The sequence below is a fragment of the Denitrobacterium detoxificans genome (assembly GCF_015062615.1).
In the GTDB taxonomy this organism is placed as follows: Bacteria; Actinomycetota; Coriobacteriia; order Coriobacteriales; family Eggerthellaceae; genus Denitrobacterium; species Denitrobacterium detoxificans_A.
On the sequence record NZ_SUUH01000007.1, the window covers coordinates 57,672 to 115,342 of the forward strand.

Here is a 57,671-nt window from a genome sequence, read left to right on the forward strand (position 1 = left end):
GGCGCTCCGCGTGTTGGAGGTCCGTAGGCGGCTGCTTCCTCAAAGCGCTGGGCGCTTCCCGTTTATTCATAATGAAAGGATAGACAAAAATGATTTCCGAATTTCCCCTGTTCGTCTATACGGTTCTAGCTGGCATTGCGGCCGGTGGCTACGTAACCAGGGCAATGGTACCGCTCAAGGCGGAGCGTAAGGCGCCGTGGGCGTTTGCCCTTGCGTGCTTGATCATGCTCGCGATTGGCGGGGTGGCGCTTCTTTGCCATCTTGGTCAGCCGCTTCGTGTGCTATACGCCTTCAGTAACCCGACTGCCGGCATTGCTCAGGAAGGCGTCACGACTGTGCTTTTTGGCGTTGCCGTGCTTGGTGACATGATTTTCTGCATCACCAAGAAGGAATCCCCGCGCTGGCTCATCGTCGTGGCGGCTGCGTTTGGTGTTGCTCTGACGATTGCGATGGGTTTGGCATACACCGCGTTTCTGGGTACGCCTGCTTGGGCAAATCCCGCCACCGTTCCGTTTTTCGTCGTGCCCGACCTTGCCATGGGTGTTGGCTTCTACCTGATGTTCAATAATGAAGCCCTTTCCAGCAAGCTTATTTCCTCCTACGGTATTGTCATGCAGATTCTCTCCGCTGTCTGCGTGGCTGCGGTTGGTGCCCACTTTGCGGGGCTGGGTTTGAACGTGGTGCCGTTTGTGGTCGGCATCGTATGTCTTGTCTGTGCTTGCGCTTTGACCGTCGTTGCTCGTAAGGGCGAAAAACCTTGGGCTGCCTCGGCCATTTGCGCGCTCGCGATAATCGGAGTCGCGATTGCCCGCTATTCCTTTTATACGGCGAGCATCGTGTAGCGTTGCCTTGCCGTCCGCCTGGGTGCGGCGGATTGCATATACGAAAAGGGCTCTGGTCTTATGGTGACCAGAGCCCTTTGCTTGCTCGATATGCGTTCCGTGGCCTAGTGGCCTTCGCCCGCCATCATGGAGACGGCATGGGGCAGGGCGGCTTTGATGCCCGCCCAGTTTTCGCGGGCTGCCTTTTCGCTGCCCGGAAGGTTCACGACTAGGTGGCGTCCGCGCTGCATGCACACGGCGCGCGAGAGCATGGCGTGCGGCGTGATGGCAACGCTGTAGGCGCGCATGGCCTCCACGATGCCGGGAACGTAGCGGTCGCATACGTCGGCCGTTGCCTCGGGCGTTACGTCGCGTAGCGAAAGGCCGCTGCCGCCGCAGGTGAGGACGATGTCGGCATCGAGTTCGTCGGTGGCGTTCACGATGGCCTGGCCAATCTTCTGGCGGTCGTCGGGAACGATGACGCGGCTTGCCACGTGCCAACCTTCGGCAAGGACGAGCTCGATGAGCGCCTTGCCCGCCGTGTCCTGATCGATCGTGCGGGTATCGGAGCACGTCACGATGGCTACGCGCGGAATGTGCTTGTGCGGCGCCTTTCCATGCGCGGCGTCGTGCTCGTGGGCCGCCTTGGCTGCGGCTTGCGGGTCGAACTGCTCTGCGTTCGTCATTACAGCACCAACTCCTCGGGGATGTCCAAAAGCAGGCATTCTACCAGGTCGCCTGCGTGCTTGCTTTCCAGGCCTTCGGGCATGATGGCCATGCAGTTGCTTCGCTGAATGGGCCCGAACAGTCCGCTGCTCTGGTTCTTTGCGGGCGTTACCACGTAGTCGTCGCCTTCGCGCACGATGGTGGAGCGCGTGTAGATGCGACGCGGGTCCTTCTTCTTCATGTCGCGGGAAAGGCGCGCCATGACCTTGGTGTGCTCGAAGTGCGTGTAGCCCTGCATCTTGCGCAGGGCGGGGCGGATGAGCACGTGGAAGCCAATGTAGGCGGCTGCGGGGTTGCCTGGCAGGCCGAATACTGGCACGCCGTCTACCAGGCCAAACGTCTGGGCTTTGCCGGGGCGCATGTTTACGGTGGTCATGCGCAGGTCGCCGAGTGTATCCACGACGGGCTTGATGAAGTCGTAGTCGCCGTTGGCGGCGCCGCCCGTGGTAATCACGAAATCGCAGGTCTTCACTGCTTCCTGCACGGCCTTTGCAAGCGCCTCGTAGGTGTCTTCCACGATGGGGAGCACCTGGGGGATGCCGCCGGCCTGCTGCACGCAGGCGGCCATGGCGTAGCTGTTCGAGTTGCGAATCTTGCCGGGCGTGGGCACTTCGCTGGGTGGTACGAGCTCGCTGCCCGTTGCGATGATGGCAACGCGGGGGCGACGGTACGTGGCCACTTCCATGGCGCCGCAGCTTGCCAGGAAGCCAATGCCCGCGGCGCTGATGACTTCGCCCACCTGCACGACCGTTTCGCCTGCCTTGGCCTCTTCGCCCGCTTCGCGAATGTTGTTGCGTGGCTTGGTGGGGGCAGTAAACGAAACGACGCTGCCCGTCTTGCCGTCGCCTTCCACGATGCCGACGATTTCGTACTTCACGACGGCATCGGCGCTTTCGGGCAGGGGCGCGCCCGTCATGATGCGGATGCACTCGCCTGCGCCGATGGTGCCCTCGAATACGCTGCCCGCGCCCTCTTCGGCGATGACGCGCAGCGTGACGGGGTTTTCTTCCGTGGCACCTTCGAGCTCTGCCGCATGCAGGGCGTAGCCGTCCATGGCGGAATGGGCGAAGGGCGAGATGTCGATGTCGCTCGTTACGGGCTCGGCCGCAACGCGACCGACTGCGTCGAGCAGGGGAACGCGCTCGACGTCGAGCGCATGTACGCCCGCAAGCACCAGTTCGCGAGCCTCTTCGGGGGAAATCATTTCAGGCATGGCAATCCTTTCGCGTGAATGCGCCTGTGGTTGATTGTGTGGGGTGATTTACCAGGAAAGCAGCTCGTAGCCGTCTTCGGTGACGACGATCTGCACCTCCCACTGGGCGGAGTCGCTGCCATCGGCGGTGCGTACCGTCCAGCCATTCGGGTCGGTCATGTCGATGGCCGCGCCGCCCATGTTCACCATGGGCTCGATGGTGAAGCACATGCCCGGCACCAGGATGGGGCCCGTGCCCGCTTCGGCCACGAAGCTCACGAACGGATCCTCGTGGAATTCCAGGCCAATGCCGTGTCCGCCGAATTCGGCCACGACCGAGTAGCCGGCTTCCGTGGCCACCTTGTTTACGGCAGCGCTTACGTCGCCCAGGTGACCCCAGGGTTTCACGGCGGCAAGGCCCGCTTCCACCGAGGCCTTCGTGACTTCCACCAGGCGCTTGCGCTCGGGGCTTACCTCGCCAATGCAGAACATGCGCGACGAATCGCTGAAGTAGCCGTTGCGGATGGTGGACATGTCCACGTTTACGATGTCGCCTTCCTGCAGTACGTCGTCTTCCGAGGGAATGCCATGGCAGACCACGCTGTTGATGGAGGTGCAGACGCTCTTCGGGAAGCCTTCGTAGTCCAGGTCGGCGGGGATGGCATCGTGTTCGATGCAGTAGTCGTAGACCCACTTGTCGATTTCGGCGGTGGTGACGCCGGGGCCGATGTGCTCGGCCACGTAGTCGAGCGAGCCCACGTTGACCTCGGCCGAGTACTTGATGCCCTCGATTTCCTCGGGCGTCTTCAGCAGGCTGCGGTAGAGCATTTCGTTGCCCTGGTCGTAGAGTTCCTGCATGCGCTCGTCGTTGCGCAGGTGGCACTTCTTGTATTTCTTTCCGCTACCGCACCAGCATTCGTCGTTGCGGTTCGGGGAGATGAGTCCGTCGAACATGGGATTCCTTTCGTTGGCGACAGGTGCCGCTCCTTTGTATCCGTGCAATCATAATCCAAATACGGGAATAATGCTCGCGTTTGACGGAGTGCGGTAACTCACGTGTTGCTCACGTGTGGGCGCGGCTTGTCGCACGCGTCGAGCGCTATACTGAAACCTCCATATGAAAGAAAGGCATGTTGTGGCGCACGAAGAACCGTTGAATGGATTTACCGGCTTCAACCGGAAGAAGAGCAGCTTCCAGTATTCTCGTTCGGCCGAAGCGAGCAGTCCCCATGGGGAAGTGCCCTTCGATTTGGAGAAACTCGACGAAATGCCCTCGTCCGACCGTCGTTGGGCGTGGGTCGAGATCGACCTTTCCGCCATTCGCAATAATGTGCTCGAGGCGAAGCGTCGTCTGCGCCCGGGCTGCCGCCTTATGGCGGTCGTGAAGGCCGACGCCTACGGCCATGGTGCCGTGCGCGTGGCGCGTACCGCGCTGAACAGCGGTGCCGACGAACTGGCGGTGGCCACCGTCGACGAAGGCGTCGAACTGCGCAAGGCGGGCATCCATGCGCCCATCCTGGTGCTGGCCGAGCCTCCCGCTTCTTCCATCCCGCTGCTGCTGGGCTATCACATCATGCCGGCGGTCTACACGCCGGAATTCGCCCTGGCGTATGCCGAAATGGCCGACGCGCATGGCATGAAGGCCCCATTCCACCTGGCCGTGAATACGGGCATGAACCGCATTGGCGTGCGTGCCGAGGAGATCATCGAATTCGAGCGCACGGTGAGCTTCCATCGCGCGTTGGAGCAGGTGGGCACGTTTACCCATTTCGCCACGGCAGACATGCCGGAAAACATCGACTTCACCATTCAGGTGCATCGCTTCACCGAGGCCATCGACGCGCTGCGCGTTGCGGGCATCGACCCCGGCACCGTGCACGCGGCCAATTCCGCCGCACTGTTGCGCTATCCCCAAACGCATTTCGACATGGCACGTCTGGGCATTTCCCTGTATGGCTTCCATCCGTGCAACGAAACGCGTGGTACGGTGAACCTGAAGCCCGCCATGAGCGTGTACGCGCGCATTACCGAATGCAAGCAGGTGCCCATGAGCGAGGGCGTGAGCTACGGCCTGAATTACCGCAGTACCGGCAGCGTGAAGATCTGCACGCTGCCCATTGGCTATGCCGACGGCCTGAACCGCGCGCTTTCCAGCCGCGTGAACTTCATCCTCGACGGCACCTACGTGCCGCAGGTGGGCAACATCTGCATGGACCAGTGCATGTTCGAGGTGGACATGCGCACGTACGGCACGCGTCGCCGTCTCGATCCGCAAATTGGCGACGTGGTCACCGTCGTGGGTCAGCAGGGCGATGCCGTTACCACCATCACCGAGATGGCGTATACCCTGCATACCATCGAGCACGAGCTTGCCATCGCGTTCAGCCATAGGCTGCCGCGCGTGTACGTGTAGGTTGCGGCAATGAGCTCTTCCGCACGTCACGAGGGCATTTCGCTCGAGGAAATTCGCACTCAGGTGCAGGCTTGCCACGCTTGCCCCTTGGCCGACGGCCGCACGAACGTGGTCTTCGGCGATGGCGACCCGCATGCGCGCGTCCTCATCATCGGCGAGGCTCCGGGCAAGAACGAAGATGCCCAGGGAGTTCCTTTCGTGGGCGCCGCCGGCAAGTCGCTTTCCAAGCTGCTGGCCATCGCAGGCCTTACGCGCGAAGAGGTGTTCATTGCGAACGTGCTGAAGTGCCGTCCTCCGGGAAACCGGAACCCGCGCGCCGAGGAAATCGAGCAGTGCACGCCGTTTTTGCGTGACCAAACGCGTGCCATCGACCCGGAATACATCGTTACGCTGGGGAACTTCGCAACGAAGTACATCTTGAAGACCCAGGTGGGCATTACGCAGCTGCATGGCCAGCTTCAGCAGATTGGCAGGTTCAAGGTGTTCCCCATCTATCACCCCGCTGCCGCCATCTACGACAGGAAGAAGCAGGCTGCGCTCGAAGAGGATTTCGCCACGCTGGGCGAACTGTTGAAGAACTAGCCTTCTCGGCTACGAATACGGATTGGGATGCGCATGGCAGAGGAAGCGCTTGCCGGCTTCGACCCGGTTGAATATATCAATACCCCGCGCTGGCAGGAAAGCCGCATGGGGCTCGATCGCATCACGCAGCTCATGGAGCGCCTGGGAAATCCTCAGGATTCCCTGCGCGTGGTTCACGTTGCGGGCACGAATGGCAAGGGCTCTACCTGCGCGTACATTTCCGGCGTGCTGCAGGCGGCTGGGTATCGCACGGGGCTGTTCACCAGCCCGTACATCATCGAGTTCTCCGATCGCATCCGCATCGACGGGTGCAACATTTCGCCCGAGGCCCTTATGCGCGCCACGTTGGAGGTGCGCGCCGTGGCCGAGGCCATGAGCGACCATCCGACGGAGTTCGAGCTGATGACGGCCGTGGCGTTCGTCGCCTTCAAACAGGCGGGTTGCGAATGCGCGGTCATCGAGGTTGGCCTGGGAGGCCGCCTGGATTCCACGAACGTGCTTTCCCATCCCGAGGTGTGCGTGCTTGCGCCCATCGCCCTTGACCACACCCATTTGTTGGGGGATACCGTCGAGGCCATCGCCCGCGAGAAGGCGGGGATCATCAAGCCTGGCGCCTCGGTTGTGAGCGCGCGTCAGGCGGAAGGGGCGAAGTGCGTGATCGAGCAGGCTGCGGCTGCGCTCGACGCGCCCATCACCTGGGTGGATGCCGATGCCCTTTCCGAATCGCGCCTGGAAGAGGCCGTGCAGGATGGTCATGCCATTCCCATGCGTGTCTTCTCGTACGCGGGCTTTTCGCGCCTTGCAACGCGCCTGCTGGGAACGTATCAGCCGCAGAATGCGGCGCTTGCCATCGAGGCGTGCCTGGCCCTGCGTGCGCGTGGTTTCAACGTATCCGATGAGGCCATCTGCCAGGGCATTTCCAGCGCGCGTTGGCCGGGGCGCTTCGAGATTGTGGCCCACGAGCCCACGTTCATCGTGGATGGTGGTCACAATCCACAGGGCGCACGCGTGCTCGTGGAATCGCTGAAGAGCGTCTTCCCCGGTCGCAAGGTCACGTTCTTGGTGGGCGTGCTTGCCGACAAGGATTATTCCGCCATGCTGCGCCAGGTTGTTCCGCTGGGCAGCGCATTCGTGTGCGTCCAGCCGCCCAACCCCCGTGCTCTTTCCGCGCAGGATCTTGCCGAGGCCATTGCGGGTATTGCGCGCGAGATGCCTGCTGGCGAAGGCGATGTGAAACTGCACGTCGCAGGCGATATTGCCAGCGGCGTGGCGCGTGCGCGTGACATTGCCAGGGCAGATGGCCTGGTGTGCGCATTCGGCAGCCTGTATTCCATCGCCGACATCATGGTCGCTCTGCGCAAGCTTGGGGCATAGCGCGTCGCGCTTGCACCCGATGGCCCGCGCCGATGCGCGGGGTCTTTCCGCTACGGAATGAGCAGGAATCCGAAGGCACCGCAGGCCAGGCCCAAGATGGTGCCTGCCACCACGTCGCGCGGGAAGTGAACGCCGCCCACTACGCGTACCCATGCGATGATGGCCGTGAGCAAAAAGGCCGCAACGCCCGCGAAGGGGTTCAGGTAGAACATGGCACACGCGATGATCGTGGCGCTGAACACGTGGCGGCTAGGGAATGACTTGCCGTTCTCGTTGCGCTTGATGAGCGGGTGGATCCAATACATCTGATAGGGGCGTGGCGCGTTTATGGCGCCGCGTATGAGCGTGCAGAGCGCGAACGAGATGGCGCAAACCAGCAGCACGCGCAGGAAGCGCGCGTCGCCCGTGTAGAGCAGCCATCCAAGCACGAAGACGTACCCCGCAGCCACGAGGTATACCAGTACGCGGTCGAACAGCGCGAGCTTGGCCGCCTGATGCTCGTAGGGCTTCGATATGCGTTCGTAAAAATCTGCGTACATGGAGTTCTTTCGGGTGGGATTGGCTTTCGAACATTGTACCCATTGCCCGCGACAAGGCAAAATGGGCGGCGAAGCATGCTCGTAGAGGGTCACGGCGCCTCCCTATGTTCGTTTCGTTGCCCCTATGTCCGTTATTGCCGCATGAACGGGGAAACCGCTATACTGAATGGCGCTATCCGCCAGCATAGGCGGAACGAAAGTACCTCGAATGGGCTTGGGCGGCGCCAAGTTCCGAACCTGGTCAGGTCCGGGAGGAAGCAGCCATAAGGGACCGCTGACGAGCGCCCATGCCTATTCGGGGTACTCATGTATATGCCGCCGCTTCGGCGGTTTGCTGAGGGGGCTGCGGGCTTGGCCCGCGCTACACGCGAAACGACGCGAAAGGCTCGCATGGATTTCATTAACTTCATCGTCAAATTGTTGCACGATCCGCGTACCATCATTGCCGGCTGGATTGCCACGCTTGGCCCTGGTCTGGTGTACACGCCGCTGTTCCTGGTCGTGTTCGTGGAAACGGGCGTCGTGGTGTTCCCGTTCCTTCCCGGCGACTCGCTGCTGTTCGCCGCAGGCGTGTTCTCGGCCGATGGCGGCGGGCTCAACATTTTCGCCACGCTCATCGTGTTCTATGCGGCGGCCATTCTGGGCAACACGTCGAACTACTGGATCGCGCGCTTCTTCGGCAGCCGCATCATCGACTCGGGCAAGGTGAAGGCCCTCACGCCCGAGCGCATGGCGAAGCTCGACCACTTCTTCGCGAAGTATGGCGGCCTTACCATCATCATCACGCGCTTCATGCCGTTCTTCCGCACGTTCGCCCCGTTCGTGGCGGGCACGGGCCATATGAACTTCGGCAAGTTCACGGTGTTCAACGCCATTGGCGGCGTGGCCTGGGTCAGCCTGTTCGTACTGCTGGGCTACTTCTTCGGTGGCATCCCGTTCGTGCAGGAGCATTTCGAAGTCATCATTCTGGGTATCGTGGGAGTGTCGGTGCTCCCCGCCCTCATTGGCGCGGTGAAGGGCGCACTTGCCGCCCGCGCGAAGAAGAAGGAAGCGAAATAGCATGTCAGAGGCTCTATATCGCAAATATCGCCCGCAGGTATTCGAAGATGTGGTCGGTCAGGATCACATCGAGCGCACGCTGAAGAATGCCATCGAGCAAGATAAGGTCAGCCACGCGTACCTGTTCTGCGGCCCGCGTGGCACGGGCAAGACCACCACGGCGCGCCTGCTAGCAAAGGCCCTGCTGTGCGAAAACGGCCCCACGAGCACGCCCGATGGTACGTGCGAGCAATGCCAGGCCGTGGCAAACGGCACGCATCCCGACGTATATGAACTCGACGCGGCAAGTCGCACGGGCGTCGAAAACGTGCGCGACGAGATCATCGGCCGCGTAAACTATGCTCCCACCAGCGGAAGCAAGAAGGTCTACATCATCGACGAGGTCCACATGCTGTCTACGGCCGCGTTCAACGCGTTGCTGAAGACGCTTGAGGAACCCCCGTCTCACGTGGTGTTCGTGCTATGCACCACCGACCCTCAGAAGGTCCCCGAAACCATTCATTCGCGCTGCCAGCGCTTCGACTTTCATCGCATCTCGAATGACGAGATCGTGGCTCGCCTGGGCGCCGTCTGCGTGGCCGAGGACGTTGAATTCGAAGGCGACGCGCTCGATTTGATCGCCCATCGAGCTCAGGGCGGCATGCGCAACGCCCTTACCTCGCTGGAACAGCTCATCGCCTTTGGCGAGGGCAAGGTCACGGTGAAGGGGGCCGAGGATCTTCTGGGTTCCCTGGATTCTTCCGACATGGCCGAAATCATCGACGCCATTGGCAAGCGCGATGCCGCCGCGTGCTTCACGTGGACGGCTACCTATATGGAAACGGGTGCCGACCTGGCGCAATTCGTGCGCGATATGGCGCAGCACGTGCGCAACATGTATGTCATGTCGCTGGCTGGCGCTGATGCCGCCATCGACATCACCGATGCCGAGCGCCGTGAAATCGTTCGCGAGCTGGAAATGTTCGGAAGCGATCGCCTGGCCAACATGCTTGGCGTGTTGGGCGACGTGGTGTCTGACATGCGCAGTTCCACGAACCCGCGCCTTCTGTTCGAAATCGCCCTTACGCGCCTGGTGCGTCCCGACGCCGAGCTCACGCTCGCATCGCTGGCCGAGCGCGTGGAGGCGCTCGAGGGCGGTGCCGCCGCCCTGCCTTCGCGCTCTGGCGTGGCTGCGCCCGCGCAGGCTCCTGCGGCTGCGCCCGTTGCGGCCCACGCGCCTGCGACGGTTGCCGCCCCGGCTCCTGCGCCTGCTCCCGCTCCGGTTGCTCCGCAGGCTCCCGTGGCTCCGGCTCCTGCACCTGCGCCCGCGCAAGCTGCCCCCTCGAAGCCGCTTTCGGGTCATGAGGCTGCCCGTGCAGCAGCGGCGGCTGCTGCGGCCCGTGCTCAGCAGGCGCGTAACCACGCGAATGTGGCTGCCACGCCCGCGCCGGCTCCGGCTCGCACTGCTCCCAAGCCTGCGCCGAGCCGTCCGTACGCGCAGCCTACGCCGGCCGTTCCCGCGGCGGCGTCTCCCGCGCAGGCCGGTGGCGACTTGGCCAGCGTTGTGTCGAACCCGGCAGCGCTCCAGCGCATGTGGCGTTCGGTCGTAGCGGCGGTCAAGAAGGAAAAGCCCGCGTATGGCGTGTTCCTCATTGCGGTGAAGGTCGCTCCTGAGCCTGGCAATACGGGCGTGCGCATCGAATTTGCGCCCGGCAACGAATTTGCGTTCTCGCGTGCCCAGAAGCCCGAGTTCCAGGATATGCTCAAGCGCATCTTCGTCCAGGTAGCTGGCGTGGATGTTCCCTTTACGTGTGTTCAGGCCGCTGCTGCGGCTCCGGCTCCCGCGCCCGCTGCTCAGCCTGCTCGCCCTGCAGCTGCCCCCGTCGTTCCTCCGCGTCCGGCTCCGGCTCCCGCGCCTGTTGCGGCTCCCGTGCCCCCGGTGGACGACGTTCCGCTCGACGCATACGAAGGCGTCGTGCCAGCTGAAGCGCCTGTGTACGATGCCCCTGCTGTCGCCCCCATGCCAGCGGCGGCTCCCATGCCCGCCACGGCGGATGGCGCCGCGCCCGAAACGGCCGACGATTTCAGTAAAATGCTTTCGGAGACGATGGGCTCGTCCATCGTGTTCGAGCAGATAGACGAATAGACAACGCCCTCGTGGCGAAGCGAAAAGGAGACCATTCATGGACATGAAGAAGATGATGCGCCAGGCCCAGAAGATGCAGGCGCAGCTGGCCCAGGCCCAGGAAGAGATCAAGGACATGGAGCACGAAGCCACCGCTGGCGGCGGCATGGTGAAGGTCGTGGTCACGGGCGAAATGATGGTCAAGTCTATCTCCATCGACCCCGAGGCCGTCGATCCCGAGGACGTGGAAATGCTGCAGGACATGGTTCTGGCCGCCACGAACGAGGCTCTTCGCGGCATGGCCGAAATCAGTTCCGCCCGTCTGAACAGCGTTACCGGCGGCATGAACATCCCCGGCTTCTAGACTGCAATAGGCTCAGACATGCAATCCGCTCCTTCCATACAGACGCTGCTCGATGAGTTTTCCCGGCTGCCCGGCATTGGCCCGAAGTCGGCCCAGCGCATTGTCTACTGGCTTTTGAATTCCGATCGCGCCACCTCCGAGCGCTTGGCGGAAGCCATTATGAATGTGAAGGATTCGGTGCATTTCTGCAAGACGTGCTTCAACTACGCGGAGGGCGATTACTGCCAGATATGCGAATCGTCCGACCGCGATCGGGGCATCATCTGCGTGGTTTCCGAACCGCGCGATATTCCTCCTATTGAACGCACGCACGAGTTTTCCGGCTTGTATCACGTCCTCGGCGGGGCGCTTTCCCCGCTCGAGGGCATTGGCCCCGACGACCTGAATATCGGCGAGCTCATGGCGCGCCTGTCCAGCAGCGAGGTGCACGAGGTGATCCTGGCCACCAATCCCAATGTGGAAGGCGAAACCACCGCCAGCTACCTTGCGCGACTTATTCGCCCGTTGGGCATTACCGTGACGCGCCTGGCCAGCGGCTTGCCCGTTGGTGGCGACCTAGAATTCGCCGACGAGGTAACGCTTGGCCGCGCCATCGAAACAAGGCGTACACTGTAGGCTACATGCCCTCGCGCTGCGCGTTGCCCCGTATGCAGGTGCATGCAAGAGCAAATGAACGGGCGCGTCATGCGCCGCGTTTCGGCGGAAAGGAACAGGAGCGCAATGGCCGTGGCGAGCAATCCCGAATTCACGTTTACCGAAGACGAGCGCGCCTATGTGCGCGAGGGGCTTGCCGCTCGAGAGGCCCTGCTTTCCCCGTATGCTACGCGTGATAGCCAGGCCATATTCGAGCGCCCCGATCGGCAAGACGAAGACACCGATTTGGTGCGCCCCGCCTTCGTTCGCGACGTGGATCGCGTGCTGAACAACGCTTTCTACAACCGCTGCATGGACAAGACGCAGGTCTTTCCGTTCTATCGTAACGACGACCTCACCAGGCGCTCGTTTCACCTGCAGCTGGTTTCCCAGATATCACGCAAGATCGGCGCCGCCCTGCGCCTGAACATCGCGCTCATCGAGGCCATCGCCCTGGGGCACGACATGGGGCATACTCCGTTTGGCCACGAGGGGGAATACGCGCTTTCCGATGCGTATCACCGTCATACGTCTGCATCGGGCAAGCCCGGGCGCTATTTCAACCATAACGTGCACAGCGTTCGATTGCTGCGCACGGTGGCATATCGAAATCTTTCCCTGCAGGCGCTCAATGGCATGCTCTGTCATTGCGGCGAAAAGGCCTTTGCGGAATACCATCCTGCGCCATGCGATACGTTTGCGCAGCTGGATGACATGATGGAGACGTGTTACACGCAGAAGGGCGCGAGCCAGCTTCTGCGGCCCTCCACGCTGGAGGGGTGCGTGGTGCGCATCTGCGACATCCTGGCCTATCTGGGCAAGGACAGGCAAGATGCTCTTACCGTGCGCGTGCTCACGCCCGAGGAGTACCCGCTGAAAGACAGCGTGCTGGGCTCCACGAATTCCGAGTTCATTCACAATGCTACGGCCAACATCATCAAGAACAGCATCGAGAAGCCCTATCTGGCTATGGACGAAGACGTGTTCCAGGCCATCATCGATGCGAAGGAGCTGAACAGCCGTCAGATCTACCTTTCGCAGGAAGCGCATGAAAAGCTTACGGGCATCGTGCATCCCATGATGGACCGCCTGTACGAGCGCTTCTTGGAAGACGTGAAGGCGGGCGACGAGAGCTCGTACATCTTCCGCCATCACATCAATGCGTGGATGATGCGCAGCAATCCGGTGTATGCGAGCCAGGACCCGAATGACATCGTGGTCGATTACATTGCGAGCATGACTGATGAGTACTTCATTAGCCTGTTCAACTACTTGTATCCCGAAGAGGCCATAAGCGAGGAAGAGCTGTACGTTCCGTACTTCCACGAGTAACGTATGCGCTGCGTGTTGCGTACGACATGCGCGAAGGCCGTTTTGGCGCTTGATTTCAGGGGTTTCGACGATGCGTTTCCCCAGTTCATAAGGGTAGTGTCATTGCCTCTGCCGCTCACGGAATTTATATATTCACAATTTCTGCAAAGGCAGGTATAATACCACGTCGGGTTAAGCGTTCTACGCTGAAAGAGGGTTTTGCACTGGAGGGAGCAAGGCTCTTTTTCATTGTCTAGGAGGGTTTGCCACCAACCCAATAGGGTGGCGTTGCTCGCGGCTGGTTCGGGGAGGATCCAGCCGCGAGCTTTTTTATTCCATCGAGCGGGTTTCGGTTTGCTAGCGCATTGCATAAATGGGGGCTTTTCCCGTATGCATTTTCGAAAATGATTCATCTGGGGTTCCTTTTATAAAAATGCATGTTTGGGTCCCTAGAGGGCTGTCTTATGCATGTTCTCCGGTAAATATCCGATTAGCTGGATATCAAAAAACCTCTTGACAAAATCGACGTTATACATAGTTTTGCATATGCCCTGGTCAAAAGGGTGGGGAATTAACCACTACACTCGGCTATAGTGTCCCTAATCATAAAATCATCAAAAATCAAGTACCTTTTGCGGCATAAAAGATACCGTTTACCGACTTTCATACTCAATAAACCGTTCACAATTGCGTAACGGTATGCGACGTGTAGAGTATGTGGAGACGCGTACGTAGGAGGTGAGAGACCTGCGGACACGTTTCGTAATCTTCAACGCATCGCCCTTGGGGCGAGAAGAAAAGGAGGGCGTTCATGACCGGAGTAAACGTCAAGAGCGAGATCGGACCTCTAAAGAAGGTCATTCTCCACCGTCCGGGCAAGGAGCTTCTCAACCTTACCCCCGACACGCTCGAGCGTCTGTTGTTCGACGATATTCCGTTCCTGGAAATCGCTCAGCAGGAGCACGACGCCTTTGCGCAGGCTCTGCGCGACAACGGCGTCGAGGTCGTCTATCTGGAAGACCTCATGGCCGACGTTATCCGCGACAACGCGGATCTGCGCAGCCAGTTCATCGAAGAGTGGCTGGAAGAGGCCGACATTCACACTCCGAAGTGGCACAAGCTGCTCCACGAGTACCTGGATGCCAACTACGCTGATCCGAAGGCCCTGGTCGAAAAGACCATGGAGGGCATTCATCTGGACGAGTTGGAAATCGACCGCTCGAACAGCCTGATCGACCAGGTTTCCAGTCCCACCAAGATGGTGTGCGACCCCATGCCCAACCTGTACTTCACCCGCGACCCGTTCGCGATGGTGGGCAATGGCGTCACCATCCACCGCATGTACTCCGTCACGCGTAACCGCGAGACCATGTACGGCAAGTACATCTTCGACCACCATCCCGACTTCAAGGGCACGCCGCAGTACTACAGCCGCGACAACGCCTTCCACATCGAGGGTGGCGACATCCTGAACATCAACGACCACGTGCTCGCCATCGGCATCAGCCAGCGCACCGAGCCCGACGCCATCGACACGCTGGCGCAGGGCATCTTCCACGACGAGCGCTCCAGCATCGACACCATCCTGGCGTTCGACATCCCGAACAGCCGCGCGTTCATGCATCTGGACACGGTATTCACCCAGATCGACTACGACAAGTTCACCATCCACCCGGGCATCCTGGGCCCGCTCACGGTCTTCGAGCTCACCAAGGGTGCAGAAGGCGAAGTGAAGGTAAAGCGCCTCGACTCCGACCTCGAGACCATCCTCACGAAGTACGTGGGCCAGCCCGTCCAGCTGCTGCAGTGCGGCGCCGGCGATCGCATCGCCGCCGAGCGCGAGCAGTGGAACGACGGCAGCAACACGCTGTGCATCGAGCCCGGCAAGATCTGCGTCTACCAGCGCAACAACGTCACGAACGACTTCCTGTACAAGAACGGTCTTGAACTGGTCGTCGTCCCCAGCTGCGAGCTGTCTCGCGGCCGTGGTGGCCCGCGCTGCATGAGCATGCCGGCCTGGCGCGAAGACCTGTAGGGGTTAGGCTTCGCCGCCACACTTACTTTTGTTAGGACGCCCTCTCCGCGCGCGCAAGTGGAGGGGGCTCCTGAACCGCCAGGGCATTCTGCGTGACGCAACAGATTCTTTTGCGTGACGCAGGACCGTAAAACTGGCAGAACCCTGGCGGGTCTGCATATGTAAAGGAGGATTTCTCATGGGAGAAAAAATCAAGGGTGTAGGCCTTTTCGGCCTCATCGGACTCGTGGTGAGCTCCTGCATCGGTTCTGGCGTCTACGCCCTTACCGGTCAGCTCGCCGGTGCCGCTGCTCCGGGCAGCGCGCTTATCGGCTGGGTGTTCTGTGGCGCGGGCTTCCTGTTCCTGGCCATGTCCCTGGCTAACTTGGGCGCCAAGAAGCCCGAAATCGACGGCCTCTATCAGTATGCCACGGAAGGCTTCGGTCCCTTCGCCGGCTTCATCTCCGGCTGGGGTTACTGGCTGTCCGCATGGCTGGGCAACATCGGCTTTGCCACGATGGTGGTGCAGGTTCTGGGAAGTCTCTTCCCGGGGACCTTCGACGCTACGCTCACCGATCCCGCTGGCATCCTGAGCATCGTGATTGTGTCCATCTTCCTGTGGGCCATCACGTTCCTGGTTATCAACGGCGTGGAGAGCGCTGCGTTCCTGAACGCCGTCGTCATGGTCGTCAAGGTTGTATCCATCCTGCTGTTCATCCTGTTCTGCCTGTTCGCCTTCAACGCTGGCGTGTTTACCGCCGACTTCTGGGGCGAAGCCGAGCGCAATATCGCCGTTATGGCTGCCACGGAAGGCGAAGCCGAACTGGGTGGCATCTCCAGCCAGATCATCAACTGCCTCATCGCGATGATGTGGGTATTCATCGGCATCGAGGGCGCTACGGTTATGTCCAAGCGCGCTGAGCGTAAGTCCGATGTGGGCAAGGCTACCATCATTGGCCTCATCGTCCTGCTGGTTCTCTACATTGGCGCTTCTGTTCTTCCCTATGGCGTTATGCCCTACGAAGAGCTCGTGGCCGCCGAGAGCCCCGCGACGATTACCGTGTTCGAGTACCTGGCTCCTGGCTGGGGCGGCACGTTCATTTCGATTGCCATCATCATCAGCGTTCTGGGCTCCTGGTTGTCCTTCACCATGCTGCCCGCGGAGACTTCTTCGGGCATGAGCGACGACCATCTGCTTCCTGCTTCCTGGAACAAGATGAACAAGAAGAACGCTCCTCAGATGGCCCTCATCATCGTCGGCCTCTGCACGCAGGTCTTCCTGATCGTCGCCTTTGCCGCAGCCGATGCGTACACGTTCGCCATCAGCATGTGCACTGTTACGATCATGATTTCCTGGGCCTTGGCTGCTGCCTATCAGGTGAAGCTGGGCAAGGAAACGGGCGATATCAAGAACATGATCTTTGGTCTCATCGCCGTGATTTTCCAGGTTCTGTGCATGATTCTGGCTGGTTGGCAGTTCCTGCTGCTCGCTTGCCTGGGCTACATCCCCGGCTTCTTCTTCTATGCCAAGGCGCGTAAGGAAGCTGGCAAGGAATTCACGCAGGGCGAGAAGATCGGTGCTGTTATCATCAGCATCGTGGGCATCATCAGCATCCCGCTTACGGCCATTGGCTTCATTCCCGTGTTCTAATTAGAACTTTCATAGGGGGTTGGGAAAAGGGAAGGCGACTTGCGCGGGTTGCCTTCCCTTCCGCTATATAAGGAGGACGTATGCACATCAAGACAATCGGTGTTGAAGAGTACCTGAATATCTGGGAGCACGACGCTACGTGGGATATCGCCCAGTCCACCATCGCAAGCCTTACGATGGCGGAAATCCTCGAGCTCGATGGCAAGCAGGGCGAAACGTTTTACGAGCAGCTGAACCGCGAGAAGATGAATTATGGCTGGATCGAAGGGTCGGCCGACTTCAAGCAGGAAGTCGCCAAGCTCTATCGCAACGTGGACCCCGACAACGTCCTTCAGATGAATGGCGGTACGGGCGCTAACCTGAACGCGATTATGGCCCTGGTCGAGCCTGGCGACCATGTGGTTGCCGAGTATCCCACCTATCAGCCCCTGTACGATCTGCCCGCGGCGCTTGGCGCCGAAGTGGAGCATTGGCAGATTCACGAGGAAGATGGCTGGCAGCCGCGCCTCGACGAGCTGAAGAAGCTCGTGCGCCCTGACACGAAGCTCATCTGCGTGAACAACGCGAGCAACCCCCTGGGTACCCTCATCACCACTGACGTGATGGAGGAAATCGTCGAGATCGCTCGCAGCGTTGGCGCGTGGGTGCTGTGCGATGAGGTGTTCTTCCCGTTGGAGGATGCCGACACGTGCACGAGCATCATCGACCTGTACGACAAGGGCGTATGCACCAACAGCGTGAGCAAGGACTATAGCGTTCCGGCGGCGCGTTGCGGCTGGACGGTAAGCAACAAGGAGCTTGCCGACAGGATGCGCGTGCTGCGCGACTACACGATGATCTGCAGTGGTGTGTTCAACGATGCGCTGGCCACGTACGTTCTGCGCAATCGCGAGGCAATCGTGGAGCGCAACCTGTCCATCATCAGGAAGAATCGCGCCATTACGCAGGAGTGGATCGACTCCGAGCCGCGCGTGAGCTGGGTACCTCCGAAGGGCGTGTCCGTAAGCTACATTAGGCTCGACATTCCCGAGGACGATGAGAAGTTCTGTCTCGATTTGCTGCGCGACGAAGGCGTTCTTCTGGTCCCGGGCAGCAGGTTCGACCTGCCGCGCGGTGCTCGCTTGGGGTATTGCGCTCCCGAGGCTACGCTGCGCGAGGGCTTGAAGCGCCTGAGCGGCTACTTGCGCAAGTTCGACTAGCCGGTGCCAAGACGAGCACCTGCACAATCGATTTTCGGCCGTCCCGCTGCGCGGGACGGCTTTTTATTTCCCCTAAAAGCTCCTTCTCTTTTGTGACGTTTGCTCAAGGGTTTCGCGTCATGCGGGGGTTTCGTTTTCGGTAGCGCGAATATAATGGGCGAAAAGAAAGGAGCACGGATGGTTTCGGAAGAATTCGAACGTGAGCTTGATGCGTATCTCGATGAGCACTGGGATGACATGGTGGAAGACCTTGCGTCGCTCGTGCGCGTGCGCAGCGTGGAAGATATGGAACAGGCGGCTAGCGGCGCACCGTATGGTCCTGGGCCTGCCCAGGGGTTGGAAGCGGCGCTTGCCCTTACCGAACGACTGGGTTTTTGCTCGCAGAATCTGGAAGGGTACATTGGCACAGCCGACATTCCGGGCGAAAGCGATCGTCAGATTGGCGTGATTTGCCATTCCGACGTGGTGCCCGAGGGCGACGGCTGGCATTACCCTCCGTTCGACGTAACCCGCAAGGACGGCTATCTCATTGGTCGTGGCACAGTAGACGACAAGGGGCCCTTGGTGGTTGCTCTGCATGCGGCGAAGTTCCTGCGCGAGCGTGGCACTGCATTCCCGTATACTCTGCGTTTCTTGGTGGGCGCGAATGAGGAAACCGGCATGCGCGACCTCGAGTACTACCTTGCCCGCTACCAGGAACCCATGGTGACCATTTCCCCCGACGAGGACTTTCCGCTGTGCTTTGGTGAGAAGGGGCATGTGAGGGGCTATTTCGAAAGCGCGCCCATCGAGGGTGGCGTCGTTCGCTCCCTGCAGGGCGGTCTTGCTTATAACGCCGTTGCTGGCGCGGCAACGGCTGTTCTGGATGCCGACCCGTCGCTTTTCCAGGCTACGGAGCGCGTATCGGTTGAGCCCACGGAAGAAGGCGGAACGCGTTTGGTTGCACGCGGCGTGCAGGTGCATGCTGCGTTCCCCGAAGGTGGCGTGAACGCCATTCACGAGCTCGCGAAGGTCGTGCTTGCTTCGAATGCGTGCGCGGAAGCCGAGCGTTCGTGGTTCGAGTTCATGGATGCCCTGCTGGGCGTGACTGACGGTTCGGGCATTGGCCTTGCCTGCTCCGACGATATGTTTGGCGCGCTTACCTGCGTGGGCGGCATGGCCCGTATGGCCGAAGGCAAGCTTGGGCAAACCATCGACATACGTTGCCCTGCGGCTATCAGCGAAGACGAGGTCGTGGCTGCGCTCGAGCGCGCTGCCAAGCAGGCGGGCGCTACCTGGCATACCACGAAGATTTCGCCACGCTTCTTCCAGGACCCGAACGGCACGCTCGTGCGTACGCTCGTTTCCGCATACCGCGATATCACGGGCGACATGCAAGAGCCCTACACGGTGGGCGGCCGTACGTATGCCAGCCACTTCACGCATGCCGTGGCGTTCGGTGCGGGCGTGCATGGCGCGCAGCATCCCAGCTGGGTCGGCCCCATGCATGGTGCCGACGAGGGTGCGTCGGAAGCGAATCTGAAGCAGGCCTTTAAAGTGTATGCACTGGCGATAGAGCGCCTTATGCAGATCGATTGGGTTGCCGAATACCCCGACCTTGCCCGATAATCGTGCGAAACGCAACGAAAGGAACGAATATGTCTCAGGAACCCTCTCTCGATGCATGGCTTGCCGAGGCCAAGCAGGACCCGCAGGCCAGCCAGTGTGGCATGTACCTTTTCCATAACGGCGTGGTACGCGCTACGCCCAAGGCGCAGGTGCGCGGTGGGGAAGAGGGCCTTCCCGCTGTGGAGCGCGTCGATTTCTCGTACAACGCCGAAGGCGTGCAGGAGGCCATTGCGAAGACGCTCGAGCGCGAGGGCATCTACTATGCCCGCGTGTGGCTGGCGGAAGGCTCCGTGCCCGTTGGCGGCTCGCTGATGTACGTGCTCATCGGTGGCGACATTCGCCCCCGCGTCATTGACGCCCTTACGTTCTTGGTGGGCACCATCAAGAACGAGCTCGTGGTGGAAGCGGAAGCGTACGTGGAATAGCAATTGCGGGCGCTGTCGCTGTGGACCCTGCGGGGTCTGGGCGGCGGCGCCTTCTTTGTTTGCGGGAGGTTGAGCATGCAGAAGGTAACCATCGTGGCCACGGGCAAGCTGAAGGAGCGTTTCTGGAAGGATGCCTGCGCGGAGTACCTGAAGCGCTTGGGTGCATATGCTCAGGTGGAGGTGAAGGAGATTCCCGACAGCACGCGCGAGCGGGAAGAGCCCCTGCAACTTTCCGCCTTGCAGGCGGCAAAGGGCGCTCACATTATCCTGCTTGACATCCACGGGAAGGAAACGTCGAGCGAGGGCCTTGCCGGCAAGTTGGAGCAGCTTGCCGTTCAGGGTGACTCGCACGTGGTGTTCGTGATTGGCGGCAGCGATGGCGTGGGCTCGGCGGTGCGCCAGATGGCCAACGAGCGCATGAGCTTCGGCCCTATTACCATGCCGCATAACCTGGCGCGCGTGGTGCTGCTCGAGCAGATTTACCGTGCGTACAAGATCATTCGCCACGAGCCATACCATAAGTAGTGGTGGGCGCGCAGGGGCGGCGGATTGCCTGCAACCGTGCGCCCCTGCAGTTCTGTTCTTAACGAAAAGATGCTTGCAAGGTGCCTGTTTCGTCCGCACAATGAAGGTATGGAGCAACATCGCAGCAGACATTCAGCACGCCCCTCTCATGCGGCCCATGATGCCGCTTCTTCTCGTGATGCCCGGGGCTACAGCCGGTCCAACGCCGAATCGTATCGCCAGCGTGCCGCGCGCGCTCGTTTGGAAGAGCGCATGGCCAATGGTGCGCAGGAGTCCGAGGCAGAATCTCGCCGTTCGTCTCGCGTAGGCCACGCGCAGGAATCAGCCCATTCCCATGCTCGTACGCGTGGTGCCCGTTCGCGTGATGCCGCCGAAACGCCGCGTACCGTAGACGCCCGGTATTCTCGTCGCGGGAACACGCGCTACGCCGACCAGGTGAATCCTAAGCATCGTAGGAATCGCATTATCAAGCGCGTGGCCATTGTCCTTGCCGCGCTTCTTACCTGCGTGGGTGCTGCCGCCGCGATATACATTGGCGTTATCAACGGTAATCTTTCCGCGGGGCTCGATAGCGGTCTGAATAACGTGCTCGTGCAGACCAACCTTACCAAGGAGCCCTTCTACATGGTGCTCCTGGGTACCGATGAATCCATTCAGCGCGAAACCGACAGCACGACGGATGGCACGTATCGAACGGATACCATCATCCTGGCGCGCATCGACCCAGTGAACAAGAAGGTCACGCTTATCTCGATGCCGCGTGACAGCTACGTTAGCATGGGCTCGTATGGCGAGCACAAGCTGAATGCCGCCTATGCCTACGGTGGTGCCGAACTGGCCGTTTCCACCATTTCCGATTTGGCCGACGTAGACATTTCCCATTTCGCACTCGTTGACATGGATGGCGTGGTTGAAATCGTCGATGCCCTGGGTGGCATCGAGGTCGACGTGCCTATGGAAATCGACGACGACATGGCAGGTGGCCATTTGGATGCCGGCTTGCAGACGCTCAACGGCGAGCAGGCGCTCATCTTGGCGCGCAGCCGTCATGCCTACGACGAATATGGCAATGGCGACGAGTATCGCGCTGCCAACCAGCGCCTGGTTATCTCGGCTATTGCGAAGAAGCTGCTCGCGTCCGATGCGGCTACCATCGCCAGTACGGTTACGGCGCTTTCCGAGTGCGTGCAGACCGACCTATCCGTTTCCGATATCGTGGGGCTTGCCCAGGTTATGCGGGGTCTCGACTCTTCTACCGATATTTACAGCGCCACTATGCCCACCACGTCGGCTTACGTCGACGGCTTGTGGATCGAGCAAGTGAACACGAGCGAGTGGAAGACCATGATGAGTCGCGTGGACCAGGGCCTTTCGCCTACGGAATCCTCCGAGATAGATAGTGCAACGGGTATCGTACTGTCGTCGGCGGGGGATGGTGCCGCCGAAGAGGCCTCTGCGGCGGCGGAGTCGAAGGATGGCTCCATCGTCGTAAGGAACGGTTCGGGCTATACGGGGTTGGGAACGGAAGTGGCCAATACGCTTACGAGCGCGGGCTATACGGTTTCCAGCACGGGCAATGCCGATAACTTCGACTACAAGAACACGGTCGTTCTCTACAACGATTCGTCGCGCGCCTCCCAGGCAAAAACAATTGCCGAAACCATTGGACATAGCGCATCCGCGCAAAAGAACGATGGTTCGTACAGCATTTCAGGCGACTTCCTGGTTATCGTGGGGTCGACGTACGCAAACACCACCTCGTAGGTTCGGGCTTCCGTCATATACTCTGTCTCCGTGGCACTTTCGTGTGGTAAAGTGCCACGTTTCTTTTTCTGGGTATGCGCTTGTTACAATGCAGTGCAAAACAACTGCTTCGTACGCGCGCATGCGCGGGCGGAAGGGAGGTCCACATGTCGTTGCCAGCACCCAAGGCAGACGCGAAAGCCGATAACCGTACCACCGTCGAACTGGGATCGGTGCTTCCGCGCACCGCTACCGTGAAGGACGGCCATCTCTACGTCGGCGGCGTCGACATGGTGGAGTTGGCTCGCGAGCAGGGTACGGCCCTGTACGTGTACGACGAGGAAGACCTGCGTTCTCGCATCCGCGAGTACGTCGAGGCGTTTTCCGCAGCGTATCCCAATTCGGAAGTCATCTACGCCAGCAAGGCGTTTTTGAATCGCGCCATGGCGAAGCTGGTGGCCGAAGAGGGTGCGAACATCGACGTGTCCGGTGGTGGCGAGCTTGCCATCGCCCAGGCTGCGGGCTTTCCCATGGAGCGCGTGTTCGTACATGGCAACAACAAGACGCCCCAGGAATTGGAAGAGGCCATTTCCGCAGGCGTGGGCTGCATCGTGCTCGATAGCCGCATCGAACTGGATCGCGTGAACAAGATTGCCGGTCGCTTGGGCAAGGTGCAGGACGTCTACATGCGCATCACCCCTGGCGTGGAAGCCGATACGCACGAATACATTCGCACGGGCATGGAGGACAGCAAGTTCGGCTTCACCATGCGCGAGGATTTCGCGTTCAATTGCGTGGGCGACGTGCTTGCGGCCGAAAACGTGCATCTGCGCGGCCTGCACATGCATATTGGCTCGCAGATCTTCAAGCTGCAGCCCTTTGGCGAGGCCATTGCGGTGGGCGTGGAACTCATTGCCCGCATCAAGGAACGCTACGGCTTCGAAATCGACGACCTTGATATCGGCGGCGGCGTTGGCATTGCCTACATGGCCACCGACGCTCCGGCAACCATTCGCGAATTTGCGCAGATTACCGCAGACGCTCTGCATGAGCAGTGCGCGAAGTTCGGCGTGAAGGAGCCGCGCGTCCTTACCGAGCCCGGTCGCAGCATTGCCGCTTCCGCTGGCATCACGCTGTACACGGTGGGCATTCTGAAGACGCTGCCCGGCATTCGCAAGTATGTGGCAATCGACGGCGGCATGAGCGACAACGTGCGCACTGCCCTGTACCACGCCGATTACGAGGCCGTTATCGCGAACAAGGCCGACCAGCCGCGCACCGAGATCGTCACGCTGTGCGGCAAGCATTGCGAGAGCGGCGACGCCGTGGTGCTCGATGGTTCGCTGCAGACGCCCGAGCTGGGCGATATCGTGGCCGTGTTCGGCACGGGCGCGTACTGCCGCAGCATGAGCAGCAACTACAATGGCCAGCCTCGTCCGGGCGTGGTTTTCGTGAAAGATGGCCAGGCGCGCTTGGTTACGCGTCGCGAAACGTACGCCGACCTTCTGGCTTGCGACATCGATTAACATATACAAGTATGCGTAGCACTGCGGGAAAGGAATTGGCATGACGGTGAAACTTGGTCTGGTAGGCACGGGTACGGTCGGCGGCGGCTGCCTGGATATCCTGTCTGCCCATCGTGACGACTTCAAGCGTCTGAACGGCATCGACGTCGAGCTGGTGCGCGTGTGCTCGCGCAATTCCGAAACCGCTGTTGCCCGTGGCGTGGAAGATTTGTTTACGACCGACTTCAACGACGTCATCAACGACCCGGAAGTCGATATCGTCATCGAGCTTATTGGCGGCACCACCGCTGCCTACGACCTGGTTATGGGCGCGCTGCGTGCGGGCAAGAACGTAGTTACCGCCAACAAGGCGCTCATGGCCACCCATGGCAGCGAAATCCTCGAGCTTGCGCGCGAAAAGGGCCTGGAGGTTGCGTTCGAGGCGAGCGTTGGTGGCGGCATCCCTATCATCGGCCCCCTTACGCACGGCCTGCATGCCAATGGCGTTTCCAGCGTGCTGGGCATCGTGAATGGCACCACGAACTACATGCTCACGCGTATGAGCGAAACGGGCGCCACGTACGATGATGCGCTTGCCGAGGCGCAGGAGAAGGGCTTTGCCGAGGCCGATCCCACGGCCGACGTCGATGGGTTCGATGCTGCGGCGAAGATTGCCATCCTTTCCACGATTGCGTTCAATACGCCCGTGAACTTGGACGACGTGTATACCGAGGGCATTCGCAACATCATGCCCACCGACCTTGCCGCTGCCAAGGAAATGGGTTACTGCGTGAAGCTGCTGGCCATTGGCAATCGCACCGATGCCGGCGTCGACGTGCGCGTGCATCCCACCATGGTGCCGCTGTCGCACCCATTGGCCACGGTAAACGGCGTGTTCAATGCTATTTACGTCGTGGGCGACGCCGTGGGAGAGACGATGTTCTTTGGCGAAGGCGCGGGCGCGGGTGCTGCAGCTAGCGCCGTTATGGGCGACGTGCTGGAAGTGGCACGCCACGTGCAGCAGGGTTGCACCAACCAGGTCATTCCCGGCAACGACGGGCTTTCCCTGGTGCCCATGGAAGAGCTCACCACGCGTTATTACATTCGCTTCGTGGTGGAAGACCGCCGCGGCGTGCTCGCGTCTACGGCGCGCGTATTCTCCGACCACGACGTGAGCGTGTACTCGGTTATCCAGCGTGGCAGCAACGAGAACGTTTCCGGCGTCGACTTGGTGTACATTACGCATACCGCGCAGGAGCGCGATATTCGAGCGGCAATCCAGGACATTCGTGCGCTCGACGGCGTGCTCGTGAGCGGTCAGGAGCCTACGGTTATTCGCGTGCAGAAGTAACCGCGTGCGCTTTCTGTTTGCTCGGGCGTCGTCGAAAGGCGGCGCCTTTTTTTGGCGCTTTGACCTTTTGTTATGTACATAGTGGGAGTAATATCGTTTCTCGCGGGAATCTTTGTTCGTAGATTAATGTAACCTAATGGTTCGCGTGTTTACTCATACGGCTAGTGTGGTAGTATTGAGCCGTTTCGTCTATGGGGAGGGCAGGTGCCGTCCCTCGAAAGGGGTAAGAATATGATTTGTCCGAAATGCGGTGCTTCACAGCTGGAAGGAACGAAGTTCTGCACTTCGTGCGGCAGTGAACTCTCTGGCACTGACGCTGATCAGCCTACCGTGGCGCAGCCTGCTGCTCCCGCTCAGCCTGCTGTGGCCCCCACTCGGCCTGTTGCGGCTCCTACGCAGCCCGTGACCGGCACGGTTCCTCCCGCGGGCTACACGCAGCCCGGTACCGCTCCCTCTTCCCAGCCTTCCAATGGCAAGGTAACGGGTGCGTTCGTCTGCGGTATCCTGTCCATCATCTTCGCGTTCATCATGCCCATCGTGGGCATCATCCTGGGCATCGTGGCCATCGCCATCGGTTCCAGCGCTTATCGCGAGACGCAGGAGTCCCGCGCCAAGACGGGCAAGACCTGCGGTATCGTCGGTCTGGTCATTTCTATCCTGTGGATCGTAATTGCCATCATCTTCTCGGCTACTATCTTGGCCATGGTCTCCTCTGCCGACCCCAGCCTGCTCAATAGCAACGGTAGCTCCAGCATCAATACGCCCGCAACGCCTTCGACGCCCTCGACGCCGTCTTCCGACGACGAGGCTGCTGCCATGGCCTGCGTGCAGGATTACCTGGACACCAACCTGACGTTCTCCGACAGCGAGATTTCTTCTCTGGCTTCTCAGATCGATAGCTCTTTCAGCTCCAGCACGGGCTTCGGACTTTCCCAGGTTGGCGTTGACCCCAATCAGTTTGCCAAGTGGCTCGTGGGCGACCTGAGCGGCACCGCCACGAGCGCCAACGTTGCCGATGGCGAAGGTACGGTTACTTGCTCTATCACCACGCGTGACTTCGATTACTTCATGACCGACTTCCAGACGTCCGTCAATAACCTCGACTCCTCTTCGTTCTCCGATATGGATAGCGCATATCAGGCCATTGGCGCTCTCATGCTGCAGTCCATGGATAGCACGCCTGTGGTTACCCGCACGCTCGACATCGACGTGGAAAACACCATGGGCGAATGGGATATCGAGTACCCCGCTCTCACCGCAAGCGATCTTTCCGATCTCATCTACGGTGGCATGAACCTGTAGTTTATTGCTTCGCATAGTCAAGCTTGCCTGGGCCGTCCGCGTATGCGGGTGGCCCTTTTGCGTATCTATGTATTGTGGCCTTTGTGCCGTAACGTAGGCGTAACGCGGCCTCTAATTCGGGCATGTTAGAATCGGTTCACTATTGAATCGAGCTGCCGAAGGGAGAGGTGCATGGTAATGGAACGAGTCAATCGTAAGATTGCGCTGGTTACCATGGATGTGCGTCTACCCGGCGAAACGCAAGGCCTCGACCGCACGGCGTTCATCGCCGGCATGTTGGCAGATGCGGGTTACGAGGTCGACCTTATTACCAGCTCGTTCCAGCACTGGGATAAGGCCCAGCGCAACACGGCCGACCCTGCGTATCAAACGCATGGGTATCGCGTCGTCTTTATCGATGCGCCTAATTATTCCAAGAACGTTACGCCCAGCCGCGTGCGCAATCACACCATCGTCTCGCGTCGTCTTGCCGAGTACTTCAAGAGCCACAACGAATATGGCCTGGTCTTGGCAAAGGTTCCGCCGAACGATATGGCCCTGGTGTGCGCCAAGTACGCCGAAGAGGCGGGCATCCCCTTCGTGGTCGACGTGAACGACCTGTGGCCCGAAGCCATGCGCATGGTCTTCGACGTGCCCGTGCTCAGCCCCTTGCTGTTCCGCGGCTTCAAGCGCGATGCCGAAGCGGTGTACGCGCGCACTACCGCCGCCATTGGCACTTCGGAAGAATACGCGCTGCGCCCCAGCAAGTACATGAACCACGTCATTCCGCATATCACCGTGTATGTGGGCAACGACGTTTCCGCCTTCGATGCCGAGGCTGCCGCACATGCGTCCTTGGTGCATAAGCCCGAAGACGAATTCTGGGTTACCTATGCGGGCACCATTGGCACCAGCTACGACATTCGCACCATGGTGCTTGCCGCCGACCATTTGAAGCGCTGCGGGCATACCGACGTGCGCATGGTCATTCTGGGCGATGGCCCGCTTGCCCCCGAACTGCGCCAACTTGCCGCGCAACTTGGCTGCAACTGTACGTTTTTGGGGTATCGCCCCCACGAGGAGATGGCTGCGTACCTGCAGGCCTCCGACGTGTTGGTGAATTCCTTTGTGAAGAAGGCCCCGCAGAGCATCGTTTCGAAGATTGGCGATTATCTGGCTGCGGGCAAGCCCATGATCAATACGCTGGCGAACGAGGAGTTTACCCGCAAGGTCACCAACGACGGCTTTGGCGTGAATATTGTCTCGGAAGACCCCGATGCTCTGGCTGCCGCCATTCTTGAACTGCAGGAACGTCCCCAGGTGCGTGCTCGCATGGGCGCTGCTGCTCGCCGTATTGCCGAAGAGCAGTTCGATCGTCCGGTTGCCTACCAGCGTATCGTCAAGCTCGTCGACAATCTGCTTTCCGAATAGCACCCCCCCCGTTTCGCCACGCCGCCTACGGGCGGCGTTTTTCATGCCCGAAATGGGAAGAACCCGTATCGGGCTGCAGGCCAATGCGGGTTCGTTTCTTGGAACCTGCTGCGCACGGGGAGGGGGTCCGTGCGCAGCGCGGAATTGCGTAAGGTGCGTCGCGCGGGGCGTACGCGACCGGTATTGGCTACATGGCGCCCAGGCGCTTGCCCAGAACGTAGCCCTGGGTGTAGTTGTGGCCCAGGTTCAGGCCAAACACGGTGAGCGGGTAATCGATGCCGCCGTAGAAGCCGCCTGCAACGTTGCCGATGGCGTACAGGCCGGGGATGGCTTCGCCTTCGGGCGTGACGCACTGCAGGTCGTCGTTCACCTTTACGCCGGAGCATAGGGCGCTCATGCGCACGTGGCGATGAATGCCGTAGTAGGGCGGGGTGTCGATGGTCTTCAAGTAGTCGGGCTTCAGGCCGAAGTCCACGTCGGCGCCATTTGCGCAAAGCTCATTGAAGCGGGCGATGGTTTTCTTGAAGTTCGCGACATCGGTGACGCCCAGTTTCTCGGCCAGCTCGTCCAGCGTGTCGGCTTTGTAGGTGCCGATCATCGTGGGGATGACCGCCTTGCGTTCGACGTCCTCTTCGGGCATGTACACGCGCAGGCCCTCGGGGTCTACCAGCTTGCCGGGGAAGGCAGCGGCCTTTTCCATGTAGGCGGAGTCGAAGACCTCGATGTAGTTGCCGCGGTCCTTTTCGCTGCGAAGGTAGCAGTTCATGAGCGACATCTCGGTGTCTTCGCGGCAGAAGCGCTCGCCATCCATCTTCATGCGCAGGAAGGGCATGTCGCACATGGAAGCGGGGCCCGCGTCGAAGTCGTGGAGCATCTTGGTGTGGCCGAAGTCTTCGATGCAGCCACCGGCCCATACCACCATCTTGTGGCCGTCGCCCGTGCGGCCGTGCTGTTTCTGGTCCAGATACTGCAGGTCGGGCAGGTAATACTTCAGCATCTCCTCGTCATTCTGGTAGTCGCCGCTGGCAACGACCACGCCGTTGCGGGCGTTGAATTTCACGTAGGTGTGGTCGGGCATAAGGGCGATAACGCCGGTGACGCGGCCATCCTTGTCGGTGACCAGCTGTTTTGCGGGCGTGCTGTAGAAGATTTCCACGCCCTCGCTTTCGGCCTGCTTGCACATGGCCTTCATGCCGTCGCCCGTGCAGTAGGGCTTGGGGCCGAAGAACGAGGTGACGAAGGACATGTTGTAGCCGAACTTCTTGATGAGGGGCATGTGCTGCGCGTTGCCCTGGTCGATGACCTGCGCGCCGCCGGCTGCGGATTTCTCGATGACCCACTTCACGGCCTCGCCGCTGTTCTGGGCCCACATTTCGATGAGGGCGCGGTTGGGGCGATGCTGGCTGTCGGTCATGAGCTGGCCGATGAGGTGGGCAACATGAGATGGGTCGCTGTTTTCCAGGTCGATGCCCGAGCCGGAGTTACCATGAGCGGATGCTTCGGCTTCCTTCTGGAGTAGGGCTACGCTTGCGCCTGCCTCCAACGCCGCCAGGGCGCAGGGAACGCCGGGGCTGCCGGCGCCAATGACCACGACGTCGTAATCGCGCTCTTCGGCAATCTTGGTAATCGGATCGGGCTTATTGGCCAGGAATCCGGGCAGGCCGTCGCGGAAGTGACCCGCTTCGGTGGTGGTTCCCGTGGTGGTGGCGCCGCCGTACCCTTTCGCTTCGGCGCTCTTGGGTCCGCATCCGGCCAGAGCCGATGCGCCTGCCACGCTTGCCGCGGCTACGCCTCCCAGCTTGAATAGATCTCGTCTGCTAAACGACTGTCCCATACCTATCATCCCTCCAATGATGCGATGTTCGGCGCCGCTGCGTTCGCATGCTACGATGCGGCGCCCTTGTTGCGCACAATGTACTTCCATGCGCCCGCTGGGGTCTTCGCCTGTTTTTGAATTAGGTGGGGGATTGCTATCACCCCCGGGGTATCACCCCAGGTTCAACTGGGGAAACGCAAAGAGGGCTCCATGCGGTGTGAGGGTGTGATTGCGTATAATACCCCTATGCGAAAAGCGGTTGGGAGGTCGCGTGGAATCACGGGAGAAGAAGGGGAGCAAAGTTCCCGGGGCGAAGGGACGCTCGGGTGAGGGGTGCTGCGGCAAGGAAGGTCGCGACGAGGGCGGTTCCCTTGATAGCGCCATGGCCCTTACCGAGGCGAATTTCGCCTCCTTCGCCTACGAGGATGGCATGTCGGGTAGCAAGCGTCTGCCCCTGGCTTGGGTGGTCGACAAGATGCCCTATGTGCCGCTTGCGTTTTTGGGCTTGGCACTGTATCGCGCATGGATTGAGCTCGTCTATGTGGGTTCGTTCATCCCGTTTCCCTACGACGGCTCGGCTATTCATAACTACTACGACATAGCCATGATTATCACGTTGTTCCTGTGCGCGGCTTTGCATAGGCGTATCGAGCCCATCTTCCGGAGCAGGGTTTTCTACGTAGCCGTTGCCTTGTTCATGCTTGCCGGCACGGTGGGCATGTTCGCGGGCCTGTTCGGACATGCCTCGCGTGCGTGTGGCATTTTCTCGGTGGTCACGGGCGGCGTAGGTACGGCGGGCATTATCTTGCTCTGGTCGGAATTGTACGCATCGCTTTCTCCGTATCGCGTGGGCTTGTACTATTCGGCGTCCATTGTGGCTGCTGCTTGCGTGTTGTATCTCTGTCGTGGCCTGCAGCCTCCCTGGCAATTCGGCATGGCCATGCTGTTGCCGCTGGGCTCGCTTGTGTTTGTGGCCTTGGGTTTCATAGGCCTGCCACCTGCCGAGCGCCCCCATGCTTCCACGGCGCGCTTTAGCTTCCCCTGGAAGCCCGTGCTTATCATGGCTGTGTATGCATTTGCCTACGGTCTGCGCGAGCTCAGCCAGTACGACATGGGCATCGGCCCCCATTCGTCGCCGGGCGCCCTGGTGGTGGGCGTGCTTCTGTTCCTGTGGATATACCTGCGCGGGAGCACATTCGATTTTTCGTATTTCTACCGCGTGGCGTTGCCTCTCATGATGGGCGCCTTCTTGGTGCTTCCCGCGTTCGGCACGCTCAACGAGGTGGTGTCCGATTGCTTCGCCACGGCTAGCTACACGGCGTTTTCCGTGCTCATCATGCTTATCCTGGCGAATATGTCGTATCGCTACGGCATGAGTGCCGTGTGGCTGTTCGGCATTGAACGTGGCGTGCGCGCCCTGTTCGCCATGGGCGGTCGTTACACGGCCCAGGGACTTGCGCTCGTGGGCGACCCCGACACGAATGCCCTCGTCATCGGCGTCATTACCGTGGCGCTTGTGGTCATTGGCACGTTGTTGTTTACCAGCGAGAAAGACTTCTCCAGTCGTTGGGGCGTCTCGTTTCGTGCGGAAGGCGCCTCGCAGGCCGACCTGGCGCGCATGCGTCGTGAGGATCGTGCGCTTCGCTGCGACGAGCTGGCGGGGCAATTCGGGCTTTCCCCGCGCGAGCGCGAGGTGCTGCAGCTGCTCGCTCGTCGGCGCACGGTGGGGCAGATCCAAACCGATTTGGTAGTATCGAAGGATACGGTAAAGACCCACGTCAAGCATATCTATCGAAAGATGGACATCCATAGCCGCGCCGAGCTTTTCGACCTGCTGGGCATGGGCGAGGAAGAGTAGGTATACACCTTTCGCTGTATCTTTTTCTGGGAACCGTATGACTTGCAACTCAATTGCGTACTGCCAATTGCGTTGCCGCATATACTTGCCGCATGTGCAAGTGAGGGATGGAGTGGTATGACTGCCAACGAATCGCGCGGCTTTGGCCGCATTGCTGCCGTGTATCTTATAGGCCTGCTGGTGGGTGGCCTGTACGTGGGGCTTATCGCGCCGCTGCGAACCGTCATTCAGACCGACATGGGAATCGATAATTCCCTGGGCATTTGGATGGTGAACGTCTACACGCTCTTCTATGCTGCAACTATTCCCACGACGGGCAAGCTTGCCGACCGCTTGGGGCGCAAGCGCGTCTTCACGTGGTGCATGGGCATCTTCGCCATGGGCTCCCTTCTGTGCGGCCTGGCCCAGTTTGCGGGTGGCTTCCCACTGCTCATGGTTGGTCGCGTGGTGCAGGCCATTGGCGCGGGTGGCATTATTCCCGTAGCCACGGCCGAGATGGGCGCTTCGGCGCCCGAGGGCAAGCGTGGCATGTGGCTGGGCATGGTGGCTGCCGTGGCGGGTCTTTCGAACGTGGTTGGCGCTGCTGCCGGCAGTGGTATTGTCGCCCTGGTGGGTGCCGAGAATTGGTGCTGGGCCTTCTTCGTGGCCGTTCCCGTTGGCCTGCTGCTCATGGTGGGCGCAAGCGCCTGGCTGCCCAAGCGCGAGGTTGCCCACGAGGGTAAGCTCGACGTGGTGGGTTCGCTGCTGTTCACCGTCATGATTCTCGCGCTGCTCCATACGCTGTTCGCCGTGGAGAATGCGGGGCTGCAGAGCATTCGCACTCTCGTTCCCCTGGCGCTGTTCCTTGTGCTGCTCCCCCTGTTTCGTGCATGGGAGCGCCGTGCGAGCGACCCCATCTTCCATCTGGAATACCTGCATAATGCGCGCATCGTGATTACCATGGTCGTGTCGTTCCTGGTGGGCTGCGTCATCATCAGCATGGTGCTCATTCCCGAATTCGCTGAAGCGGCGCTAGGCCTGCCCCTAGGCTCGGGTGGCTTTTACATGGCCATCATGGGTGTCTTTGCCATCGTGGGCCCGCCCGTGGGTGGCAAGATCATCGATCGCCACGGTGCGAAGCCCGTGCTCGTCGGTGGACTGGGCGTCATGGCCATCGGCTTTGCCATTTTGGCGTTCGTAGTGGCGCCGAACCCTTCCGTGGTGGGGCTTGTCCTGGGCCTGGCCGTAGTTGGCCTGGGCATGGGATTCGCCATGGGCACGCCGCTCAATTACATGATTCTGGAAAACACCTCGGAAGAGGATTCCAGTTCTGCCATCGCCACCATCGCCCTTGTCCGTCAGGTGGGAACGACGGTGGCTCCGGCCCTGCTCATTAGCCTTGCAACTACTGGCATGGGTGGCGTTGGCTATGTGCCTCAGCTTGTAGCGGTGGCGGGGATCAACGTGCTTTCCCTGGTCATCATGCTGTTCTATCGTTCGCCCGAGCGAAAGTAGCCCGCGCGCTCGTACGAAATGCCCCGTGAGGCGCCGACGCATCATGCGTCTCTGGTATCATGTGCGAGTTATTGCATACATACGACGGGGAGTTTGAATATGGAGCAGCATCAGGCTGAAGAGCGCGAGCATTTCGCATCTCGTCTGGGGTTCATTCTGGTTGCGGCCGGTTGTGCCATTGGCTTGGGCAACGTATGGCGTTTTCCGTACATTGCCGGACAGTATGGCGGCGGTGCGTTCATTCTCATCTACGTGCTGTTCCTGGTTATTTTGGGGCTGCCCGTCATGGTGATGGAGTTTGCCGTGGGCAGGGCCAGCCAGAGCAGCACCGCGCGGGCGTTCCATATTCTGCCGTCTAAGTGCGATTTTCGTTGGTTCAGCTGGTGGGGCTACGTGGGTTCCATGCTGTTGCTCATGTTCTATACCACCATCTGCGGTTGGATGCTTGCCTACATTCCACGCCTCGCCTCGGGCGAGTTCACGAATGCGGGCGTGGATGCCGCGGCCGCCTCGTTCGACGCCCTTATCGCCGACCCCGTGCAGCTCGTGCTGTTCATGCTCCTTTCCGTTGCGGTGGGCGTGGCCGTTACCATTGGCGGCCTGCGTAATGGCGTAGAGCGCGTTTCGAAGTTCATGATGGGCGCACTGTTCGTCATCATGCTTGCGCTGTGCGTGCGTGCGGTTACGCTGCCCGGAGCCGATGCGGGCATCGCTTTCTACCTGCAGCCCGATTTTTCGCGCCTGTTTGCGGGCGATTCCCTGCCGGAACAGCTTGGCACGTTCGGCGACGCCGTGTACGCGGCCATGGGCCAGGCGTTCTTCAGCTTGAGCGTGGGCATGGGCGGTATGGCCATCTTCGGTTCGCGCATTGGCAAGGAACGTAGCCTGACGACGGAGGCGCTTTCCGCTACTGGCTTGGATACCCTGGTCGCCTTCATGGCAGGTCTAATAATCTTCCCCGCCTGTTTCGCCTTTGGCGTAAATCCCGATGCGGGTCCTTCTCTCGTGTTCGTTACGCTACCCATCGTGTTCGGCAGCATGCCGCTGGGCAACGTATGGGGTGCGCTGTTTTTCGTGTTCATGAGCTTTGCCGCTCTTTCCACGGTCATTGCCGTGTTCGAGACCATCGTTTCTTGGTGCATGGATCGCTGGGGCATCAGCCGTACGCAGGCCGTTCTGCGCAACGGAATCGCCCTTGCCGTGCTGAGCATTCCCTGCGCGCTGGGCTTTAACGTGCTTTCAGATGTTGTGGTGCCTGGTCTGGGTGACATTTCGTCGGTGGAGGACTTCATCGTGTCTAACAACATCCTGCCCCTAGGCGGCATCGTGTTCGCTGTGTTCTGCAGCACGCGCCTGGGCTGGGGATGGGATCGCTTTATCGCCGAAGCCGATGCGGGCGATGGCATCAAGTTTCCGCCGCAGCTGCGCCTGTGGTGCGCCTGGGGCATTCCCGCCCTCATGATCATCATCTTCATCATGGGGTATGTGCCGAAAATCTCAGCCTTGTTTGGGTAACTCGGTTCCGTCCCGGGCTCGCGGGGGCTGGCGGCCCCTGGGGCACGCCTCGCTCCGCTGCTCGCGTGGTTTCGGCCCCGCGCGGGCCGAAACCTACGCTCGTGCGCTGCGCTGTTCAGCAGTTTTGTACTGGCGCTGCACGGGGTTGGGGCTGGGACGGTGATGCAACTTCGGCTTTGCCTTCGTTGCCTCCCCGTCCCAGCCCCAACCCCGTGAACAGCGCGTTTTGATGGTGTTCACAGGGTGCCCCAGGGGCTGCCAGCCCCCGCGAGCCCCATCCCGAGTGAGGCAAGGCTGCGCTTTTAACCGGCATGCGAGTCGGGGCGGGTCGTGGCGTTTGCCCTCGCTGTTCCGCCCTTCGGGCGGAATGCGCTGCCTCGGGTCGTCGAGGGGCTGTCCCGCTGTCGCGCCCTGCGGGCGGGATGCGTCTTCCCGGGTCGTGGGGTGGGGTGGTCCCGCTGTTCCGCCCTGCGGGCGGAATGCGCCTTTCCGGGTTGCGGGATCTGTCCCGCTATTTCGCCCTATGGGCGAAATGCGCTATCGAGGGCCGCGGGTCCGTCCCGCTGTCCCGCCTTCGGCGGGAGGCGCCGTTGCGGGTTGGGGCGGGTGGTCCCGCTTGTTTTCGGCTGCGCCGAAAACTCGCCTTTCCGGGTTGAGGGGAGGGGCGTTCGTAACCGTTTTGTTATGAGGCGCCGTTTGCATTTGCTGATTCAATTGTGTACAATCGAATTACGCAAAATGGATAGGACGGAGTTTGCTATGGCGAGCATTTACGATTACAGCGTACCGATGGTTGACGGCGGAGAGCTGAAGCTTTCCGATTACAAGGGCAAGGTCATTGTCGTGGTTAACACGGCTACGGGTTGCGGTTTCACTCCGCATTACGAGCCGCTCGAGGCTATGTACGAGAAGTATCATGAGCGGGGCCTCGAGATCATTGACGTGCCGTGCAACCAGTTCAACGGCCAGACGCCGGGTACCGACGAAGAGATTCACGAGTTCTGCTCGTTGAATTACAACACGCAGTTCCCCCAGATGAGGAAGTCGAACGTCAACGGGGAAGACGCGCTTCCGCTGTTCGAGTACCTGAAGAGCCAGCAGGGCTTTCAGGGCTTCGGGCATGGGCCGAAGGCTCTTGCCATGAGCGCCATGCTCAAGGCGATCGATAAGGACTACAAGAAGAATCCCGACATCAAGTGGAACTTCACGAAGTTCGTGGTCGATCGCGAGGGCAATGTCGTTGCCCGCTTCGAGCCCACTGCCGATATGGACAAGCTGGAGGCCAAGGTCGCCGAGCTTATCTAGCCAACAACTCTCGATACCCCTTGGGCGGCTGCGGGGCCCTGCTACCCAAGGCGGATTCTTAAACCGGTCGAGTTCTTCGGCCGGTTTTCTTTTGCCTTTCAAATATGAACAAGGGACGGGGTACGTTCACGCAGATTGACGGGCGCAATGCGCTTCTGGGTTGGTACACTGATAGCAAGGTGTCTGGGGGAAGGGCCGTGCCTTATGGATGCTCTCGTTATTGCTCAGTTCGCGTTTGCCACGTTGTTGCCTGTAATCGCTTGCGTCGGGCTTACGCTTTTGCGCCGCATTCGGTGCGTTATGCGCATCCCGAAGATTTGGTGGCAGGTTATCGCGGGCATCGTGTTCGGCCTCATCGCGGTGTATGGCACCGAAGTCGGCATCCCCACGAATGGCGCCACTATGAACGTGCGCGACGCGGCTCCCCTGGCCGCAGGCCTATTCTTTGGCGGGCCAGCGGGCATTATAGCTGGCCTTATTGGCGGCATAGAGCGCTGGTTTGCCGTTTTGTGGGGCGCGGGGGAGTTCACGCGCCTGGCGTGCACGTTGGGTACCATCGCCGCTGGCGTCTACGCCGCGTTGCTGCATAAATACCTGTTCGACAGCCGCATGCCCTCATGGCCCATGGCGATGGCAACGGGATTGGTGGTGGAGGTCCTCCACCTGCTTCTCGTCTTCCTCACCAATTTCGACCAGTCGGTGCGCGCGTTCCAGGTGGTGCAAGCTTGTGCCTTGCCCATGATCTCGTGCGTGGGCATTTCCGTGGCTCTTTCCGCCATCGCATTGGCTCGACTGAATCACCGGCCTTCGATTATGCCGCGCGGTCAGCGGGGGATTGCCCAGGTCGTTCAAGCGTATCTGCTCGTGTCGGTGTTTGCGGTGTTCGTAATCACCGTGGGGTTCACGGCCATACTGCAGTCGCGTTTTATGTATTCCGACGAGGCATCGCTGTTGCGACTCAATGTGTCGGATGTACGTGGGGCCATTGCCGACGCTTCGGACGAAAACCTGCTCATGCTCACCAACAAGGCGGCGTTGTCCCTGCCCTCGGCGCAGGAGGCAACGAACGAGGAGTGTGCCCGCGTTGCCGATGACCTCGACGTTGCCGAGGTGTGCATGGTCGACGGCAATGGCATCGTAATTGCCAGCTCGAATACCAGTTTCATCGGCTTTGACATGTCATCGGGCGATCAGTCTCGCGCATTTCTGTGCCTGCTTCCCGGGGGCGGCGAAACCGAATACGTGCAGTCGTACCAGCCCATGGCGTACGACGAAACTACATGGCGCAAGTATGCGGGCGTTACGGTCGAAGGCGGCTTCGTGCAGGTAGGCTACGACGCCCAAAACTTCGTTGACGATATTTCCATGCAGGTGGAAGAGGCGGTTCGGAATCGCCATGTGGGAAAAAATGGCCAGGTTGTCGTGCTCGATGCCACGGGCAACGTGGTGAGTGCTGGCAATGACGTGGGGGTGCAGGATGCTCGCGCGCTTTCTTCCGACGCCGATGGCATTCAGGAAGGCGAGCTCTTCGCCACGTCATTCAATGGGGAAGAGTGCTATGCCACGTACGAAGAGGTAGAGGGCTATCGTATCATTGCCGTGCATCCCGCATCCGAAGTACGGTTCTCGCTTGATGTGGCGGTGCTTATCACCTCGTTCATGGAAGTCCTCGTATTCGCCATCCTGTTCCTGGTGGTGTACTTCGTTATCAAGCGCCTGGTGGTGCGCAATATCTGGCACGTGAATGGGGCGCTTAGCCGCATCACGGGTGGCGATTTGAGCACGCAGGTGAACGTGCGTGGCATTACGGAGTTCTCGTCGCTTTCCGATGACATCAACCATACGGTCGGTGCCCTGAAGGGTTGGATTGCCGAAGCGGAATCGCGCATGGATACCGAGCTTGCAACAGGCAGGGCCATTCAGGAAAACGCCCTTCCGCGTGCGTTCCCCCCGTTCCCCGAGATCAAGAAGTTCGACATCTTCGCCGACATGAATGCGGCCAAGCAGGTGGGCGGCGACTTCTACGACTTGTTCCTCATTGGCGATTCGAATTCTGAAGCGGGCAAGCTAGGCTTCGTCATTGCCGACGTGTCCGGCAAGGGCGTGCCGGCGGCGTTGTTCATGATGTCGGCGAAGTCGAAGATTCGCTATTACATGGAATCGGGTATGGAGCTGGGGCTTGCCATGGAAAGCGCGAATCGTGAGCTGTGCGAGGGCAACGAAGCCGGCATGTTCGTTACCGCGTTCGCTGGAGTCCTCGACTATAAGTCCATGCGCATGACCTGCGTTAATGCGGGCCATAATCCACCGCTTGTGCTGAATGACGATTCGTGCGAGTGGCTGGAAAAGCGTTCGGGCTTGCCGCTGGGGCTCTTCGAGGACATGCCCTACATGCCCTACGAGATCGAATGCTCGCCTTCCGATACGTTCCTGCTGTACACCGATGGCGTGACCGAAGCTATGGACGTGGAAGAGAACCTGTATGGCCCCGATCGCCTTATCGACTTCGTGAAGGAGCGCGCGGGCTATTCGCCACGTCAGCTGCTGTGTTCCGTGCGCGCCGACGTCTCGCGCTTTGCCGAGGGCGCCGAGCAGTCCGACGACATTACCATGCTCGTGCTGAAGGTGGGCGTGCCCCCCGAGAGCTTCGAGCAGATTGAGCTGCCTGCTTCCGACGAAAAGCTCGAGGAAGTCGATGAGTTCATTCATCGTAAGCTCGAGGCGCTCGATTGCCCCAGCGCGGTGTGCCACAAGATAGACATTGCGGTTGAGGAGATGTTCGTAAACGTATGCCACTACGCATACCCGCGCGCAACCGAGGACAATCCCGGTACGGTACGCGTGAGCTGCGCATGCAATACGGACCCCGCCTCCATCATGATTTCCATCGTCGATAGGGGCGTATCGTTCAATCCGCTGCAGAAGCCCACTTCCGAAGTGTCCGACGATATCGATCAGGTTTCTATTGGTGGCTTGGGTATCCTCATGGCGAAGAAGTGCGTGGATGAGCTCACGTACGAACGCGTCGAGGGCAAGAATATAGTTCGCCTCGTGAAGCATATTTAGGAGTCGTTCTCGCAGAGTGGTTCTTGCGGCCCGTCGATGCGTTCGGCGGGCCGCAGTGCGTTATGGCCTATTTCGCATCTTGTGTGGGAAACGTGGAGGACTTGCTCGCGCATTTTAGCCCAAAAGGACTTGAATTAGGGCGAACTAACAGTTTAAGAAGTCTAACTTCTGTCAACCCATTCGGATGAGGAATGCGGGAAATGAAACCAGTGGGGTCGTATTGCCTATGAGCGACTCGCTCTTCAACTGGGAAAATGTCGTAAAACAACGCGTTGGTCCGAATGGATTATCCTCCGTAAGCACAAATTAGGCTTACCTACTTTCTTTGGTACCATTCTCGCAAATTTAACCATGGCACCACTGTATCCAGTGGTGCCGCAAGGGGTCCAAAGGAAGGAAAGGGTATGAGGGTACAAGACGGGGATGCAGCCCCGTGGCGTCGCTCCGGCATGCTCACGCGCGTAACCGCTACGGGCGTTGCTGTCATGCTGGCTGCGAGCACTGGCCTGGCCGGTGTGTCATTCGCTGATGAGACTGCGTCCCAAAACGACGTGCCTGCCGAGGCACAGCAGCAGGTGGAAGAAACTGCCGATACGTCCCTGGAACAGCAGCTTACCAAGCTGGGCGCGTCGAGCGCAGACGTTGCTACGGGCAATGCCATCGAGGACCAGACGCCGACGTCTGGCGATAAAGTCACTATCATCGTTCAGCTTGAGGACAACTGGAATTCGGGCGTGCAATTGTTCGGCCTGTCTTTTGGCGCGCCGAGCTCAGAATCGCGCCATGACTCCATGCGCGACGCAATCCGCAATGTGGTTGCGGGGGGAGAGCCAGGGTTCTGGCAATGCAGGTGGCCTGCAGCTCTTTTCCGCGGACGATAGCTCTTCCGACGATTCCATCGAGGAAATTGCCGATTACTACAACGTCATCGACGGCTTCGCCATCAAGGCGCCCGAAAGCGCCCTCGAGGCCATTCAGAATCTCGATGGCGTGAAGAACGCGTTTGTCGAGCAGTCGTATTCGATTCCCTCTGATATGGGCATTCAGTCCACCAATGCGTTGAATCAATCGAGCTTGGACATGACGAATGCCGATGACGTTGCCTATCGCGGCGATGGCCAGACCATCGCCATCATCGACAGTGGCCTGCAGATTGACCACGAGGCTTTTGATGGCGATATGAGCGGTGTGGATGTTGCTTGGACGGAAGACGAGATCAACGCCGCCAAGACGAACCTCGCCGCTGGCAAGTCGGGCGTGTACACCGACAGCAAGATCGTGTTTAGCTACGACTACGCGGACAACGATAACGAGGTTACGCCTGGCACCTATACCGACCTTACGCATGGCACGCATGTGGCCGGCATCGCTGCCGCAAATGGCGGCCAAATCGAAGGCGCCGCCCCCAATGCGCAGATCATGATGTTCAAGGTATGCGACGACCTGCAGGGCAACATCTACGACAGCAACTTGATTGCCGCCATGGACGATGTAGCCGCCTTGGACAAGGCGGGCGAAGCGAGCGGCAACAACATCGATGTCGTGAACATGTCGCTCGGCAGCGACAATGGCTTTGGTGCCGAGGGCTCTCGCCAGACGTATGCCGATGCGGTGAACGCTCTGGAAGACCAGGGTATCGTGGTGAACGTTGCTGCTGGTAATGCGTATAACGCGGCCTACGGGAACAAGTCCGGCGAAAATCTGCCGTACGCGACCGACCCCGATGCCGAGATCATTTCCTGCCCTGCGTCGTTCGACAACTCCTTTGCCGTGGCAAGCGTGAACAATGCGGAGGGTAGCTCGGTATTCTACTTCGCCGACGAAAAGGTTGCGTATCGCGACGTTACCGCGCAGGATGGCACCGAAGTTCCCCTGTTCAACGCTTTGGATGAAGGCTCCTACGATATTGTCGACGGCGGCATTGGCTCCGCGGCCGACGTTGCTGCGCTTTCCGAAGCGCAGGGCGGAACGCTTGCCGGCAAGATGGTTCTCATTCAGCGTGGCGGCGAGGATAATGGTGAAAAACTCTCCTTCGAGCAGAAGCTCAAGAACGTTGCGTCGCTGAATCCCGTAGCCGTCGTTTTCTACGATAACGCGTCTGGCACGAACCAGAACTTCGGCTTTACCACCGCCCAGGAAATCCCCTCGGTGGGCATTTCCCTGGAAGCTGGCGAGAACATCAAGCAGGCGATCGAGTTTGGTTCCGCCCAGATCAAGGTCGTGCATGACGCAAAGGCCGATTCGGCAACGTTCGAAAACTACGTCATGAGCGACTTCAGCAGCTGGGGAACCACCCCCGAAATGGACATCAAGCCCGAAATCACCGCTCCGGGTGGCAACATCTACAGCTCGGTGAGCGGAAGCAGCAATGCCTATGCGTACATGAGCGGCACGAGCATGGCCACCCCTCAGATGGCCGGCATTACCGCTCAGGTGCATCAGTACATCGAAGCGAATCCCGCGCTTTCCGGGAAGTCCCAGGACGAAAAGAATAGCCTGGTCAGCCAGCTTCTCATGAGCACCGCACGCCCCATCGTGAACAGTGCGGATTCCGCGAGCTACTACTCCCCGCGCAAGCAGGGTGCTGGCTTGGCGGATGTGGAAGCTGCGGTATCTACTCCCGTGTACGTAACCGTGGACGGCGCGAAGGTGGCCGATCGCCCGAAGGCCGATTTGGGCGAAAGCTCGACTGGCACCTGGAGCTTCAAGGTTACGCTGCATAACTTCAGCGATTCGGAAGCTTCCTATACGCCCGATACGCACGCCATTTCCGATACGGTGGCGAATGGCCTGTTCCAGCAAGCCAGCAAAGACTGGACGGGTGCGGGTATCGACGTGAGCTACACGGGCCTTACCGATGGTGCCGTGGTTGTACCCGCCAATGGCTCCGCCTCCTACACGGTGAACATCTCCTGCGGTTCCGCATTCACCGAGTGGGCCGCGGCCAATACGCCCAACGGTACGTTCGTTGAGGGCTTTGCTCTGCTGAAGGCTGCCGATGGCTCGGGTAACCCCGATCTGTCCACGCCGTTCTGCGGTTTCTACGGTGACTGGGATGCCGTGCCTGCGTTCGACTCTGATAGCTATAGCTCTACCTCCAAGACGACCATCAACGGGGAAGAGGTAGTTACGGGCTCCCATGTGATTGGCACCGCCCTTACGAGTGGTACGACCAACCTGCCCTTGGGCATCAACCCGCTGGATAGCGGCACGAGCCTGGCGGTTGATGGCGACTACTCCAATTTCGTGCATCAAGGCAAGCAGGTTGTTTCGAGCACGCCGTACTCTTCGAGCCCGAATAGCGCCAGCCCCATGACGGGCCTGCGCCGCAACCTGAACGAGTATACGGTGGAATACACGAACGAACAGGGCGAAGTCGTTCGTTCGTTCGATCAGGACTATCAGGTGAAGTCGCGTTACGCTTCCAACTACGGCATGACCTATGGCGAGCAGTGGACGGGTCCGTTCGCATTCTCTGGCCAGGACGAGGATACGGGTAATTACCTGCCGCAGGGTACGTACACCATGACGAAGACGGCTACCACTGCCGGCGGCGACGGCAGTGCCGTTCAGAAGCAGACCGATTCGTTCTATTACGATACGCAGGCGCCGGTTATTTCCAACATCTCGTATTCCGGCCAGGGCGATGAGCGCGTGCTGAGCTTCGACGTCACCGATAATAGCTGGCTTGCTGCCGTGCAGTTCTACGACACCGTGCACCAGGGTTACTTCCTGCGCCAGCTTGCCGACGACAAGGATGGCAATGGCAGCGCCACGGCGGATGAGGCGTCGGAAGAGCAGTACGTCACGAACGAGGACGGCACGCGTACCTGGCATTTCGATATCCCGATTAGCAACCTGCGTTCCGCGTGGCAGGGCGTTGCCGACGAGGCGTCTCTTGTTGACCCGATGCCCGATACGGTTGCGCTGTATGCGTACGACTACGGCCTGAATGGTGGCTCGCCGGAAACGATCGTCATCAATCAGATCGCTCCTACTGCTGTTGACATCACGCCTGACGAGAACACGCTGTACGAGGGTCAGAGCGTGACGCTTTCCAGTGCATTTACCCCTAGCAACGCAACGGAAACGGGCATTACGTACGAAAGCGCCGACTCTTCCATTGCTTCGGTTGACAACAAGGGCGTTGTGACGGCTCATGCCAAGGGCGACGTTACCATTACGGGTACGTCGACGTACGATGCTTCCGTGTCCGATACCGTTACCGTGCATGTATCCGAGGTTCCCGAATCGGTGGGCATTGCGATGCAGGCGAACGAGGCTACGGTCTCGTTTGGCGCGGATTACGATGCCAAGGTCGTCGTGTCTCCTGCGTATGCTTCCGATAGCATCGAGTGGAGCAGTAGCAATGAGTCGATCGTGACGGTCAAGGACTCTTCTGATGCATCCGCAGGTAGCGATAACGTTGCTACGGGTACGATTACCGCTGGCAATACCACGGGTAACGCAACGCTTACTGCTACCTTGACCCATGTTGATGCGGCGACGGGAGAATCCTCCACGTACACGGCGAACATGACTGTGAAGGTGCGTCAGGACAACTACGGCGATTTCGTTATCGACGAAACGTACCCCGAAGGTCCGCGTTTGCTGTACTACGGCGGATCCTTGCAAAACGTGACCATTCCCGACAATGTTGAGGTCATTGGGCCCCAGGCGTTTGCCGAGACGGGCTGCCAGACCGTAACCGTTCCCGCAAGCGTGGAGAAGATCGAGTACGGTGCGTTTGAGCACATGCCCAACCTCACGACGGTGAACTTCGAAGATTCCGATACCAACCCCAGCCGCCTGACCACGATGGAAGACAATGTCTTCTACTACGATCTGAAGCTGGACGAGATCACGCTGCCTCGCAATCTGGTAAACCTGGGCAGTGGCACGTTCAATACCTCGAGCGTGAAGAAGGTTACCTTCCCCTATGGCCTCACGAAGATTCCTGCTCAGACGCTGTACTACTGCTCGGTTCAGGATGTCGTTATGAGCGATGCCGTAACGGAGATTGGCGACCAGGCGCTTAGCTCCGATGGCTCCCTGGGCTCCATTAGCGTGGTGAAGGCCGATGGCTCGGTAGTGAATGGCCAGCTGCCTTCCGCCCTGACCACTATTGCGGATAGCGCCTTCTCGGGTACGAGCCTTGGCAATATGGACATTACCTTGCCTTCGGGCGTGAAGAGCGTGGGCGTTATGGCCTTCTCGAGCGTATCCAGCAAGAACATCACGCTCAATGACGGGCTGGAGACGATTGGCACGGGAGCCTTCCAGGCGTGTGGTGCGTCCCAGATGGTCATTCCCGATAGCGTGACGAGCGTGGGAGAAAGCGCATTTGCCAACATGAGCAATTGCAGGTCGATTACCGTGGGCGCTGGCGTTCCGGCCGATTCCTTGGAAAAGGCCTTCGCCTTCAACCTGAATTGCGCTGAATACAAGGTTTCCCCTGCTACGACGAATTACAAGGTGGTAGACGGCGTGCTGTTCAGCGGTGACGGCAAGACGCTCGTGACCGTGAACGAGGGCGCGAAGCGCTCGAGCTACGATGTGCCCGCGGGTACCGAGCGTCTGGGCGATTATGCCTTTGCCTCTACGTCAACGCAGCATGTCACGTTCCCCGAAGGCCTGCGTGAGATTGGCGCGGATTGCTTCGTGGAAGGTTCGCTGAACGAGCTTGACCTGCCGAGCAGCATGGAGAGCATCGGCAACGGTGCGTTCCAGAACAACCAGTTCCTCACCAGCGTAAAGGTGGGCGGTACCAAGCATATCGGTACGTACGTGTTCTACAACTGCCAGAGCCTCACGTCCTTTGACTTCGGCACGCGCCTGGAGTCCATTGGCGATGGCTCCTTCGGCGAGGACAGGGGCTTTACCGAGTTCGTCTTCCCCGATACGCTTACGTCCATCAGCGGTGGCTGCTTCGCCAACATGCCTAACCTGAAGAAGATTCATATCGGCGCGGGCATGACCGGTTCGATGGCGGGCGCCTTCACGGGTGACTTCGCCCTGACCGAGATCACCGTATCCGAGAACAACCCGGTCTATCATGTCGTCGACAACGTGCTGTATGGCGAAATGAGCGCTGAGGTCGACCCCCAGTATCCTGGCAAGCACCTCATTCTGTCCCTGCCCTGCAATACCTTCACCGAGTACACGGTGGAAGAGGGTACGGTATCCATTGATGAGCAGGCGTTCCGCGGAAATAGCTCCCTGCGCAAGGTTACGCTGCCCGAGGGCATTCGCAACCTGGCCACTGGTTCGTTCAACAGCTGCTCCAACCTCGAGGAAATAAACTTCCCCGAAAGCCTGGAGCATGTGACGGGCTTCTACAGCACTGACAAGCTCACCACGGTCGATATGGCCAGCATCGCGTATATCCCGAGCAATTCGTTCATGGGCAACATGCCCGAACATCTGGTTGTTCGCAATGGCAAGACGGGCTCGATGGTCACTGAAGACAATTTCTTGACCAAGGGCGAATTCCCGACGGGTGCGTTCTTCGACAGCATGGATTACAGCGGGTTCGAGGGCATGCGCTCCGCGTACTTCGGCGAGGGCATGAAGACGGTTTCCATCGTGTATGACGAGGCGCCGAGCACGCTTGTTCTGCCCGCGAGCCTCGAATCCCTTGAACTGTCTTCCCCCACGGGATCCAACATGCTCTCCTTCAAGGTGTATGTGCCCAAGACCGACGCCGAGGGCAATGTGACTTCTGGTTGGACGACGGCGGAAAAGACGCTGAAGTCGATGGGCGTCAGCACCACCCACTTGGTTGATTATCAGCCGCTGTCCGCGACGCTGCATGTTGGTGAGCCCACGAGTGGTGGTACGGGCGAGGAAACCGGCGACGCGAAGACCTACGCGGTAGGCGTAAGCTGGTACAAGACCGGTACCGACGATACGTCTTCGGTGGGCAATTACCTGGGGTCCTCTACGACTGCCTTCCCGAATGGCGACGGAACCTATACCGTAATCTTTGCCCCGAACAGCATGTATGCCGACATGATCATTGGCATGAGCATCGGCGGTGCGCCCATGGAGAAGGATGGCGATAACTACTTCGCCACGCTCACGGCTGAGCAGCTGCAAAGCCGCCAGGTTGTCGATTTCTCGCTGTCGTACTCCGGCGTCACCACCAAGCAGAGCTGCGATGTCGAATTCGACCAGCAGGCTGTTGCCAACATGATCTCTGCTTCCCAGAACGGCACTTCGTCGACGGGTCTTACGGTCGCATCTGCTACGTCCGAGGATGCCGTTGAGGCTGGCGGCGTCGTGAAGCCTGGCAAGAAGCAGAAGGTGTACGTGGACGTTTCGGGCGGCGTTGCCGGCTCGAAGGAATATCGCTTCGTGAGCACGCTTCCCGATGGCGAGACCATGACCATTCAGAATTGGTCCACGTCTAACGTGTGCGAGAACTGGACGCCCATCACCACGGGCGAGACGCTTACCGCCGAAGTGCGCGATGCGTCGTGTCTCACCGTGGAAACCGCAGGTGTCGTGAAGGCCATGACCGCCGCCGCAAGTGACGACCTTGCCGCGCTGCAGGCCGACCTCGAAGTGGCGAGGGCCATGGAGCAAGGCACGTCGAGCGATAGCGCCTTCCAGACGCTGCAGCAGGCTATTTCTGACGCCCAGGCCGTTGCCTCCAACGACAACGCGCAGGGCTCCGACATCAAGTCTGCCCAGACTGCGCTGCAGCAGGCCGTTGCCGCTTTCCAGCTGACTGCTGGATCGGGCACGGTAGAGGATGCCATTGCCGCCCTGCCGGAAGCCGATGCGGTAACCGCTGCGAACGGGGCCGATGTCAAGGCCGCGCAAGATGGTTACGCCTCGCTGTCCGAGCAGGCGCGCGCTGCGGTCTCGGCCGATAGCGTTGCCAAGCTCGATGCCGTGGGCGCTGCGTACGCCACGCAGCTGATCGCCAACTTGCCCAGCACTCTTGGCGCTCAGTCTCAGGCAGACGTCATTGCTGCCCGTGCGGCATACGAGGCCCTGTCCGATAACGCCAAGTCGTACGTTTCCGCTTCCAGCTTGCAGGCCTTGCAGGCTGCCGAGGCTGCAAGCGTCGAAAAGGGCGTGCTTCGTGGACACATCGAGGAAGCGCGTGCTATCCAGCAGGGTGACAAGACTGATGCCGCATACGCCGCACTGCAGGCCGCCATTGCCGCTGCCGAGTCGGTGGCGTCGAGCTCCAGCGCAACTCAGGCGCAGGTGGATGCTCACGATGAGATGCTGGTAAGCGAAATGGCCGCCTTCAACGAATCGGGTACCGTGGCTCCGGCGAAGGTTGAGACGTCCGAGATGCTGCGTCTGTACAACCCGAATTCGGGCGAGCACTTCTATACGGCCGTTCCCTCCGAGCGCGATACGCTTGTGAAGGCTGGCTGGCAGTTCGAAGGCAGCGCCTGGAATGCCCCGGTCACCAGCGATACGCCGGTCTACCGCCTGTATAACCCCAATGGCGGCGACCACCATTACACGGTGAGCGAGGAAGAGATGAAGGGCCTTGTGGCGCTCGGCTGGAACTACGAGGGCATTGGCTGGTACTCAGACGATGCCCAGGGTACGCCGCTGTTCCGCCTGTATAACCCGAATGCCTCCTCCGGTGCGCATCATTACACCGTCAGCAAGAGCGAAGCTGAAATGCTCGTTGCCGCCGGCTGGAATGATGAGGGCATCGCCTGGTACGGCGTGAAATAGCGAATTGGGCGGGGTGCGCATGCGCGTGCCCCGCCTTGTTCCTCCTGGCCCACGTCAAAAGGCGCGGGCCACTTCCATATATGCGTAAAGGCGAGGCGCGTGGGCGTCTCGAGGGAAAGGAAGGTCTTATGCAAACTAACGTGGGAATGAAATATGGGGGAGTGAAGGGCGGTGCGCTGGGCGTTGCCGTCTTTGTGCTTGCCCTGTTCGCCCTGCTCGTAAGCGCCCCGCAGGCGTGGGCTGCTACGGCGCTCGACCAGGATTGGTTCGATGGCACCCTATGGAGCAATCCCAAGTACACGGGTTCGGAGATTCGCCCCTTCGACTCCGACATCTACACCGACGACTTTTCCCTGCTCACCTTGGGCAAGGATTACACCATCACCTATTCCAATAACGTGAATGCCGGAACGGCTACGTACACTGCCGTTGGCATGGGCGATTACGAGGGAACCGTTTCGGGTGAGTTCACCATCGATGCGGTGAATATCGATCCCAACGCCTACGAGGCGACGTTGTCGCTCGAGGGTGGTTCGAAGTTCCTGGCAACCGGCCAGGCCATCAAGCCCGTTCCCGTGCTCAAGCTCAACAGCAACAATAAGGCGCTTCCTGCAGCCGATTACGCGGTGACGTACACCAATGAGGCGGGGGAACAGGTCGATCCGGTTGCTGCCGGTTCGTACACCGTTACCCTCGTGTCGGCAACGGGCAATCTTACGGGCACGGTTTCCACGTCGTACAAGATCCTCGATGATCCGATCTCGCTCGAGGGCGCTACGGTTACGGGCGTCGAGAACCAGCAGTATCAGGGCGGCAGCCCCGTAACGATCCCCTGGCTTTCCATCGAGGTGAATGGCGAGTACCTTACGGAGGGTATCGACTATAGCGTTGCGTACGAGAACAACACCGAAGTGGGCAAGGCGAAAGTCGTCATCACCGGCATGGGCGTATATGCGGGTAGCATCGAGCAGGAGTTCGAGGTGACCAAGTGCGACATCAGCTCGCTGGTTGCGTATGATTCTCCGCTTACGGGCCTGTCTAACTTGGCGTCTCGTCCGTATACTGGGTCGCCCATCGAGCCAGGTGTGCGCATTGTAGCGGGCGACTACACCCTGCAGGAAGGCGTTGACTACACGGTTTCCTACGCGAACAACGTTGATTCCTGGCTGCCGGATAACCTTCTGCTGAATGGCGCTACGGCGGGCGATCCCGAGAAGCGCCCGACGGTCATTATTACGGGCATGGGCAATTTCGAGGGCACGATTAATGCCGAGTTCACCATTACGCCCGACACCGTCGACCTGGCGAAGGCCAACCTGCGTGGCTATTCCCCGCTCACGTACAACGGCACCGCTCAGGCCCTCACGCTGGCCGATTTCGACTTCCATTATGTCAATACGTACGGCGATTTCGCGTCGATGGGCTTGGAAGAGGTTCATATGACGGTCACGTACAAGAATGCCGATGGCGAGGAGATTTCCGCTGATCAGGTTGTCAATGCTGGCTCCTACAGCGTTGTGTATACCGCCGTTGGCGGCGACGGCTTCACGGGCTCGAAGGAAGCTTCCTTCTCGATTGCCCAGCTGCCGTTCGACGACACGAACATTTCCGTTGTGGTACCCGACCAGGTTGCTGGTTCTGTTGACGTTCATCCCGTGCTTACCACTACGGTGAACGGCGCGGAGTACACCCTACAGGAGGGCGTTGACTACACGGTAAGCAACGTCAAGGCCTACGAGGCGGGCGGCTCCGTAACCATCGCGTCCACCAACGCTAACTTTGCTCAGGGTAGCATCACGACCACGTTCGTAGTGGCGAGCCAGGAGCAGGTCGATGCGAGCAACGCCCTGCTGGGCGACATTGCTGCGGCGGAAGACCTGGCTACGAGCGAGCTGCAGCCTATGGGCGCATCGCTGCTGACCAAGGCGATTTCTGAAGCCAGCAGCGCCCTGGAAGACGAAGACCGCGATGCCGAGAGCCTGAAGGCTGCCGACGATCGCCTGAAGGCGGCTGAGCAGGTTGCTACGGCGCTTACGGGTTCGGTAAAGTCCACCTGGTACACCACGGGCACCTACGAGGGGCTCTCTTCGCAGAGCGTTTCCATGGCCAATGGTTTCTCCACGGGTGAACTGGGTCTTTCCGAGGTCGATTCGGACGGCAAGGTTATGGCCGTAGTTGCGTTCAATGACAAGGGTGCTTCCCTTATGAAGGGCCTTTCCGTTGGCGGCGTTGCTGCTGATGAGGTTGCCTCTGGCTATTGGGCTGCCATGGTGGACGAATCCGCCCTGCATGCGGTGACCCCGGTTGCGTTTACCTATCAGGCAGGTCCTACCATGCGCACTGACTCTGCCGATATGGTGGTTCAGTTTACGTCTTCCGCGCCTATCGCCTTCGTGAAGGCGAGCGACGGCACGGCGTCCATGGCCGGCAAGTTCATTGAGGCCGAAGCAACGATTACCGAAGCGGCTGGCAACTATGCCATCGACATCACGCCTACTGCCGAAGGCAATGGCTATATTGCCGGCGTAACCTATGGTGCCGACCATGTTGCTGCCGAGAATGTTGCGGCTGAAGGCGCGACCGTCAACACGTTCCGCGTGGTTGCCTCTTCGCTGGATGCGATGATTCCCGTTACGTTCTCCATCACCATGATGCCGAATCCCACGGATGCGTATCTGGTGGTCAATCCTGGCGACCTGAGCAAGGCCGTTGTTTCCGTGGCCGATCAAACGACGACGGGCGAGGCCCTTACGCCTGACGCTACGGTGACGTTGGATGGCGAGCAGCTTGTTGCTGGCACCGACTACGTCATTGAATTCGCCAACACCGAGAAGGCGGGTACTGCCACCGCTACGGTGACGGGCATCAATCGCTTCGTGGGCAGCTCCACGACGGCGACATTCAACGTTGTCGACCCCACTCCCGAAGTGGCGACCGTTGCCATGAACCGCCTGTACAACCCCAACGGCGGTGATCACCACTACACCATGAGCGCCGAGGAGCGCGACTGGCTGGTCTCGCTCGGCTGGAACTACGAGGGCATCGGCTGGTACTCCGACGACGCCCAGACTGTCAAGCTCTACCGCGAGTACAACCCCAACGCCCAGTCGGGCTCTCACAACTACACCACCAGCCTCCAGGAGCACAAGAATCTCGTGAAGCTGGGCTGGCACGACGAGGGCACTGCCTGGTATGGCGTAGCTGCAGGCTAACCCTCTCGGGCTGGGTTTTCCCATCCCGGGGTGCGGGCGGCGGGGCGCATGGCCCATCGGGGCACCGCTCCGCTGCTCGCCCGGCGTGTTGCTGCGCCCGTAGGGGAGCGCGAGGTTATTCCTCGCGTTCCCCTTCGTTTGCAGGCGGGTGCGCCGGGCTCGTGCGCTGCGCTGGTTCATGCCTTTACTGCGCGCTGCCCGGGGTTGCCCGCGGATTTGCGTGAGGCTTCGCCTCCCGCTCTCCGCGGGCAACCCCGGGTACAGCGCGTTTTTGTTTGCTTTCGCAGTGCCCCCGATGGGCCACGCGCCCCGCCGCCCGCTTCGCGGGCTGGGGCAGGCCATCCCGGGGCTGCGCCTGGCGCGGGTACGTTCGAGCCGGGGTCCGTCCCGGGGCCGTTCGGGTCGACGGCCGGGGGTTTCGTCCCGCTCGCTTTCGCGTTGCGAAAGCTCGCCTATCCGGGTTGGGGTTCCGTCCCGCTGTTCCGCCCTGCGGGCGGAATGCGCCCACCCGGGTTGGGGTGTCTGTCCCGCTCGTTTTCGGCAGGGCCGAAAACTCGTCTTCCCGGGTCGCGCGTCCCGTCCCGCTCGCTCTCGCCGGTGGCGAGAGCTTCGCAGCCTGGGCTGTGGGTGTGTCCCGCTGTTCCGCCCTGCGGGCGGAATGCGCCTATTCCGGTTGGGCGAATGTGCTAGTCGAGGGGCTGGAGGCCGTCGATGGCGAGCTTTTCGAAGAGCTCTTCGCGCGAATGGATGTCGAGCTTCTGGTAGATGTGCCTGATGTGCGCCTTGGCGGTGCCGTTTGCGATGAACAGCTCGCGCTCGATGATGCCCACGGTCTTGTGCTGTGCCAGCAGCAGGAGCACTTCCGACTCGCGCGTGGTGAGGCCGTATTCCGAGGCGAGCGAATGGCAGCGGTCGGCCACTTCCTGCTTCTGCACGATTTCGCGGGTGGCTGCCGTCTGGTCGAGGAACGTGGCGCCCCAGCGGCTGGAAAGGTCGCGTTCTGAAAGGAACACGAGGGTGCCGCCTAGCACAGCGCAGATGCCAATGGCACCCACCACGTAGGTGCCGTCGATGGCACCCAGCGCGAAGGTGCCTGCTGCCCAGCTGAGCGTGCGTCCTAGGCACATGAGCAGGATGCGCACGCCGCGTTCGATGCCGAAGAGCCATACGGCTGAAACGCCGTAGCGGTAGCAAATATTGCTGCAGATGAGCATGATGAGGATGGACATGGCAGTGTAGCCGCCTGAAATGCATAGATTGGAAACCGCCGCACCCGAAAAGCCCAGAGAAGGAATGATCAGAAGCGCCACGATCATAAGGGGCAGGGCCATGCGGTAGATGATGTTGAAGTCGAACTTGTCGCCCAGCATGAGTACGCCGCCGAATACCACGCACGCCACGATAACGGTACCGGGCGCGGAGTGCGGCCCGAAGAAACTGGAGTACAGGGGCTGTTCCAGCGTGCCATAAGCGAACGCGTAGAGCGCCATCATGAGCACGGCTTTCCAGGGTACGCTGAAGCGCACCCAGGTGGTGCTGGGAAGTTCGGCCTTCGGCAGCTGCCCAAACGAGCGGCGCACGAGCGTCAATGAGGTCAGGGGTAGAAGCATTGTGAGCGTGAACAGCCAGGGCAGCTTGAAGCCCTCGAAGATGTAGATGGTCAGGGCGCCCACGATGATGGAGGCGGAATAGTACATGGCCACGCGCAATGGGTTCAGGCAGCCGTAGAGTTCACTCCAGAGCAGGATGGTGAAACCGATGCCTGCGCCACCCAGCAGCGCGCAGGGCAGGCCCAGAAGTGACGCGTATTCGGGCGCCCATATGGATGCGAACATGCCGCAGGTGGAAAGGGTGAGCATAACCGCGCTGGCTACGAATATGGGCTTGCGGCGGTACAGTGGCCCGATGCGCTTCGCCAGCAACATACATATGAGAAGCATGCCGCTTGTGGTGAAATCGAACGTATCGCGTAGCGTGAACGTGGCGGCGGGGTAGTGCACGAAAGACCCCACGAAGACGATTTCGATCCACGCACGGTAAATGCCAAGCCCCAGAAATGTGAGGGGTATGGCGGGCAATCTATCGCGCCAGGTGCGTTTTCCACTCGGTTCATCGGTGCCGGTTACGGCAACGCATTCTTCAGACATTCCTTTTCGATGCGCTTGTCGCGGCGCATCCTTCCTCCCACCCAGCATTTTAGCAAAGGTGAATGCCCTACGCACTTACTCTGTTTCCGCAGGTCGGTAGGGGGTTATATGAGGGGGTTAGAGAAATAACCCCGCAAAAAGGGTGCTTGGTCGATGCATGGAGGATATGTGAAGGCCTATGGTGCAGGAGTCGGCGGGACGCCAGCCTGCAGCCAGCGCTTCCGCCGACTCCCAAAAGCGGGCGGGAACCGCTTGGGGGAACGGCCGGCGGAAGGGCCGCCGGCGAGAGGGGCCCCGGGTAGGGGCAATCCACAGGAGGGAAACTATGAGTAACATTTCGAGGCGCGATCTGTTCAAGTTCGGCGGCGTGGCCGCGGCTTCCATGGCGGGCGCAAGCGCGCTTGCGGCATGCTCTTCGCCCAAGGGCGCGAGCGAAAAGGCCGCCAGCACCAGCGCTACGGCCGATGGTCTGCCGAGCTTCTTCGCTTCTCCCGATCCCATCACCGACATTGCGGAAACCAAGGATTACGAGATCGTGGTCATCGGCGCTGGCGCCGCAGGCGTGCCCTGCGCGCTTTCCGCCTTCGAAAAGGGCGCCAAGGTCGCTCTGCTGCAGAAGGAGAAGACCGCTATCAGCCAGGGCAACACCTGCGACTCCATCGACATCGCGAACAGCGATCCGGCGGGCGTGCAGGCATGCATTTCGCTGACCACGCAGGACTGCTGCCATCGTACGCGTCGCGAGCAGGCCGAGCTGTGGGCCAATAACTCCTACGAGGCCCTGAAGTGGCTGTGGGACATTGCCCAGAAGGCCGGCGCTCAGACGGTGGACACCACCGCTAAGTGGACGAGCGCCATCAAGACCATCGATGGCTACAACGTGAACTACTTCGCGTTCGACTTCGGCCCCAAGCCCTACAACACCGGTAACGGCATGCGCGACGTGGCCAAGTACGCCGAAGACCAGGGCATGGAAATCTTCTACGAGACCCCGGCTCAGCAGCTGGTCGTGGAAAACGGCAAGGTCACGGGTGTCATCGCCAAGGCGGACGGCAAGTACGTGAAGTTCAACGCTTCCAAGGGCGTTGTAGTTGCCACCGGTGACTACGAGAACGACGACGACATGATGGCCTATTACAATCCCGATATGGCCAATCTGTACCGCAAGGAGCAGAACAAGACCGGTGACGGCCAGAAGATGATGGTGTGGGCGGGTGCCCGCATGGAATCCGTGAACGGCTCCAAGGTCATCCACGACTTCGATGCCGGCCCGGGCTCCATGGCCGACATGCCGTTCCTGTGCGTGAAGAACGACGGCACCCGTTTCTGCAACGAGCAGCGCTCGAGCATGGCCGTTATGGGCAACTTCCTCACCAGCGAGGAAGACGCCGGCTGGTACACCCAGGTGTTCGACAGCGACTACATGACCGCCTGCGCTGAGTGGCCGGGCAAGCTGGTCGATCCCGAGGGCATGAAGGCTTACATGCCCGAAGAGAGCGGCGAGAAGAAGGGCGTGTACGAGAACCTCATCAACACGTACAAGGCCGACACCATCGAAGAGCTGGGCAACAAGCTGGGCCTGACCGATGTGAAGACCTTCGTGAAGACGGTCGAGCGCTACAACGAGCTGGCCGCCAAGGGCGTCGACGAGGACATGGGCAAGGCCGCCAAGTGGCTTGCGCCGATTGCTACGCCTCCGTTCTACGGCATCCATCGTCACGTGGGCGTTTCCACGGTCATCCATGGTGTGAACGTGAATGGCGAGATGCAGGTGCTCGACAAGGATGGCAATGTCATCGAGGGCCTGTACGCCATCGGCAACTGCGCCGGCAACTTCTTCGGCAGCCCCGACTATCCCATGACGGTGCCTGGTCTTTCCCTGGGTCGTGCGCACACGCAGGGCTACGTGGTGGGTCGCGCTCTGGCCGACAAGTAGTACGGAATCCTTCGGTTGGGGCGTCGTTTCCCTTACGCGCTTAGCGCGACGACGCCCCGCCTCCTCTGCGATCTTCCCTTGTCGCCCGCGTTATTACCCTCCCACGCGGGCGACGTTTGGTGTGTGGGGCGGCCGTTTCGGTCGTCCCGCTTTGTGTTGTATGGGGGTGGTTGGCGGTTAGCGGGCGATTCCTCCGCCTAGGCAGATGTCGTCATCGTAGAGCACCACGGATTGGCCAGCAGCCACGCGTTCGTGCTCTTCCTCGAACGTGAAGGTGGCCTCGCTGTCGTGCGCTTGCAGATTGCCCCAGGCCAGCTGGCCGGTATGACGGGTGCGTGCAAGATAGCGGCCGGGTGCGGGGGCGCTGCTGGCCACCCAAGACGTGCGGTCGAGGGCGACCTCGCGCTCGCCGCGTTCCAGCGATTCCTTGCTTTCGCTTACCAGCACTACGTTCGCATCCATGTCCTTGCCCACGACGTACCAGGGTCCTCCGGAAAGGTTCAGGCCCTTGCGCTGGCCCAACGTGTAATAGATAGCTCCTTCGTGCGCGCCCAGCTTCTTTCCCGTTTCGGCATGGATGATGTCGCCGGGCTTCGTTTCCACGTACATGCGCAGGAAATGACGGATGCTTGCTTCGCCCACAAAGCAGATGCCCTGGCTGTCGGGCTTGTTCGCGCTGGGCAGGTCCCTTTCGGCTGCCAGTTCGCGCACCTGGGGCTTCGTGAAGTTGCCCAAGGGGAAGATCGTGCGATCGATGGCGTGCTGCGTCATGCGGTAGAGGAAGTACGTCTGGTCCTTGTGCGCATCGGCGGCGCGCAGCAAGTGGCGGTCGGGCTGCGGCAAGGCGAGCGTATGTGAGCCTTCGAGGGTGTTCCATTCGGTGCGCGCGTAGTGTCCCGTGGCGATGAAGTCGAAGTTCTCCTCTTCGGCTGCCTGCAGGAAGAGCCCGAATTTCACATCCTGGTTGCACATGACATCAGGGTTGGGCGTACGACCTGCGGCGTATTCCGCCACCATGTAGTCCACCACGTCGCGCTTGTACGCTTCCTGGAAGTCGTAGACGCGAAAGTCGATGCCCAGCCGCACGGCCGTGCGCTTCGCGAAAGCCAGGTCGTCGGCCCAAGGGCAACGAGCGCCCGGTACGTCGAGCGTCCAGTTCTTCATGTAAGCGCCGGTGACGTTGAATCCGGCTTCCAGAAGCAGGGCTGCGGAAACGCTGGAATCAACGCCGCCGCTCATGCCCACGAGTACGCTTGGCTTGCTCATCGGGCCATCCTCTCGTATTCGCTGTGGATGGCCGCGGAAATAAGCTGGGCTGCCACGACGGTGTTCTCGCGCGTGGACAGATGCCCCAGTGTAAGGCGCAGGCTGCCATCGGCCAGCTGCGGGTCCATGCCGATGGCTTCGAGCACGTGGCTGCGCGTGTCCTTGTTCGCCGCACACGCCGCGCCCGTGCCTACGAGCACGTTCTTCTCTTCCAGCAGGAACACGATGCGCTCGGCGTCGATGCCGGGGAACGAGATATGCAGGTGCCCGGGAAGGCGGTGCTTCTTGTGGCCCGACACCACGGCCTGCGGAAACTCGCGCGTGAGGTAGCGCTGCAGCCCGTCGCGCAGCACTTGTAGGCGTTCGGCCTCGAACTTGCGGTCCTCTACGGCCAGCGTGAGCGCGCGGGCGAACCCGACGGCGCCGGCAACGTTTTCGGTACCCGAACGCAGGTTGCGTTCCTGGCCGCCGCCGTGCACGAGGGCGTGCAGGATCACGTCGGGCTGCGCCCACAGCAGGCCCACCTGCTTGGGGCCGTAGATCTTGCCGGCGTTGCAGGTGAGCATGTCGACGCCCAGGCTGCTGATGTTTATGTTCGTTTGCCCTGCTCCCTGGCTTGCGTCGCAGTGCAGGAACAGGGGAGTGTCGTCGCCGGCTTGCAGGCGGCGCAGACGTTCGGCGCGCACGATTTCGGCGATGGTGCGAATAGGCTGGATGGTGCCCAGCTCGTTGTTGGCGAGACCCACGCTGATCAGGCGCGTTGTAGGCTTGATGGCGGCTTCGATTTCCGCGGGAAGCACGCGACCCGTGGGCGTTACGCCAACTAGGGTGTGGTCGTGAGCCTTTGCGCTGGCAAGAACGCTTGCGTGTTCGATGGCGGTGGTGATGACGTGGGCGTCGCTGGGGGTTCCATCGGGGTTGTCCAGGCAGGTGAATGCCAGGTTGATGGATTCGGTGGCGCCCGCCGTGATGATGATGTCGGCGGGTTTGCCGCCGATGGCGTGTGCCAGGTCGGCGCGAGCTTGCTCGTATGCGCTGCGCACGGAAACAGCTGGCGCATAGGGGCTGCTCGGGTTGAAGAACAGCTCGGTCTCGAAGGGGGCCATGGCGGCGCGCACGCGCGGGTCCATTGGCGTGGCGGCGGCGTGGTCCAGGTAGATTATCTGCTGAGGCATGCGTCCTCGTGTTCTCGTGATTGCGAAAAGGTATTCGAACTATACCCTATGAATGCGGTGAGGGCGTGGAGACGCGCACGCGCAACGCGCGCTATAGGGGCGGGTTGATATCCTGGTGCGCGTTTCGTGCGATTTGATGTTGCGCGAACGCCCCAATATGTGGGTTCCATTTAGAGGTGGAGCACAAGCGGGGAACGGAATCGTGTGCAATATACGGAAAAATGGTTCAACGGGCGTATGCTCGTATTGCACTTCGTGCATCAGGGAACTACACTACAAAAGTTCGCTTTCAGAAGCCCCGTACAGCAGTGCGAATGCGGA

At 60.3% G+C, this 57,671-nt stretch carries 37 protein-coding genes and 1 other RNA gene; 30 read left to right on the plus strand and 8 right to left on the minus strand.

What is annotated here, in order from left to right; translation table 11 throughout:
* Positions 1-89 precede the first annotated feature (89 nt).
* Positions 90-842 (plus strand): DmsC/YnfH family molybdoenzyme membrane anchor subunit, encoded by a 753-nt coding sequence (locus tag E7002_RS08360; RefSeq protein ID WP_303728441.1) that lies wholly within the window; start codon positions 90-92, stop codon positions 840-842.
* A 104-nt stretch (positions 843-946) separates the two neighbouring features.
* Here E7002_RS08360 and E7002_RS08365 read toward each other — a convergent pair whose 3' ends face one another.
* The 3 genes from E7002_RS08365 to E7002_RS08375 are packed head-to-tail and all read right to left on the minus strand — an operon-like array spanning position 947 to position 3,693.
* Positions 947-1,507 (minus strand): molybdenum cofactor biosynthesis protein B, encoded by a 561-nt coding sequence (locus tag E7002_RS08365; protein ID WP_303728442.1) that lies wholly within the window; start codon positions 1,505-1,507, stop codon positions 947-949.
* The gene (gene glp / locus E7002_RS08370; RefSeq protein WP_303728443.1) at positions 1,507-2,760 is read right to left on the minus strand and encodes a gephyrin-like molybdotransferase Glp; all 1,254 of its coding nucleotides are present in this window, start codon (positions 2,758-2,760) and stop codon (positions 1,507-1,509) included. The genes E7002_RS08365 and glp overlap by 1 nt, the downstream gene beginning before the upstream one ends.
* 48 nt (positions 2,761-2,808) lie before the next feature.
* Positions 2,809-3,693, minus strand: coding sequence for a methionyl aminopeptidase (locus tag E7002_RS08375; RefSeq protein WP_303728444.1), 885 nt, complete (start codon positions 3,691-3,693; stop codon positions 2,809-2,811).
* 181 nt (positions 3,694-3,874) lie between these two features.
* Between E7002_RS08375 and alr the strand changes: the two genes are divergently transcribed.
* From alr to E7002_RS08390, 3 genes are read left to right on the plus strand one after another with little or no spacing between them, the layout of a single operon-like run.
* Entirely contained in the window at positions 3,875-5,152 is a 1,278-nt protein-coding gene (gene alr, locus E7002_RS08380) for an alanine racemase (RefSeq protein WP_303728445.1), read from the plus strand.
* 9 nt (positions 5,153-5,161) lie between these two features.
* Positions 5,162-5,734 carry a uracil-DNA glycosylase gene (locus E7002_RS08385; protein ID WP_303728446.1) on the plus strand — a complete coding sequence of 191 codons (573 nt, stop codon included), beginning with the start codon at positions 5,162-5,164 and terminating at the stop codon, positions 5,732-5,734.
* A gap of 33 nt (positions 5,735-5,767) precedes the next feature.
* Positions 5,768-7,108 (plus strand): folylpolyglutamate synthase/dihydrofolate synthase family protein, encoded by a 1,341-nt coding sequence (locus E7002_RS08390; RefSeq protein WP_303728447.1) that lies wholly within the window; start codon positions 5,768-5,770, stop codon positions 7,106-7,108.
* Positions 7,109-7,158: 50 nt separating this feature from the next.
* On the opposite strand, the gene E7002_RS08395 is transcribed toward E7002_RS08390, so the two are convergent.
* Positions 7,159-7,647, minus strand: coding sequence for a phosphatase PAP2 family protein (locus E7002_RS08395; protein ID WP_303728448.1), 489 nt, complete (start codon positions 7,645-7,647; stop codon positions 7,159-7,161).
* A gap of 206 nt (positions 7,648-7,853) precedes the next feature.
* Between E7002_RS08395 and ffs the strand changes: the two genes are divergently transcribed.
* From ffs to E7002_RS08480, 17 genes are all read left to right on the plus strand, one after another.
* Positions 7,854-7,947, plus strand: an RNA gene (ffs, locus tag E7002_RS08400) — signal recognition particle sRNA small type.
* A gap of 90 nt (positions 7,948-8,037) precedes the next feature.
* Positions 8,038-8,706 (plus strand): VTT domain-containing protein, encoded by a 669-nt coding sequence (locus E7002_RS08405; RefSeq protein WP_303728449.1) that lies wholly within the window; start codon positions 8,038-8,040, stop codon positions 8,704-8,706.
* A gap of 1 nt (position 8,707) precedes the next feature.
* Entirely contained in the window at positions 8,708-10,831 is a 2,124-nt protein-coding gene (gene dnaX / locus E7002_RS08410) for a DNA polymerase III subunit gamma/tau (protein ID WP_303728450.1), read from the plus strand.
* Between the two features lie 37 nt (positions 10,832-10,868).
* Positions 10,869-11,174, plus strand: a complete 306-nt coding sequence (locus E7002_RS08415; protein WP_066664099.1) for a YbaB/EbfC family nucleoid-associated protein — start codon at positions 10,869-10,871, stop codon at positions 11,172-11,174.
* Positions 11,175-11,192: 18 nt separating this feature from the next.
* Positions 11,193-11,789, plus strand: a complete 597-nt coding sequence (gene recR, locus E7002_RS08420) for a recombination mediator RecR (RefSeq protein ID WP_303728451.1) — start codon at positions 11,193-11,195, stop codon at positions 11,787-11,789.
* A gap of 105 nt (positions 11,790-11,894) precedes the next feature.
* A complete protein-coding gene (locus E7002_RS08425; protein ID WP_303728452.1) occupies positions 11,895-13,139 on the plus strand; it encodes a deoxyguanosinetriphosphate triphosphohydrolase family protein in 1,245 nt (414 codons plus the stop codon).
* Positions 13,140-13,929: 790 nt separating this feature from the next.
* A complete protein-coding gene (locus E7002_RS08430) occupies positions 13,930-15,153 on the plus strand; it encodes an arginine deiminase (RefSeq protein ID WP_303728453.1) in 1,224 nt (407 codons plus the stop codon).
* 178 nt (positions 15,154-15,331) lie between these two features.
* Complete coding sequence (locus tag E7002_RS08435; protein ID WP_303728454.1) at positions 15,332-16,783, plus strand: basic amino acid/polyamine antiporter; 1,452 nt, start codon at positions 15,332-15,334, stop codon at positions 16,781-16,783.
* 80 nt (positions 16,784-16,863) lie between these two features.
* Positions 16,864-17,982: an aminotransferase gene (locus tag E7002_RS08440; protein WP_303728455.1), complete on the plus strand. Its 1,119-nt coding sequence runs from the start codon at positions 16,864-16,866 to the stop codon at positions 17,980-17,982.
* 177 nt (positions 17,983-18,159) lie between these two features.
* A complete protein-coding gene (locus E7002_RS08445; protein ID WP_303728456.1) occupies positions 18,160-19,590 on the plus strand; it encodes a Sapep family Mn(2+)-dependent dipeptidase in 1,431 nt (476 codons plus the stop codon).
* Positions 19,591-19,619: 29 nt separating this feature from the next.
* Complete coding sequence (locus E7002_RS08450) at positions 19,620-20,015, plus strand: molybdopterin biosynthesis protein (RefSeq protein ID WP_066664086.1); 396 nt, start codon at positions 19,620-19,622, stop codon at positions 20,013-20,015.
* 75 nt (positions 20,016-20,090) lie between these two features.
* Positions 20,091-20,540 (plus strand): 23S rRNA (pseudouridine(1915)-N(3))-methyltransferase RlmH, encoded by a 450-nt coding sequence (locus E7002_RS08455; RefSeq protein WP_303728458.1) that lies wholly within the window; start codon positions 20,091-20,093, stop codon positions 20,538-20,540.
* Positions 20,541-20,648: 108 nt separating this feature from the next.
* A complete protein-coding gene (locus E7002_RS08460; RefSeq protein WP_303728459.1) occupies positions 20,649-22,304 on the plus strand; it encodes an LCP family protein in 1,656 nt (551 codons plus the stop codon).
* 146 nt (positions 22,305-22,450) lie between these two features.
* Complete coding sequence (lysA, locus tag E7002_RS08465) at positions 22,451-23,809, plus strand: diaminopimelate decarboxylase (protein ID WP_303728460.1); 1,359 nt, start codon at positions 22,451-22,453, stop codon at positions 23,807-23,809.
* Between the two features lie 40 nt (positions 23,810-23,849).
* Positions 23,850-25,139 carry a homoserine dehydrogenase gene (locus E7002_RS08470; protein WP_303728461.1) on the plus strand — a complete coding sequence of 430 codons (1,290 nt, stop codon included), beginning with the start codon at positions 23,850-23,852 and terminating at the stop codon, positions 25,137-25,139.
* 231 nt (positions 25,140-25,370) lie between these two features.
* Positions 25,371-26,441 carry a zinc-ribbon domain-containing protein gene (locus tag E7002_RS08475; protein ID WP_303728462.1) on the plus strand — a complete coding sequence of 357 codons (1,071 nt, stop codon included), beginning with the start codon at positions 25,371-25,373 and terminating at the stop codon, positions 26,439-26,441.
* Between the two features lie 177 nt (positions 26,442-26,618).
* A complete protein-coding gene (locus E7002_RS08480) occupies positions 26,619-27,851 on the plus strand; it encodes a glycosyltransferase family 4 protein (RefSeq protein WP_303728463.1) in 1,233 nt (410 codons plus the stop codon).
* 187 nt (positions 27,852-28,038) lie between these two features.
* Here the strand turns inward: E7002_RS08480 and E7002_RS08485 are convergent, their stop codons facing one another.
* Positions 28,039-29,685 (minus strand): FAD-dependent oxidoreductase, encoded by a 1,647-nt coding sequence (locus E7002_RS08485; RefSeq protein WP_303728464.1) that lies wholly within the window; start codon positions 29,683-29,685, stop codon positions 28,039-28,041.
* Positions 29,686-29,938: 253 nt separating this feature from the next.
* Between E7002_RS08485 and E7002_RS08490 the strand changes: the two genes are divergently transcribed.
* The 8 genes from E7002_RS08490 (at position 29,939) to E7002_RS08525 (ending at position 50,826) form a co-directional block, all read left to right on the plus strand.
* Entirely contained in the window at positions 29,939-31,525 is a 1,587-nt protein-coding gene (locus E7002_RS08490; protein ID WP_303728465.1) for a helix-turn-helix transcriptional regulator, read from the plus strand.
* Between the two features lie 117 nt (positions 31,526-31,642).
* On the plus strand, positions 31,643-33,019 hold the full coding sequence (locus E7002_RS08495; protein ID WP_303728466.1) for an MFS transporter: 1,377 nt from the start codon (positions 31,643-31,645) through the stop codon (positions 33,017-33,019).
* Between the two features lie 99 nt (positions 33,020-33,118).
* Positions 33,119-34,534, plus strand: coding sequence for a sodium-dependent transporter (locus tag E7002_RS08500; protein ID WP_303728467.1), 1,416 nt, complete (start codon positions 33,119-33,121; stop codon positions 34,532-34,534).
* Positions 34,535-35,293: 759 nt separating this feature from the next.
* On the plus strand, positions 35,294-35,839 hold the full coding sequence (locus E7002_RS08505) for a glutathione peroxidase (protein ID WP_303728468.1): 546 nt from the start codon (positions 35,294-35,296) through the stop codon (positions 35,837-35,839).
* Between the two features lie 204 nt (positions 35,840-36,043).
* Complete coding sequence (locus E7002_RS08510) at positions 36,044-38,905, plus strand: SpoIIE family protein phosphatase (protein ID WP_303728470.1); 2,862 nt, start codon at positions 36,044-36,046, stop codon at positions 38,903-38,905.
* Between the two features lie 404 nt (positions 38,906-39,309).
* A complete protein-coding gene (locus E7002_RS08515; protein WP_303728471.1) occupies positions 39,310-39,786 on the plus strand; it encodes a hypothetical protein in 477 nt (158 codons plus the stop codon).
* Positions 39,716-47,614: a leucine-rich repeat protein gene (locus tag E7002_RS08520; protein ID WP_303728472.1), complete on the plus strand. Its 7,899-nt coding sequence runs from the start codon at positions 39,716-39,718 to the stop codon at positions 47,612-47,614. The genes E7002_RS08515 and E7002_RS08520 overlap by 71 nt, the downstream gene beginning before the upstream one ends.
* A gap of 128 nt (positions 47,615-47,742) precedes the next feature.
* Complete coding sequence (locus E7002_RS08525; protein WP_303728473.1) at positions 47,743-50,826, plus strand: hypothetical protein; 3,084 nt, start codon at positions 47,743-47,745, stop codon at positions 50,824-50,826.
* 686 nt (positions 50,827-51,512) lie between these two features.
* Here the strand turns inward: E7002_RS08525 and E7002_RS08530 are convergent.
* Positions 51,513-52,973, minus strand: coding sequence for a LuxR C-terminal-related transcriptional regulator (locus tag E7002_RS08530; protein ID WP_303728474.1), 1,461 nt, complete (start codon positions 52,971-52,973; stop codon positions 51,513-51,515).
* Between the two features lie 325 nt (positions 52,974-53,298).
* Between E7002_RS08530 and E7002_RS08535 the strand changes: the two genes are divergently transcribed.
* A complete protein-coding gene (locus E7002_RS08535; protein WP_303728475.1) occupies positions 53,299-54,909 on the plus strand; it encodes an FAD-binding protein in 1,611 nt (536 codons plus the stop codon).
* A 177-nt stretch (positions 54,910-55,086) separates the two neighbouring features.
* On the opposite strand, the gene mnmA is transcribed toward E7002_RS08535, so the two are convergent.
* Both mnmA and E7002_RS08545 read right to left on the minus strand, forming a co-directional pair.
* Complete coding sequence (gene mnmA, locus E7002_RS08540; RefSeq protein ID WP_303728476.1) at positions 55,087-56,175, minus strand: tRNA 2-thiouridine(34) synthase MnmA; 1,089 nt, start codon at positions 56,173-56,175, stop codon at positions 55,087-55,089.
* Positions 56,172-57,350, minus strand: coding sequence for a cysteine desulfurase family protein (locus E7002_RS08545; RefSeq protein WP_303728477.1), 1,179 nt, complete (start codon positions 57,348-57,350; stop codon positions 56,172-56,174). The genes mnmA and E7002_RS08545 overlap by 4 nt, the downstream gene beginning before the upstream one ends.
* Between the last annotated feature and the right edge of the window lie 321 nt (positions 57,351-57,671).

Excerpts from the sequence above, each read along its gene's own strand:
- E7002_RS08360 (WP_303728441.1), top strand. The coding sequence starts at position 90 with ATGATTTCCGAATTTCCCCTGTTCGTCTATACGGTTCTAGCTGGCATT.
- E7002_RS08365 (WP_303728442.1), bottom strand. The coding sequence starts at position 1,507 with ATGACGAACGCAGAGCAGTTCGACCCGCAAGCCGCAGCCAAGGCGGCC.
- glp (WP_303728443.1), bottom strand. The coding sequence starts at position 2,760 with ATGCCTGAAATGATTTCCCCCGAAGAGGCTCGCGAACTGGTGCTTGCG.
- E7002_RS08375 (WP_303728444.1), bottom strand. The coding sequence starts at position 3,693 with ATGTTCGACGGACTCATCTCCCCGAACCGCAACGACGAATGCTGGTGC.
- E7002_RS08385 (WP_303728446.1), top strand. The coding sequence starts at position 5,162 with ATGAGCTCTTCCGCACGTCACGAGGGCATTTCGCTCGAGGAAATTCGC.
- E7002_RS08390 (WP_303728447.1), top strand. The coding sequence starts at position 5,768 with ATGGCAGAGGAAGCGCTTGCCGGCTTCGACCCGGTTGAATATATCAAT.
- E7002_RS08395 (WP_303728448.1), bottom strand. The coding sequence starts at position 7,647 with ATGTACGCAGATTTTTACGAACGCATATCGAAGCCCTACGAGCATCAG.
- E7002_RS08405 (WP_303728449.1), top strand. The coding sequence starts at position 8,038 with ATGGATTTCATTAACTTCATCGTCAAATTGTTGCACGATCCGCGTACC.
- dnaX (WP_303728450.1), top strand. The coding sequence starts at position 8,708 with ATGTCAGAGGCTCTATATCGCAAATATCGCCCGCAGGTATTCGAAGAT.
- E7002_RS08415 (WP_066664099.1), top strand. The coding sequence starts at position 10,869 with ATGGACATGAAGAAGATGATGCGCCAGGCCCAGAAGATGCAGGCGCAG.
- recR (WP_303728451.1), top strand. The coding sequence starts at position 11,193 with ATGCAATCCGCTCCTTCCATACAGACGCTGCTCGATGAGTTTTCCCGG.
- E7002_RS08425 (WP_303728452.1), top strand. The coding sequence starts at position 11,895 with ATGGCCGTGGCGAGCAATCCCGAATTCACGTTTACCGAAGACGAGCGC.
- E7002_RS08430 (WP_303728453.1), top strand. The coding sequence starts at position 13,930 with ATGACCGGAGTAAACGTCAAGAGCGAGATCGGACCTCTAAAGAAGGTC.
- E7002_RS08435 (WP_303728454.1), top strand. The coding sequence starts at position 15,332 with ATGGGAGAAAAAATCAAGGGTGTAGGCCTTTTCGGCCTCATCGGACTC.
- E7002_RS08440 (WP_303728455.1), top strand. The coding sequence starts at position 16,864 with ATGCACATCAAGACAATCGGTGTTGAAGAGTACCTGAATATCTGGGAG.
- E7002_RS08445 (WP_303728456.1), top strand. The coding sequence starts at position 18,160 with ATGGTTTCGGAAGAATTCGAACGTGAGCTTGATGCGTATCTCGATGAG.
- E7002_RS08450 (WP_066664086.1), top strand. The coding sequence starts at position 19,620 with ATGTCTCAGGAACCCTCTCTCGATGCATGGCTTGCCGAGGCCAAGCAG.
- E7002_RS08455 (WP_303728458.1), top strand. The coding sequence starts at position 20,091 with ATGCAGAAGGTAACCATCGTGGCCACGGGCAAGCTGAAGGAGCGTTTC.
- E7002_RS08460 (WP_303728459.1), top strand. The coding sequence starts at position 20,649 with ATGGAGCAACATCGCAGCAGACATTCAGCACGCCCCTCTCATGCGGCC.
- lysA (WP_303728460.1), top strand. The coding sequence starts at position 22,451 with ATGTCGTTGCCAGCACCCAAGGCAGACGCGAAAGCCGATAACCGTACC.
- E7002_RS08470 (WP_303728461.1), top strand. The coding sequence starts at position 23,850 with ATGACGGTGAAACTTGGTCTGGTAGGCACGGGTACGGTCGGCGGCGGC.
- E7002_RS08475 (WP_303728462.1), top strand. The coding sequence starts at position 25,371 with ATGATTTGTCCGAAATGCGGTGCTTCACAGCTGGAAGGAACGAAGTTC.
- E7002_RS08480 (WP_303728463.1), top strand. The coding sequence starts at position 26,619 with ATGGAACGAGTCAATCGTAAGATTGCGCTGGTTACCATGGATGTGCGT.
- E7002_RS08485 (WP_303728464.1), bottom strand. The coding sequence starts at position 29,685 with ATGGGACAGTCGTTTAGCAGACGAGATCTATTCAAGCTGGGAGGCGTA.
- E7002_RS08495 (WP_303728466.1), top strand. The coding sequence starts at position 31,643 with ATGACTGCCAACGAATCGCGCGGCTTTGGCCGCATTGCTGCCGTGTAT.
- E7002_RS08500 (WP_303728467.1), top strand. The coding sequence starts at position 33,119 with ATGGAGCAGCATCAGGCTGAAGAGCGCGAGCATTTCGCATCTCGTCTG.
- E7002_RS08505 (WP_303728468.1), top strand. The coding sequence starts at position 35,294 with ATGGCGAGCATTTACGATTACAGCGTACCGATGGTTGACGGCGGAGAG.
- E7002_RS08510 (WP_303728470.1), top strand. The coding sequence starts at position 36,044 with ATGGATGCTCTCGTTATTGCTCAGTTCGCGTTTGCCACGTTGTTGCCT.
- E7002_RS08515 (WP_303728471.1), top strand. The coding sequence starts at position 39,310 with ATGAGGGTACAAGACGGGGATGCAGCCCCGTGGCGTCGCTCCGGCATG.
- E7002_RS08520 (WP_303728472.1), top strand. The coding sequence starts at position 39,716 with ATGTGGTTGCGGGGGGAGAGCCAGGGTTCTGGCAATGCAGGTGGCCTG.
- E7002_RS08525 (WP_303728473.1), top strand. The coding sequence starts at position 47,743 with ATGCAAACTAACGTGGGAATGAAATATGGGGGAGTGAAGGGCGGTGCG.
- E7002_RS08530 (WP_303728474.1), bottom strand. The coding sequence starts at position 52,973 with ATGTCTGAAGAATGCGTTGCCGTAACCGGCACCGATGAACCGAGTGGA.
- E7002_RS08535 (WP_303728475.1), top strand. The coding sequence starts at position 53,299 with ATGAGTAACATTTCGAGGCGCGATCTGTTCAAGTTCGGCGGCGTGGCC.
- mnmA (WP_303728476.1), bottom strand. The coding sequence starts at position 56,175 with ATGAGCAAGCCAAGCGTACTCGTGGGCATGAGCGGCGGCGTTGATTCC.
- E7002_RS08545 (WP_303728477.1), bottom strand. The coding sequence starts at position 57,350 with ATGCCTCAGCAGATAATCTACCTGGACCACGCCGCCGCCACGCCAATG.